Genomic DNA, 46,992 nt, shown 5'->3' on the forward strand with positions numbered 1-46,992 from the left:
GTGGTTTCGGTAGCGGCTGCTGCCGAAACCACGCACGGGTCTTAACGGGCGGGGACGAAGACCCGGCCGCCGCCGAACCTTCGATGAAGCAGTCGCCTATATGTCATCCTCGATTGAAAGTCAATGGTTGACGGATCGGGAGTGTGCCAGGTTACATCTTAGCGGTAAGTCTTTAAGGACTTAAGTATCTGGCTTCCGAGACCGAGGACCCCGATGACACCGGTATCGACACACATGTCCAGTACCACCGAGACGATCAGTGCCAGGCTCGAACGGCTCCCGATGAGCCGCTGGCACATCAAAGCGCGCGTCATCGTCGGCGCCGTCACCTTCTTCGACGGCTTCGACCAGCTGATGATCGCGTACTCCCTTCCCGTGCTGATTCCCAAGTGGAATCTCACCCCGGCATCCGTCGCCTGGGTCATCGCGATCGGGGGTATCGGCATGCTCGTCGGTGCGCTCGGCGGCGGCTGGCTCGCCGACCGCGTCGGCCGGCTGAACGTGATCATCGGATCACTCGCGCTGTACGCGGTGATGAGCCTCGGTATGGCCTTCACCGACTCCCTGATGCTGTTCCTGATGTTCCGATTCGTGCAGGGCATCGGCCTCGGTGCCGAGGTACCCGTCGCGGCCACCTACATCGGCGAGATCACCAAGGCCCACAACCGCGGACGATTCGTCCTGCTGTACGAGGTGATCTTCCCGATCGGCCTGGTCGCCTCGGCGATCGTCTCCGCCTGGGTGGTCCCGCGATTCGGCTACGAGATCCTGTTCGCGCTCGGCGCCGTCCCGATCCTGCTGCTCCCCGCGCTGTTCAAGCTGCCCGAATCCCCGCGGTGGCTCGCCTCCCGCGGCATGCACGACGAGGCCGAGGCCGCAATGCGCCGGATCGAAACCGAGATCACCGATCGATACGGAAAGACGCTGCCCGAGCCCGAACCCGTCGCCCCGATCGTCGCCGACACCACCCGCGGTCGCTTCCGTGAGGCGTTCCAGGGCATCTACCTGCGTCGCACGCTCATGCTCGCCGCCATCTGGGGCTGCGCCTACTTCGTCAACTACGGCATCGCATCCTGGCTGCCCACCCTCTACAGCACCGTCTTCGACGTCGGCGTCGACACCGCGCTGCACTACAGCATCTTCACGACCGTCGCCGGCCTCATCGGCTGCCTGATCGTCGCGTTCCTCATCGACAATCTCGGCCGCCGCATCTGCATCACCGCGTCGATGGTGCTGTGCGCCGCCCTGCTGTTCCTGCTCGCCGCGACCGGCACCGGATCGGCGATGTCGGTCCTGCTGTGGTCCGCCGGTGCGGCCCTGTTCGTCTTCGCCGTCAACATGGCCCTGTACGTCTACACGGCCGAGCTGTACCCCACCCGGATGCGCGCCATCGGCTGCGCGATCGGCGGAGCTGCCGGCCGGCTCGGCATCATCGTCGGACCACTGGTCGTCGGCGGCATCATGGGCGCCGGCGGAACCCTCGCGCTCGTGTTCGGAACCTTCGGCGCCGTCGCACTCGTCGGTGCGGTCGTCGTCGGCCTGTTCGCGGTCGAGACCCGCGAGAAGACCCTCGAGGAGATCTCCCAGTGACCACCACCGCAGACCTTCGTCCCGCCACGGCTGCCCACCCCACGACCCTCGACTTCGTTCCCGTCCCCGACGAGATCGCGGTCGGCGGCACCTGGCGCCGCGCCACCGGACCGGCCTTCTCCGTCGTCGATCCCGCCGACGGCCGGGTCCTCCAAGTCGTGCACCAGGCCACCGCCGCCGACGTCGACGACGCCGTCGCCGCGGGCCGGGCAGCCGCCGCCGACCCGGCGTGGCGCGCGCTGCTGCCCCACGAGCGGGCGCGGCACCTGCACCGCATCGCCGACGGGATCGAACGGCACAGCGCGCGGCTCGCGCTGCTGCAGAGCTACAACACCGGCAAGGCGCTCGCCGAGACGACGGCGCTGGTCGCCAGCGCGGCCGGGACCTTCCGCTACTTCGCCGCGGTGCTCGAAACCACCGACGACGACCTGACCGCCCCGCGCGGCAACTATCTGTCGATGAGCGTGCACGAGCCGATCGGCGTGATCGGGGCGATCGCCCCGTGGAACTCGCCGATCGCGAGCGACGCCCAGAAGATCGCCCCGGCCCTCGCGGCGGGCAACGCGATCGTCCTGAAACCGGCGGAGTGGACCCCGCTCGTTTCGCTCGCACTCGCGCGCATCGTCCACGACGCCGGACTGCCACCCGGGTTGCTGTCGGTCCTGCCCGGCAAGGGCTCGATCGTCGGCGACGCGATCGTCCGGCACCCGCAGGTCGGCAAGGTCACGTTCACCGGCGGCACCCGCACCGGACGCGCCCTCGCCCACGCGGCCGCGGAGAAGCTGATGCCGGTGTCGCTGGAACTGGGCGGGAAGTCACCGACGATCGTGCTCGACGACGCCGACATCGACGCGGCCGTCGCGGGCGTGATGTACGGGATCTTCTCGTCGTCCGGACAGAGCTGCATCGCGGGCTCACGATTGTTCGTCGACCGCACGCTCTACGACCGATTCCTCGGCGAACTCGTCCGGCGCACCCGCGCGCTGCGGGTCGGGAACGGCCGGGATCCGCGCACCCAGGTCGGTCCGCTCGTGCACCCCTCGCACCGGGACTCGGTGGCCGCCTACGTCGACCTGGCCCGGGGGGAGGGTGGCCGGATCCTGTGCGGCGGCCGTATTCCCGACGACCCGGAACTCGCGGGCGGCGCCTACTACCTGCCGACCGTCGTGGACGGGCTGACCAACGACGCCCGGGTGTGCCGGGAGGAGATCTTCGGGCCGGTCCTGGTGGCGTTGCCGTTCGACGGGGAAGAAGACCTGCTCGCGCAGGCCAACGACTCGGTGTTCGGACTGGCCGCCGGCATCTGGACCCGTGACTACCGCCGGGCCTGGCGACTGGCGCGCCGTCTCGAGGCGGGCACGGTGTGGATCAACACCTATAAGCGATTCAGCATCTCGACGCCCTTCGGTGGCGTCAAGGAGAGCGGGCTCGGGGTCGAGAAGGGTCGCGCCGGTATCGCGGCGTATTCGAGGCAGAAGAGCGTGTATCTCGGTCTCGACGACGCCCCCGACCCCTGGGCGGACTGACCGCCTCGTCCGGTTCCCCGGTCCCGGAAAACATTTCGGCCGGGGGACCTGTACAAGCAAATATCTTAGCGCTAAGATAAATGACATTCGCCACTGGAAGGCAATTCTCATGAACCAACCCATCGCCCGGCTGCGCCGCCTGCGCTCGGTGGAGCTGCGCACCCACGCCGCCGCCGAATCCGCCGAGTTCTACTCCGAGGTCTGGGGACTGCGCGTCGTCGAACAGGGCACCACCGGCGCGTGGCTGCGCGGCACCGGCGAGCAGCACCACGTCCTGCAGCTCACGCAGGCGGAACGAAACGGCTTGGGCCGCATCAGTTTCGCTGTCGCGACCCCCGCCGAGGTGGACGAGGCTGCCCGGCGGGTCGAAGCCCGCGGCATCCCCGTCGTGCACGGGCCGGGACCGATCGACGACGCCGGCGGCGGATACGGACTGCGGATCGTCGACCCGGAAGGCCGGGTCCTCGAACTTGTCGCCGACACCCTCGCCGTTCCCGCGCTCGTCCGCGACGACGCGGTGCCGGTCGGGGTCACGCACGTCGTGCTCAACACCGTCGACATCGACGCATCCGTGCAGTTCTACTGCGACGTACTCGGCATGCGCGTCTCCGACTGGTCCGAACACCAGATGGCGTTCCTGCGGTGCAACTCCGACCATCACAGCATCGCGTTCAACCAGGCCGAATGGGCGTCGGTCAACCACGTCGCCTACGAGATGCCGACGGTCGACCACTTCATGCGCGGCATCGGACGGCTGCGCCACCACGGACAGTTGCCGCTGTGGGGTCCCGGCAAGCACGGCCCCGGCGACAACACCTTCTCCTACTTCGCCGACCCCGCGGGCCTGGTGTGCGAATACACCTCCGGCATCGCACAGGTCGACGAGGACCGCTGGCTGTGCCGCGTGTGGCGCCGCGTCCCCGAGTTGTCCGACCTGTGGGGCACCGCCGGCCCGCCGTCGCGGCAGGTCCGCGAGCACATGGCGGGCATCCCGGACCCCGGCGCCTTCGCGCGCCTCGACCGGATGCAGGCATCATGATTCACGTCGTCGAACGCGGTACCGGCCCGGCCGTGCTGATGCTGCACGGAATCGGCGGCAGCGCAGACAGTTTCGCCCCGCAGCTCACCGGACTCGCCGAATCGCTCCGCATGATCGCGTGGGACGCCCCCGGCTACGCGCGCAGCGACGACCCGGTGCGGCCGCTCGACCTCGACGACTACGCGGACGCCGCGGCGGACATCGTCCGGGACCGGTGCGGCGACGCGGGCGCACACATCCTCGGAATGTCCTGGGGCGGTGTACTCGCCACCCGGCTGGCGCTGCGGCACCCCGAGCTCGTGCGCAGCCTGATCCTCGGCGCGTCGTCGGTCGGATCCGGCGCCGACCCCGACAGCGCCGAGAACATGCGGGCGCGGGCCGCGGATCTCGACCGCAGCGGACCGGCCGACTTCGCGCGCCGTCGCGCCCCGCGGCTGCTGTCGGCGGACGCACCCCGGCACCTCGTCGACCGCGCGACGGCGATCATGGCCGAATCGGTGCGGCTGCCCGGCTACGGTCACGCCGCCGAAACGATGGCCGCGACCGACCACACCGGCGACCTCGAGAAGATCGACGTTCCGACGCTCGTGCTGTGCGGGGACGCCGACACCGTCACCGGCATCTCGGCGAGCCAGGTTCTCGCCGGCGGCATCCCGGGTGCGGTGTTCGTCACCGTCCGCGGGGCGGGACATCTCGCCAACCAGGAACGCCCGGAGGCGTTCGACGCCTGGATCGAATCGTTCGTGCGAATCACCGAACGCCTGAGCAACCACTCGACCCACTGACGACGACTCACCGAAGAAACGGAGAACCACCATGACACTCGACTACGCGACCGCGGACCTGAAGGAATTCACCGACTCGCTCATCCTGACCCGCGGCACCCGCCACGAGGACTGGGACACCCTCGGATTCCAGACCAAAGCCGGAGATCAGTTCCGGCGCGCCCAGATCCGCTACGTCGGCTCCGGCGCCACCGGCAACCACGAGAACGACACCCGCACCATCGGCTCCCGCGGCTTCACGTTCTCGAACATGCTGCTGCCGCCCGGCGCCGAGGGGCCCGAGCACACCCACCACGACGCCGAGGAGGCCTTCTTCGTCCTCGAAGGCGAGGTCGAGGTGGGCATCCACCGCGACGGCGTCGTCGAGAAGCGGACCCTCGGCTACCGCGACATGATCGTCGTGCCGGCCGGCGTGCCGCGCAGCCTGAAGAACACCGGCACCACCGATGCGCTGTTCTGCGTGATCATCGGCACGCAGAAGCCGCAGGTTCCCACCTACCCCGAGACCTCCGCGGTCTTCGGCGTCTCCCGGGACTGACCCGTGGGTGCCCTCGACGACCGCACCGTCGTCGTCACCGGAGCCGGGCGCGGCCTGGGCCTGGCGATCGCCCGCCGTCTCGGCGCCGACGGCGCGGCGCTGTGGATCGCCGACATCGCGGCCGACCGCGGCACGGACGCCGCCGCGAAACTGCGCTCCGACGGCATCGCGGCACAGTTCGTCCCCGTGGACCTCGCCGACGCCGACTCGGTCGACGAGATGGCCGCCCGGGTCACCGCACACGGCCCGCTGTACGGCCTGGTCAACAACGCCGCGCTCGCCGACGGGGTCGGCGGCAAGGCCGTGCACGAACTGCCGATCGACGAGTGGGACCGCGTCCTGAACGTCAACCTGCGCGGCACGTTCCTCGTCTGCCGGGCCCTCGTGCCCTCGATCATCGAGGGCGGCGGTGGCCGCGTGGTCACCATCGGATCCGACGCGGCGCACTACGGTTCCCCGAGGCTCACGCACTACATCGCGTCCAAGGGCGGCGTGTCCGCGCTGACCCGCACGATGGCCCGCGATCTCGGACCGTACGCGATCACCGTCAACACCGTCTCGCCCGGACTGACGGAAAGTGAATCGGCACAACATGTTCCGCAGCACCGGCACGACTTGTACCGGCTCAACCGGGCCCTGACGCGGCCGCAGCAACCCGCGGATCTGGTCGGAGCCGTCGCCTTCCTGATGGGCGACGAGGCGTCGTACATCACCGGGCAGGAACTCGTCGTCGACGGCGGATTCGTCCTGCACTAGCACCTGAGAGGACCGGGTCGTGGACCTGCTTCTGAACAATCGCACCTATCTCGTGACCGGAGGCAGCTCCGGCGTCGGCCTCGCCACCGTGCGGATGCTGCTCGGCGAGGGCGCGAACATCGTGACCTGCGCCCGCGACGTGGACCGCCTGAACGCGGCACTCGACGGCCTCGCCGGCCGCGAACGCATCCTCACCGCGGCGTGCGACGTCCGCGACCGGGACGCGGTCGCCGACCTGGTGGCCCGCGCCCAGGACACCTTCGGCGGCCTCGACGGCCTGGTCAACAACGCGGGCAACTCGCGGATGAAACCGCGCGCCGAGACCACCCTCGACGACTGGCGCGACGAGTTCGACCTCAAGTTCTCGAGCGTGCTCAACACCGTCGACGCCGCGCTGCCGCTGCTGCGCAAGTCGCCGGCACCGTCGATCGTCAACATCTCGGCGGTCCTCGCCCGCCAGCCCGAGACCCGGCTGGTCACCACGAGCGCGGCCCGCGCGGGACTGCTCAACCTGAGCAAGTCCCTGTCGCTGGAACTGGCTCCGGAGGCGATCCGCGTCAACTCGGTCGCTCTCGGTCTCGTCGACACCGGGCAGTGGCGGCGCCGCTACGAAACCTCCGGATACACCGGAAGTTTCGCCGAGTGGGAAGCCGAGATCGCCGCAGACCGCGGGATCGGCCTCGGCCGCTTCGGCAACGCCGACGAGGTCGCCTACCTCGTCGTCACCCTGCTCTCACCCCGCTCGTCGTACGTGACGGGCACGAGCATCGACGTGTGCGGCGGAGTCGCGCGCTATGTCTGAAAGGAAACCCATGGCCAGCGAATCGCGAGCCGGCGGCAACGGCGGGGACCTGCTGGTGCAGGTGCTGCGCGACGCCGGAGTCGACACCGTCTTCGGCATCGTCAGCGTCCACAACCAGCCCCTCGTCGAGGCGGTGAGCAGGCAACTGCGCTTCGTACCGGTGCGGCACGAGGCGACCGCCGTCAACGCCGCCGACGGATACGCCCGCGCCACCGGCGGACTCGGCTGCGCCCTGACCAGTACCGGAACCGGTGCCGGCAACGCGGCGGGCTCGCTGATCGAATCGCTCGCCTCCGGCACCTCGGTCCTGCACATCACCGGGCAGGTCGAATCCCGCTACCTCGGGTCGGGCCGCGGATTCATCCACGAGACCAAGGACCAGCTCGGGATGCTCACCGCGGTCTCGGCCTACGCCGAGACCATCCGCGACGCGGACAGCGCCGCGAAGGTGCTGCGCGAGGCGGTCGCCCACGCGCTCGCCACGCCCGGCGGTCCCGCCAGCGTCGAGTGGCCCATCGACCTGCAGTACGCGCAGTGCCCGGTGACCGCGGAGGTGCCGCAGGCCGAACCGGCGGCCGCCGCGCCGACCGGTCTCGACGAGGCGCTGCGGGCCATGGAACAGGCACGGCGCCCGGTGATCTGGGCGGGCGGCGGAGCGGCGCGAGCAGGGGACGCGCTGACCGCCCTCGTCGAACGGTGGGGTGTTCCGCTGCTGACCAGCAACTCCGGCCGCGGTGCGGTGCCCGAGGATCACCCTCTGTGCATCGGCAACTACGCGACGTCGCCGCTCGGGCGGGCGCTGCTCGCCGACGCCGACCTCGTGTTGTCCCTGGGCACGCACTTCCGGTCGAACGAAACCGGTGACTACTCGATTCCCATGCCCGCGAGTCATATTCAGGTGGACCTCGACCCGGCCGCGCCGGGCCGCGTCTTCCCGGCGGATCTGCCCGTGGTGGGAGAGATCGGTGCGTTCCTCGCTGCCGCGGGGCGCCTCGACGGACTCGGCGATGCGGTCGAGGAGCACTGGACGACGCGGGCCCGCGAGACCCGCGACCGGGTGCGCGCGACGCAGCGCGCCGGGCTGGGTGACCATGCGGTGCTGTGCGACGCCGTGCGCGCGGCATTGCCTCGCGATGCCGTCGTGGCGCGCGATGTGACGATCGCGTCGAGTTCGTGGGGCAATCGCCTGCTGCCGATGTACGACCCGCGCGCCAACGTCTTCCCACGGGGCGGTGGCATCGGGCAGGGCCTCGGTATGGCGATCGGCGCCGCACTGGCGGACGAGACCCGCCCGACGCTCGCGCTCGTCGGCGACGGGGGACTGGCCGTGCACTTGGGGGAGATCCTCACCCTGGCGCAGGAGAAGCCGTGGCTGGTGCTGCTCGTGTGCAACGACGGCGGCTACGGGGTGCTGCGCAACATGCAGATCGGGGCCGGTGAGCGACCGTACGCGGTCGATCTGGCAACCCCGGATTTCGCGCTGCTCGCTCGAGCCGTGGGGGTCGAGTACCGGTGCATCGCCGCTGCCGGGGAGGCCCACGACGTTCTCGCCGACGCGGTGTCGCGGCAGGCGCCCGTGCTCGTGGAGGTCGATCTCGCGGCCTACGGGCCGATGCCGACGCCCTTCACGCCGCCGGTCACCGTACCGGTCGGCTAGCACCCGGAAAAACTTCCCGGCGACTGTGGCGCGGATAACATCTTAGCGCTAAACTAATAAGCGCTGAACTGATCTCCCCGGAGGAAAACATGACTGCAGACACCGTCGACCTGATGGTCCGTCAGATGCGGATCGAGTCCACCGGCGTCGTCTCCCTGCGGCTGGAACATCCCGACGGTGCCGCGGTCGAGCGCTGGACACCCGGAGCGCACCTCGACCTTCATCTCGGCGGTGGCCACGTCCGCCAGTACTCGCTGTGCGGCGACCCCGACGACAAGACGGGCTACCGCGTCGCGGTCCTGCTCGAGAAGTCCGGGCGCGGGGGATCGCGCCGCGTCCACGAGACCCTGCGCCCCGGCGACACCGTCGCGGTGAGCCTGCCGCGCAACAACTTCGAGCTCCTGCCGTCCCCGCGCTACCTGTTCGTCGCCGGCGGGATCGGCATCACCCCGATCCTGGCGATGATCACCGAGGCGGAACGCGCCGGCGCCGAGTGGGAACTGCACTACGGTGGCCGCGACCGCTCCACCATGGCGTTCCTCGACGAACTCGCCGGCTACGGAGACCGTGTGCGCGTCGTCGCGGAGGACCGCGACGGAATGCTGGATCTGGCTGCGCTGCTGGAGAATCCGCGACCGGATACCCTCGTGTACACGTGCGGTCCGGAAGGGCTGCTGGCCGCCGTCGAGTCGTACGCGCCGGCCTGGCCGGACGGTGCGATCCGTCTCGAACGGTTCAAGGCCCCCGAACGCGCCGCCGCCGCTGGTGAGGACGCCTCCTTCCGGGTGGTGTGCGAGAGCTCCGGCGTGTCCGCGACCGTGGCCCCGGACCGGTCGATCCTCGAAACTCTCGAGGACGCCGGTGTCGACGTGCCCAACTCGTGCCGCGAAGGCATCTGCGGCTCGTGTGAGACCCGGGTGCTGTGCGGCACCCCCGACCACCGCGACTCCCTGCTCAGCGCCGCCGAACAGGAATCCGGCGCCACCATCATGTTGTGTGTCTCCCGCGCCCGCTCCGACGAGCTGGTGCTGGACCTGTAGAAAGGATCCAGGATGGATCGCTACCTGAAGATTCATCAGGCCCGCACGGCCGACCCCACCCCCTACGAAGTCAAGCTCGCCAAGGCGATCGAAGCGGTCTTCGGATCGGGCGTCCACCACCTCGAGGGACTAGTCAAGGGGCTCAACGACTCCGGCATCCACGGACCCGACGGGGCCGAGTGGACCCCCGAGTCGTTCACCGCCGAGATGCACCGGATCGGAGCCTGACCATGGTGAATCGACTGCGCCGCACCCCGAAGACCGCCGACGAGATCTTCGCGACCGGCATGCGCGACCAGTGGCACGCGGTGTGCCCGTCGGACTTCGTCGAACGCGGTGGCATCCGCAAGCTGCGCCGCCTCGGCGAGGACTGGGTGCTCTACCGCGGATCCGACGGCACCGTGCGCATGCTCGAGGACCGCTGCCCACACCGCGGTGCCCCACTCTCGCAGGGCGTGCACCTGGGCGATCGCCTCGCGTGCCGCTACCACGGCGTCGAGGTCGACGGTACCGGCACCGTCGCGAAGGTCCCCGGCATGCCCGGCTGCAACCTCGAAGGCAAGAAGCTCGTCTCGTCGCTGCCCGTCCGCGAGGTCGGCGGGGCGATCCTCGCCTGGTTCGGCACCGATCCCGACGCCGAACCGGGTCCGCTCGAACTTCCGGATCCGCTTGTGGACGAGGATGTTTCGGCATTCCTGTGCTACGCGGAGTGGGAGGCGCCGTGGCGCTTCGCGCTCGAGAACCTGCTCGATCCCATGCACGGCGCGTTCCTGCACCACGAATCACACTCGATGTTCGGGGGTGAAACCTCGGCCCGCTTCCGGATCCGGGAGACCGACCGCGGCTTCTTCTTCGAGAAGACCGACCAGCGCGGCGTGAACTTCGACTGGGTCGAGTACTGCCGCACCGGTGCCGACTGGGTCGACCTCGAGATCCCGTACCCGCCGACCGCGGGTCCCGGCGGACCGTTCGGCATCGTCGGCATGGGCACCCCGATCGACGCCGACACCACCGCGGTCTTCTTCTGGCGCTATCGCCGGGTCCAGGGCTGGGAACGCGACGTGTGGCGCTTCCTGTACCGCACCGTGCTCGAGGAACGGCACTGGGAGGTACTCGAGCAAGATCGGGTCATGCTCGAGGGGATGGCTCCCGACGCCGACGCGGCCGAGAACCTCTACCAGCACGACCTCGGTGTCATGCGGTTGCGCCGGCTGTACCGGGCGCGCGCGGAGGAGCTGGCCGCAGCCGCGGCCGAATCCTGATCCGGAGGACGGCACGCCCGAGGGTGGCGGATTCTTCACCCCCGGGTGGCTGTCCGGGATCTCGGGTTCGCTCGACACTTGATCGGGTCAGGGCCGCTCCGTCGCGGTGGCGGCATTACGGATTCGACGTGTGGAGCATGGCCTATGCCATTCATCGAGTTGCAGGACGGCCGCTGGGTGCGCAAGACGGAGGTCGGCCTCCGTCAACTGGCACCGGAGGGCGCGGGTTCGTTGCCGAATCTGCTTCTGCGGCAGTTCAAGACGACGACCCGGTTCCAAGTGCTGGACACGTTCCGCTACACCCCGGCCGTGGACGAGGACGATTGGCAGGATGCCCCGGCCGTCGAGAACGGCGAACAGTTCGAGGTGCGCGCGCAGTCGACGTCGGATCTGGCATCGATCCCACCGTGCATGTGGGGACTCATCGCGAGCTACGGCGGCCACACCATGCCCGCCCTGCTGCACGACACCCAGTGTGCTGCAGCGAGGGACGTGGGCAAGGCGGACCCCATGCGCGCCCGGGCCATGAGACGACGAGCCGATGCGCGGTTCCGCAGCACTCTCCGCCACGAGTCGGACGCGGGCGTCGTCACGCAGTGGATCATGTGGGCGACGGTTCGGGTGTTCGCGTCCCCGCCGTATGCGCTGCTCGTCCTGCTGTTCGCGCTGGTGTTGTGGGGGCGTGTCGCGACGGCCGCCGTCCCGGCGCTCCCGGGTGCCGGTGTCGCCTCGGCGGCGTTTTTTCCTTGTCTCGCAGCGGTTTTCGTCGGAGCCGGCCTCGTCAGTCGCGAGGCGGCGCCGCCCGGTACACCGGGGAAGAGATATCGCGAGGCCGTGCGGGAGAATCTGACGGCGGCGATGATCGTGACTCTGATCCTGCCCACCATTCTTCCCATGCTGCTGTCGACGCTGCTGACGCGAATCCTGCTGATGCTCGCCGATGTCATCGGATTCGTTGTCGACGCGATCTGTGCGACGCTCGGCCGCCCGCCGGTGTCCGGTGGGCCCGAGTATCCGGTCATCGAGTCGCCGGCGCGAGCCGAATGAGAAACCGACGAGCGCGCCCGCACCTTCTCCGGTGCGGGCGCGTTCTGTTGTGCCCCAGGTGTTTTCCGTCTCGCTGTGGGGCGGCCGTCATTCCCCGTCGTGCCGGATGATGGAGTGCTCGAGTTTGCGGAGGAGTCCGGCGAGAGCGGCCTGGTCGGCGGCGGACAGACCCGCGAGCATGCGCGCCTCGTTCTCGAAGTGGGCGACGGCGATCTCGTCGATCAGCTTCTTGCCCTCGTCGGTGAGCTGCGCGTGCACGATCCGGCGATCCTCCTCGTCGCGCTCGCGCCGGACGAGACCGGCCTGGACGAGGCGATCGATGCGGAGGGTGATGCCGCCGGTGGTCACCAGCGAACTCTCGGCGAGCTGACCCGACGTCATCCGGTACGGTTCGCCTGCGCGGCGCAGGGCGGCGAGCACGTCGAACGAGGCCATGTTGATGCCGAACTCGTCGAAGACGCGTCCGATGGCGCTCTGGTACCGCAGATACGTGCGGTGCAGGCGCCCGAGCACCTCGAGGGGTGTCACGTCGAGGTCGGGCCACTGGCGAGCCCACTGACTCACGATGTCGTCGACGGCATCGTGTTCCGGAACGGTGTCGCGCCCCACGTGGCCTCCTCGTGTTCGCCGTCGTCACGCTCGGTTGTTGAGCGCAAAGGCAATGATCACGATACGGCCTGCGTGGGGCGCGCGGGGAATGCAGGATCAGGCGCGGTGGGTGGCGACCGCGTCGATCTCGACGGTGGCACCGTAGGGGAGTGCGCTGACCTCGACGAAGGTGCGTGCCGGCCGGGGCTCGGGGAACAGGCGCTCGAACTGCCGGTTCGCTTCCTCCCGCAGCGAGAGGTCGGTGACGAAGTAGGTGAGCTTGACGACGTCGGAGAGCGTGCCGCCGACGACGGCGAGCCGGTCGGTCATCCGGTCGATGGCGGCGTCGAGCGCCTCGGTGCGGCCTCCGACGGCGGCACCCTCCGGGTCCACGGACAGGGCGCCCGAGACGAAGACGAGGCCGGCGGCGACATACGCGGGGCTGTAGGGGTGCTGGGCGCTGACAGCGGTGAGGGACATGGAATCTCCAGGGTCGGAAGACGGGATCGGATTTATCTTAGCGCTCAACTAATTGAATAGGAAGGGGTCGTCGCTCGTCGACGGTGCGCCGGACGGCGCCTCGCTCACACCGGCTTACGACTGCAGAAGATCGCAGTACCCGGGAAGATCTCCCCGCGCAGCGGGCTCCACTGGCCCCACTCGCGATCCAGATGCTCGGGCCACTCCGGTTCGACGATGTCGTACACCTCGAAACCCGCCGCCACGAGCTCCCGGAGCCGATCCCCGACGGTCCGGTGATGTTCGACGTAGGTTGGCACCCCGTCGTCGTCGACCTCCACGTACGGCGTGCGGTCGAAGTACGGGAACATCGCCACCAGTCCGCGCTCGCCCGGATCGTCCGGGAAGATCCACCGCATCGGATGATTCACCGCGAACACCCACCGTCCGCCGGGCCGCAGCACCCGCGCGACCTCGCGCATCACCCGCGCCGAATCCGCCACGAACGGCACCGCGCCGAACGCCGAGCACACGACGTCGAAACTCCCGTCCGCGAAGGGCAGCTCCTCGGCGCCGGCCTGCACGAGCGGCACCCGCGGCCCGCCGCGTTCCATCGCCGTCACGCCACGCGCCAGCATCCCGATCGAGATGTCCAGGCCGACCGCCCGGGCGCCCTGCCCGGCCAGCCACCGCGCACACGGCGCCGAACCGCATCCGACCTCGAGGACGTCCTTGCCGGCGACCTCCCCGAGCAGGTGCACATCACCCTCGTGCAGCCCCTCCGGGCACCACACGAACTCGCCCTCGCTGGAGTCCACGCCGAGGAACTCGCCGTGGGTGCGGTGATAGTCCTCGGCGTCGGCGTCCCACCACATCCGGCTCGCGCGTTCGCTGTCGCGCGATCCCACCCGCGCGCGGCCCGCCTTCGACGTGCCGAGGAGGGCATTCGCGGTCGCGTGGCGGTCGTCGGACGGGGAAACAGCGTCGGGCATGACCACAAGGGTAGGGGTGCGGGGATGCGCGCCCGACTCCAGCGCCGCGCCGACCGCGATGCCGGTGTGACGGGAGGGACGATTGACACCTCAATGTGACAGAGAGCACACTCGTGTCTCGATCCGGTACCCGATCCCGGATGGGGGGATTCGATCGTGGCTCGAGGAAGTACCGTCCGTCGCCGTCTGTTCTGCGCGCTGGTGCTGGCATTCGCACTGCCGGCCGGAGTCGCCGCCGCCGGCCCGCCCGCGCCGGACACCTCCGGAATCGTCCAGCAGGTCGGCGCGGTGGGGGCGACCGCGGCCACCCGCGCCGACTGCGGTCCGGACTCCCGGCCGGAAACCGGCCTCCAAGGCGACGTGCCCGCCGCCGACCGCGACAACGGACGCAGCACGCAGGGCTATACCTGCAACATCACCCGGATCGGCGCCTTCCCCGGCGCGGGCGCCGGCATCGTGTCCGCGAGCTATGACCACTGCGCCTACCTGGGCAGCATCTTTCCCACCAGCCTCGCCGGTCCGGCGACCGGTGTGCAGGTTCTCGACGTGTCGGACCCGGCGAACCCGGTGCCCACCACCACCCTCACCGAACCGGCGATGCTCGCCGGAACCTGGGAGAGCCTCAAAGTCCATCCCGGCCGGAAGCTGCTGGTGGGCACCGGTGTTCCGCTGAACTTCGGGGGCGGGCTGATGTCGGTGTACGACATCTCCGACTGCGCGCATCCACGTTTGCTCAATCCGGGACCGGGCACCGACCTGCAGATGCCGCTGCCGATCACCGCGCACGAGGGCGGCTTCTCACCGGACGGACGGACCTACTGGTCCTCCGGCACCGAGGGGGTGCTCAGCGCCGTGAATCTGACCGACCCGACGACCCCGCGGGTGATCTGGCAGGGCTGGATCGGGCTGTCCGGCCACGGATTCGGCATCAGCCCCGACGGCAACCGCCTGTACCTGTCGAACAACTTCGGTGGCCTCACCGTCCTCGACACCGCCGCCGTGCAGCGCCGGGACCCGAATCCGCAGGTGGTTCAGCTGGCCAAGATGGCGTGGACGGACGGCTGGGCCACCCAGCACAGCATCCCGGTCACCTACGACGGCCACCCCTACCTGTTCACCGTCGACGAGGCCGGATCCGGCGGGGTCAAGCTCATCGACGTCGCCGACGACGCGAACCCGCGGATCGTGCACTCGATCAAGCTCGAGATCAACCTGCCGGAGCACATCGACAGCCAGGTCGCCTCCGGGATGGGCGGCTCGGCGTTCGCGTACGAATCGCACTACTGCGCGGCCGACCGTCCCGCGAACCCGACCGCGCTGGCGTGCGGCTGGATCTCGTCGGGCATCCGCGTGTTCGACGTCCGCGACCCGTTCGACGTGCACGAGATCGCGTACTACAACCCGCCGGCGATGACCGGCCGCAACCTCGACCGCCCGAACTCGTCGCACGCGTGGGCGTCGCTGATCGGAGTCCCGGTGCTCAGCGCCCCCGCGGTGCTGCAGGCCGTGATCGGCGGGCAGTTCGACCTTTCCCAGGCGCAGTCGAGCCGCAGCGGCATGGTCGTCGGCGGCGACCTGTCCGCCGACTGGTGCCTGTCGCCACCGGAATGGCGCGGCAACGACCTGTGGGTCGGCTGCTCGGACAACGGGTTCCTGACACTGCGTCTGAGCGAGGACGTCTACACCCCGCCCGCGAACCAGCAGTCCACGATCGGGTCGTGAACGCAGCAACCGCGCTGCGCGGACTCGCGGCGGTGTCGATGGCGGTGTTCCTGCTGGTGATCGGGGCGGCGCTGCGGCCGCTGGTGATCCCCGAAGCGCCCGCGCCGGCGGCCCCGGTGCTCGGACCCGTCGAGATCGGCTTCGTCCAGGACATGGCCGCCCACCACCAGCAGGGGCTGCAGATGACCGCGCGGCTGTCCCCGGACGTCGACCCGGCGGTGGCGACGCTGGCACGCAGGATCGAGCTGACCCAGCGCTACGAGCTCGGCATGCTGCTCGGCTGGCTGGAACTCGCCCAGGCCCCGCCCACCAACCCGCATCCGATGCAGTGGCACGACGGCGACCACGCCCACGCAACCGCGGCCGGGCCGGCCGAGAGACCGATGCCGGGGATGGCGACGCTCGACGAACTCGACGCCCTGTCCGCGGCGCGCGGCCGGGACGCCGAGGTGCTGTTCCTGCAGTTGATGCAGCGTCACCACGCCGGGGCCGTGGCCATGGCCCGGGCCGCCGACGGCCGGCTCACCGGCGGCGCGGTCGCGCTGTTCGCGCGCGGCGCGATGCAGGAACAGAGCAAGGAGGCGGGGTTGATGACGCTCATGCTCGAGCAGCGGGCGGCCGCCCCACTGGGCTGACCGCAGCTGGAAAGCGACTCCCGGCGCGGCGGCACGCGGTGCCGCGGCCCGATCCTGACCACGTTACCGGCGGCCGGGTTTGCCGGTGTAGCGCCCGTGCGCGTAGCCTTGACCACGCGAGTGTCCGCTGTTCGATCTTCACGGCTCGATCGGCGGGTATTCGTGGCGGAATCTCGTGTCGTTCACCACGGTGTGCGATCCGTCTGTCCGACCGAACATTGACCAACCGACTATCAACCCGTCCGGAGCAACTCAACACATGGCCTCCACCACCGTCACCTCGCCGCAGGTAGCCGTCAACGACATCGGCTCTGCCGAGGATTTCCTCGCCGCCATCGACGCCACGATCAAGTACTTCAACGATGGCGACATCGTCGAAGGCACCATCGTCAAGGTCGACCGCGACGAGGTGCTGCTCGACATCGGCTACAAGACCGAAGGCGTTATCCCGTCCCGCGAGCTCTCCATCAAGCACGATGTCGACCCCAACGAGGTCGTTTCGGTGGGCGATGAGGTCGAGGCCCTGGTCCTCACCAAGGAGGACAAGGAAGGCCGCCTGATCCTGTCCAAGAAGCGTGCGCAGTACGAGCGCGCCTGGGGCACGATCGAGGAGCTCAAGGAGAAGGACGAGGCCGTCAAGGGCACCGTCATCGAGGTCGTCAAGGGCGGCCTGATCCTCGACATCGGCCTGCGCGGCTTCCTGCCCGCCTCGCTCGTCGAGATGCGTCGCGTCCGCGACCTCCAGCCGTACGTCGGCAAGGAGATCGAGGCCAAGATCATCGAGCTCGACAAGAACCGCAACAACGTCGTTCTGTCGCGCCGCGCATGGCTCGAGCAGACCCAGTCCGAGGTCCGCAGCGAGTTCCTGCACCAGCTCCAGAAGGGCCAGGTCCGCAAGGGCTTCGTGTCCTCCATCGTCAACTTCGGCGCGTTCGTCGATCTCGGCGGTGTCGACGGCCTCGTGCACGTCTCCGAGCTGTCCTGGAAGCACATCGACCACCCGTCCGAGGTCGTCGAGGTCGGCAACGAGGTCACCGTCGAGGTTCTCGACGTCGACCTGGACCGCGAGCGCGTCTCCCTGTCGCTCAAGGCCACCCAGGAAGACCCGTGGCGTCAGTTCGCCCGCACCCACGCGATCGGCCAGATCGTTCCGGGCAAGGTCACCAAGCTCGTTCCGTTCGGCGCGTTCGTCCGCGTCGAGGAGGGCATCGAGGGTCTGGTCCACATCTCCGAGCTGGCCGAGCGCCACGTGGAGGTCCCGGACCAGGTCGTGTCCGTCGGCGACGACGCGATGGTCAAGGTCATCGACATCGACCTGGAGCGTCGCCGCATCTCGCTGTCGCTGAAGCAGGCCAACGAGGACTACACCGCCGAGTTCGATCCGTCGAAGTACGGCATGGCCGACAGCTACGACGAGCAGGGCAACTACATCTTCCCCGAGGGCTTCGATCCCGAGACCAACGAATGGCTCGAGGGCTTCGAGAAGCAGCGTGAGGAGTGGGAGTCCCGCTACGCGGAGGCCGAGCGTCGTCACAAGATGCACACCGCGCAGATCGAGAAGATGGCTGCCGACGAGGCCGCCGAGGCCGAGGCCGGCGTCTCCGGCACCAACTACTCGTCCGAGTCCGGCGCCGAGAGCGCGTCGGAGCCGGCCGGTGGTTCGCTGGCGAGCGACGCGCAGCTCGCTGCGCTTCGCGAGAAGCTGTCGGGCAACGCCTGACATCCGGTTCGTCGAACGGCCCCGCACCGATTTCGGTGCGGGGCCGTCCGCGTTCCCGGGGTGTGTGTTCCGGCGATTGCCCGGGCGCAGCCGGAAAACGCCGCGGCCCGCAGCTTCTCGTACGAGGGCTGCGGGCCGCGGCGTCGTGTGTGCGGAGGCCGACTTCAGTTGACGGCGGGGGTGGCCCACTGGGTGGGCAGCGCCGCGGCGCGTTTGCGCATCGCGGCCTGACTGTGCCGGGCGTTCGTCAGCAGCATGGTGAACCAGTTGCGACGGTGCGCGGCGAGAGCAGCGGCCACCTCGGGGATGAGGATGCAGTGCACGCCGTTCTCCATGCCGAGGCGATGCCGACCGGGCAGCGGTTGAGACGATTGCATAGCCTGCCTTCTCGGGGGTCGGGGATCCGTGGTCGGACGGTTCGCAACGACGATAACCGACGCATCGACCGGAGCCCGGCATTCCGCCGCAGGTCGGAGGGCGTGTTTCGCTCAGGCACCGAGTTGCGACCTCGCTGTGATCGCGTTGTGATCGCAGTGTGATTCGCCGGTAGGGCGACCCGGGGACGGCGTGCTCGGCCGCGCCGGGGAATACCTGCGAGGCGCCACCCCGTTCAAGTAGTTGACTGTTCAAATACATGACGGAGGTACGGCAGTGCAGTTCGGCATCTTCACCATCGGCGACGTGACCCGCGATCCCATCACGGGCCGCACGCCGACCGCACACGAACGCATCACCGCGATGACGAAGATCGCCCTCGCTGCCGAGGAGGTCGGACTCGACGTCTTCGCGACCGGCGAGCACCACAACCCGCCGTTCGTGCCGTCCTCACCGACCACGATGCTCGGCTGGATCGCCGCGAACACCACGAGGCTGAAACTGTCCACCGCGACGACCCTCATCACCACGAACGACCCGGTCAAGATCGCCGAGGACTTCGCGATGCTGCAGCACCTGGCCGACGGCCGCGTCGACCTGATGCTGGGCCGCGGCAACACCGGCCCGGTCTATCCCTGGTTCGGCAAGGACATCCGGCAGGGCATTCCGCTCGCGATCGAGAACTACCATCTGCTGCGCCGGCTCTGGCGCGAACGCATCGTCGACTGGGAAGGACAGTTCCGCACCCCGCTGCGCGGGTACACCTCCACCCCGGCCCCGCTCGACGACACCCCGCCGTTCGTGTGGCACGGCTCGATCCGCTCCCCGGAAATCGCCGAGCAGGCCGCGTTCTACGGCGACGGCTTCTTCCACAACAACATCTTCTGGAACCGGGAACACATCCAGCAGATGATCACCCTGTACCGCACCCGATTCGAGCAGTACGGCCACGGCGCGTCCGATCAGGCCATCGTCGGCCTCGGCGGCCAGGTGTTCATGGACACCACCGAGAAGGAGGCCGTCCGCCGATTCCGGCCGTACTTCGACAACGCGCCCGTCTACGGGCACGGACCGTCGCTCGAGGACTTCTCCGCGACGACCCCGCTGACCGTCGGCACCCCGGAACAGGTCATCGAACGCACCCTCGGTTTCGCCGACTACGCGGGCGACTACCAGCGCCAGTTGTTCCTGATGGACCACGCGGGCCTGCCGCTCGACGTCGTCCTCGAACAGATCGAGATCCTCGGCCGGGAGGTCGTGCCGGTGCTACGCACCGAATTCGAGCGCCGACGGCCCGCGCACGTGCCCTCCGATCCGCCCACGCACCGCTCGCTGGTGGCGCAGGGCCCGGACTCGCCGCATCGCAGCGTGGCCCCGGCCCGGCTCGACCCGACGGTCTCCGGCGAGGCGGGTGGCCGATGAACCGGGACCCAGCGTCTCGGCGGTGACGCCGTAACTTTCGCCCGGTCGAATTTCCGGGACCACCACGATGATGCGAGACTGTCGGCGTGCTGAGATTGGGCTTGACCGGTGGAATCGGTGCCGGCAAATCGACCGTGTCGAAGGAACTCGTCGCGCTGGGGGCGGTGCTCGTCGACGCCGACGCCATCGCCCGGGAGATCGTCGCACCCGGAACCGACGGGCTCGCCGAACTCGTCGACGCCTTCGGTGACGACATCCTCCTGCCCGACGGATCGCTCGACCGTCCGGCCCTGGCGGCCAAGGCCTTCGCCAGCGACGAGGCGCGCGCGGTCCTCAACGCCATCACCCACCCGCGGGTGGGGCAGCGCACCGCCGAACTCGTCGCCGCGGCTCCCGCGGACGGAATTGTGGTGCAAGACATTCCGCTTCTGGTCGAGGGCGACATGGCGGCGATGTTCAACCTCGTCGTCATCGTGCACACCGACGAGGACGAGCGGATCCGCCGGCTCGTCGAGCTGCGCGGCATGCCGGAGGCGGACGCCCGGGCCCGCATCGCGGCGCAGGCCAGTGACGACGAGCGCCGTGCCGTTGCGGACGTGTGGCTCGACAACAACGGCGACCCGGCCACGCTGATCAAGGCCGTCCGGGCGCTGTGGACCGAACGGCTGGTCCCGTTCGAGCGGAATCTGCGCACCCGCACCCCGGTGCGGGTCGGCCCGGAGCTGACCGCGTCCCGCGAGGACTGGCCGCAGCAGGCCCAGCGCCTGATCGCGCGGTTGGCCCTCGTCGCCTCGGGTGCCGCCGTACGCATCGACCACATCGGTTCGACCGCGGTCCCCGGCCTCGACGCGGTCGACGTGCTCGACCTGCAGATCACCGTGCCCGATCTCGCCGCCGCGGACCGCCTGGCCGAACCGCTCGCCGCGGCCGGGTTCCCGCGCATCGCCCAGGTCGAACAGGAAGACCCGAAGCCGGCCTACGGTGCCGGCGGCGAGACCGATCCTGGGGTGTGGGCGATGCGCCTGCACGGCGGCGCCGACCCCGGCCGGCCCGTGCACGTCCACGTGCGGGTCGACGGGTGGCCCGGCCAGCAGTTCGCGCTGCTCCTGCGGGACTGGCTGCGCGCCGATCCGGAGGTCGCCGCCGAGTATGCGGACGTCAAGCGTGCCGCCGCGCAGGCCGCTGCCGGGCAGTCCGATCCGGTCGCGGCGGAAGCGGCGTACGACGAGGCGAAGGCACCCTGGTTCGATCGCGCCTACCACCGGGCGTGGGAGTGGGCCGAGGCCACCGGCTGGACCGCGTAGGACCCGGGGCGGCAGTCGGGGTCACCGCCAGGTGAGCGGCATCCCGCGCGAGGCGAGCCAGGCGTCGAGGTCGTAGCCGTGCGCGGCGATGCCGTCCACCGCGGCGAGCGCGATGTGCACGGCGCGCTCGGCGTCCTCGGGCTCGAGCAGGCCCGCCGCGACCCCGGCGAACAACTCGTCGACGTCCTCGACGGTGGTGCCCCGGCCCGTCCGCACCACCAGGTCCAGATAGTGATCGCGGGAATGCCACACCGATCCCTCGGCCCAGAAATCGCCCACGTCGATGTACCGGTCCTGGTCGCGTTCGGACCCGGGGCGGAAGTGGAAGATCGACACGCGCAGCCCCGGCTCGGGCAGCAGCCACGATTCGAGATAGCCGAACTCCGGATGATCCGCCGGCCGTGCCATGTACAGGCCCCACGGTTCGACCCGATACTCGTCGACCGGACGCACGAAACCCTTCGGGTCGGTGTTGGTGCGGGCGTCGACATCGAACGTCTCGGTCTTCACGTGGTGCAGCTTCGCGGCGGACATGGGGAGAACGCTACCGCCCGTGCTCCGGATGTCCGGGTATCGAAACCCGACGGTGTCGGTGGCACCGCCTACCCTGGTCTGCATGGCGTTCGCAAGTGAGCATCCGGTCGTCGCGCACTCCGAGTTCCGGCCCGTCGGCGAGATCGAACGGACCGCGGCCCGGTTCGAGGTGGTCAGCGACCACCAGCCGGCAGGCGACCAGCCGGCCGCCATCGACGAACTCGAGCGGCGGCTGAAGGCGGGGGAGAAGGACGTGGTCCTGCTCGGCGCCACCGGCACCGGCAAGTCGGCGACCACCGCGTGGCTGATCGAACGGGTCCAGCGGCCCACCCTGGTGATGGCGCCGAACAAGACCCTCGCCGCGCAGCTCGCCAACGAACTGCGGGAAATGTTGCCGCACAACGCCGTCGAGTACTTCGTGTCGTACTACGACTACTACCAGCCCGAGGCGTACATCGCGCAGACCGACACCTACATCGAGAAGGACTCGTCGATCAACGACGACGTGGAACGACTGCGGCACTCCGCGACCTCGGCGCTGCTGTCCCGCCGGGACGTCGTGGTGGTCGCGTCGGTGTCCTGCATCTACGGCCTCGGTACCCCGCAGTCCTATCTGGACCGCTCGATCCAGCTCGAGGTCGGGGTCGAGGTGCCGCGCGACGCGCTCCTGCGACTGCTCGTCGACGTGCAGTACGACCGCAACGACCTCGCCTTCACCCGCGGCTCGTTCCGGGTCAAGGGCGACACCGTCGACATCATCCCCGCCTACGAGGAACTCGCCGTGCGCATCGAGTTCTTCGGCGACGAGATCGACGCGCTCTACTACCTGCACCCGCTCACCGGGGACGTCATCCGCAAGGTCGACTCCCTGCGGATCTTCCCGGCCACCCACTACGTGGCCGGTCCCGAACGGATGGAACGCGCGGTCCGCGACATCGAAGCCGAACTCGAGGGGCGCCTCGCCGATCTCGAGAACCGCGGCAAACTGCTCGAGGCGCAGCGGCTGCGGATGCGCACCCAGTACGACATCGAGATGATCCGGCAGGTCGGCTTCTGCTCGGGCATCGAGAACTACTCGCGGCACATCGACGGCCGCGCCGCCGGTTCCGCGCCCGCGACCCTCCTCGACTACTTCCCCGAGGACTTCCTGCTCGTCATCGACGAATCGCACGTCACCGTGCCGCAGATCGGGGCGATGTACGAGGGCGACATGTCGCGCAAACGCAACCTCGTCGAATTCGGGTTCCGGTTGCCGTCCGCCGTCGACAACCGGCCCCTGACCTGGGAAGAGTTCACCCAGCGCGTCGGCCAGACCGTCTATCTGTCCGCGACCCCGGGACCCTACGAGCTGGGGCAGGCCGGCGGCGAGTTCGTCGAGCAGGTCATCCGGCCCACGGGTCTGGTCGACCCGAAGGTGGTCGTCAAACCGACCAAGGGGCAGATCGACGACCTGGTCCACGAGATCCGGGAACGCGCCGACCGCGACGAACGTGTCCTCGTCACCACGCTGACGAAGAAGATGGCCGAGGACCTCACCGACTACCTGCTCGAGCTCGGCATCCGGGTCCGGTACCTGCACTCGGACATCGACACCCTGCGCCGCGTCGAACTGCTGCGCCAGCTGCGCCTCGGCGAGTACGACGTGCTCATCGGCATCAACCTGCTGCGCGAGGGTCTCGACCTGCCCGAGGTGTCGCTGGTGGCGATCCTCGACGCCGACAAGGAAGGCTTCCTGCGCAGCACCACCAGCCTCATTCAGACGATCGGCCGTGCCGCCCGCAACGTCTCCGGCGAGGTTCACATGTACGCCGACAAGGTCACCGATTCGATGGCGCGGGCCATCGAGGAGACCGAACGGCGCCGCGAGAAGCAGATCGCCTACAACGCCGAACACGGCATCGATCCGCAGCCGCTGCGCAAGAAGATCGCCGACATCCTCGACCAGGTGTACGAGGAGGCCGACGACTCCGTCGAGGTCGCGGGATCCGGACGCAACGCCTCCCGGGGCCGGCGCGCCCAGGGCGAAGCCGGCCGCGCGGTCAGTTCCGGCGTGTACGAGGGCGAGAATGTGAAGGCCATGCCGCGCGCCGAACTCGCGGACCTGGTGCAGCAGCTCACCGACCAGATGATGCAGGCCGCCCGCGACCTGCAGTTCGAACTCGCCGCCCGGCTGCGCGACGAGATCGCGGATCTGAAGAAGGAACTCCGCGGGATGGACGCGGCCGGGCTCCAGTAGCGTTACCGCTCATGGATTCCCACGCCGCCGGCCGCGCCGCCCGCTCCCTCGAACTGCTGCACTCGTTCGTCTACTTCGCACCCGAGGTCGACGAGGCGCTCGGCGCCGTCGGACTCGCGTCCGGACGCGTCCGCTACTTCGCGTCCCGGTCCGCGGCGCTCGGCGCGGTCGGCGCCGGGGTCGTCACCGCCGTCTTCTACAACTTCAGTCCCCGGCTGGTGGCGTCCGTGATCCCGGCGGCCTGGCAGGACGCCGCCCCTCGGGACGTCGCGGCCGCCCGGGTCGCCGGTGTCGATGCCGCGCTGCGCCGACTGCTCGGCGCCGACGTGATCGCGTCGGCGGAGATGGCGGAGGCCGCGGAACTCGCCGCAACCGCGGCCCGGGCGATCCCCGGACCGGACGGTCGGCCGCTGTACGCCGCGCACGCGGACCTGCCGTGGCCCGACGCCCCGCACCTGGTGCTGTGGCACGCCCTCACCCTGCTGCGCGAGTACCGCGGCGACGGCCACGTGGCGGCCCTGCAGACCGCGGGGCTCAACGGCCTCGAGGCGCTGATCACCCACACCGCCAGCGGGATCGGGTTCAGTGAGGAGTACGCGCGTCGCCGCCGCGGCTGGACCGAGGACGAATGGGCGGGTACCGCATCCGAACTGCGCGCACGGGGACTTCTCGACCGGCGCGGTGAGCTGACCGGGGACGGCTTCGAGGTTCGCGAGCTCGTCGAAGACCTGACCGACGACCTCGCGGCGGCACCGTGGGCGGCGCTCGGCGAATCGGATGTCGAGCGGCTCCTCGACCTGGCGCTGCCGTGGCGCGACACGATCACCGACTCGGGGCTCTTCCCCGCCACGCTGTTCGGTCCACGTTACGGTGACGCGCGGTAACATCAACCGCTGTGAGTGGTTCCCGGCGCAGACCGCGGCAGGTGTGGCATCTGCCCCAAACACACCATCCGTACCGATCGGCCGGTTACTGTCGACGCAGTCGGGGGACTCTTATCAAGATCACCTCGACCGGAACCGATTACCCGTATCGATGGAGGATTGAATGAGCGCCTACCGGACCATTGTCGTCGGAACCGACGGATCCGAGTCGTCGTACCGGGCCGTGGAGAAGGCAGCCGCTCTCGCCGGGGACTCCGAAGCCCGCCTCGTCATCGCGTGCGCCTACTACCCGGCCGATCCCAAGGACACCGCCCACGCCGCCGACGTGCTCGGCGCCGACGCGTACCAGGTCACCGGATCCGCGCCGAGCAACGAGATCCTGCGCACCGCACGCGAGAAGGCCATCGTCGCCGGCGCCAAGAACGTCGTCGAACGCGCCGTCGTGGGAGCGCCCGTCGAGTCGCTGCTCGCCCTCGTCGAGGAACTCGAAGCCGACCTGATCGTCATCGGCAACCGCGGCCTGAACACCATCACCGGCCGTCTCCTCGGCTCGGTTCCCTCGGATGTCGCCCGCAAGTCGACTTCCGACGTCCTGATCGTCCACACCGTCCGCTGACCTGCGCTCCCGCCCGCTCCGGATCGTCCGGGGCGGGCGGTGGCACGCGTGCGGGTGGTCAGCAGTAGCTACCCACCGTGGTCTCCACGAACCGCCGTGCCGCGTCGTCGCCGGACAACGCCGTTCCGGACACCGAAGCCGCATACGTCGCGATCGGCCGGACCGTGTCGAGGATCCGCTCCTCGGGGAGACCCGCCGCCACCTGATCGCACAACCCCCGCGCGACCGCCAGCACCGTCCCGTCCGTGAGCCCGGACGCCAGACCCGCCTCGCCCAGCGCCTCCTTCAGGCGCTCACCCCGCTCGTCGAGCAACGGCGGTGCGGCCGTGACCGACACGGACGACGAGGCTGCCACCGGTATCGACGATTCCGCGGCGCTGTCCGACGCGGTCGCCGACGAACACGCCACCGCACTCGCGGAGGCGGCGGCCATCAGCAGCGTCGGGGTCAGCAGCAGCACCCGGACACGGCGGGACGCGCCGCGCCGCGGCCCGTACCACCTCGCGTTGCCAACCACCGCGCCTCCTTACGCATCCCCCGCCGGTCCGCTCGCAACCTACCGTGCCGGGGTCGCGAAATGATCTCGAAACCTCGGCGGCGGATCCTGCGCGGGCGCGGCTATCAGCATTCGGCAGGTTCGTGCAGTCCGTCCAGCACCTCCGGCAGCGCCGACGTGTGCAGCACGCCCAATCGCTGCGTCGCACGGGTCAGCGCGACGTAGAGGTCGTTGAGGCCGCGCGGCGACTCGTCGAGGATGTCGCCGGGTTCGACGAGTAGCACCTCGTCGAACTCGAGGCCCTTGACGTCCCGGACCGTCGCCACCCGGACCGACGGCCCCTCGAGATGCGCCCACTCGGTCGCCAGCCGATGCGGCACGATCACCGCGGTCAGGCCCGGGCCGTCCTGCGCGGCGAGCGTCTGCTGTACCGCCTCCGCGAGATCGTCGGCGTCGACGTGCCGTGCCCACGGCGCGAAACCCGACTCGCGCACCGACCGCGGGGGCACCTGCTCGGGGTCGATTGCAGCGAGAACCGAGTGCGCCACCTGCATGATCTCCGCCGGGGTGCGGTAGTTGACGGTCAGCTCCGCCTTCCGCCACCGGTTCGCCACATACGGTTCGAGGATCCGCTGCCACGACGAACTGCCCGCCGGATCGCCGGTCTGCGCGGTGTCGCCGACCACGGTCATCCACCGATTCGGGATGCGCCGCATCAACATTCGCCACGCCATCGCCGACAGTTCCTGCGCCTCGTCGACGATCACGTGACCGTAGGTCCAGGTGCGGTCCCCGGCGGCGCGCTCGGCGGTGGTCTCGTGCCGGCGCAGATCCTGCCGCTCGGCGAGCTGGGTGGCGTCGATCAGGTCGTAGGCCATCAGCAGCTCGGGGTCGAGGTCGTCCTCGAGATCCTGCGGTGCCGATCCGGTGAGAATGTCCAGCGCACCCTGGGCGTCGGCGATCTGCCGCCGCCACCGCCGCGCGGCCCGTTCCCGGTCCGCGGCATCGTCGACCCCTAGCAACTCGGCCAGTTCGTCGAGCAGGGGCGCGTCGGCGGCGCTGAACCGGCCACCCGACCGCGGCCGGTGCAGCAGCTCGATCTGCTCCTCGGTCAACGCCGGCGCCGCCGACGCGAGCCGCTCCCGGGACGCGAGCAGATCCGTGAGGACCTGCTGCGGGGTGAGCTGCGGCCACAGCGCGTCGATCGCCGCGAGGATGTCCGGATCGGCGCGCATCTCCGAGCGGATGTCGGCGATGTCGTCGCGGCTGAGCAGATTCCCACCGTCGACCAGATTCGTGCCGATCAGCTCCGCGAGCTGGTCGGCGAGCGCCTCGATCACCGCCGAGACGAAGATCGGACGGGCGAGGTTGTGCGGTCGCCGCGACGATCGGGCCCGGCCCCGCGCGCGGGTGACGGTCTTGCGGTCGAGCATGATGCGGTACGAGTCGAACATCAGCGGCACCGGTTTCGTCGGTACCTCCTGTCGGTCCCGCACCGCCTTCTTGAGCACGTCGACCATGTCGAGCGAACCCTTGATCTGCCCGGTGGCCAGGTCGTCCTCGAGCTCGGCACGAACACCCGGGTACAGGTCGCCGATCGTGGACAGCAGCACGCCGGTTTCGCCGAGCGACGGCAGCACCTGGCCGATGTAGTCGAGGAACGTCGAGTTCGGGCCGATGATGAGCACGCCCGCCTTCGCGAGCTGCTTGCGGTACGTGTACAGCAGGTAGGCCGCACGGTGCAGGGCGACCGCGGTCTTGCCGGTCCCGGGGCCGCCCTGCACGACGAGGACGCTCTTGTGTTCGGACCGGATGATGGCGTCCTGCTCGGACTGGATCGTGGCGACGATGTCGTGCATCTGACCGGTACGGGCCGCGTTCAACGCCGCGAGGAGCGCCGATTCGCCCGCGACACCGCCCGCCGGAGTCGTCGTGCCGTGCGCTTGCGCGACCTCGAGATCGAGGTACTCGTCGTTCAGCGCCGTCACGGAGCGCCCGCGGCTGCGGATGTGACGGCGGCGGATCACACCTTCCGGTGCCGCCGGGGTCGCGAGATAGAACGGCCGCGCCAGCGGTGCCCGCCAGTCCAGCAGCAGCGGCTCGAAGTCGTTGGCCTCGTCGAGGATTCCGAGACGGCCGATGTACCGGACCTCGGTGTGGTCGAGCCCGTCGGAGTTGCCCCCGTCGACGTCACCCGGATGGGACCCGTCGGTGCCGTTGCGCACGTCGATGCGGCCGAAGCACAACCCGTGCTCGGCGGCGTCGTACTTGGCGAGGTCCTCGGTGTACATCTGCGTGAACGACTCGCGCTCGCTGCGCGCCTGCGGCGTGCCGCCGGTCTCGAGCAGCACCCGACCGAGCCGGGTCTGTGCGTATTCGCGCAGCGAATCGAGATGCCCGTACAGCATCGACAGGTATGCCTGCTCACGCTCGTGATCAGGGTGCGACAGGCCGTCGGACGGCAAAGGTTCTCCTCGGGTCGTGATGCGTCGGCGCGTCGTGCGGGCGTCGACAGAATTGCCCGAGAAGTCTAGTGCCGTCCGCGGCGCTGTGCAGAATCAGCCGGGATCAGCCGGCCAGGTGGTGCCGTCGTTCGCGCGCCTCCTCGGCCAGCGCACGGGCTTCCCGGGCCCGGAGGAGCGCCTGCTCCTCGGCGATGTGCGCCCATTCCGTTCCGTGTTCGCGCGCCGTCTCCCACCACCGGAGGCCGCGGCCGCGCGCCGTCTCCGCAAGTTCGGGCCCGCGCTCGCGGGCGAGTTCGGCGAGTTCGGCGCTGCGCTCGCGGGCGAGTTCGGCGAGTTCGGCGCTGCGCTCGCGGGCGAGTTCGGCGAGTTCGGTGCCGCGTTCCCGGGCGACCTCGGCGAGTTCGGGCCCACGCTCGCGGGCGACCTCGAGCAGTTCCGCGCCGCGCTCCCGGGCGACCTCCGCGAGACCGGAACCGCGTTCCCGCGCGGATTCCGCGATGACGGGGGCGCGGTCCTTCGCGACTTCGAGGAGATGACTTCCCTGGTCACGGGCGGTTTCCGCGAGCTCGGCGGCATCGCCCGTCAACGCACGGACACGTTCGCCGACCGCGTGCAGACCGTCCCCGAGCGCGTCCTTGTTCTCGGCGTGGTGGCTCGGCAACACCGCGACGACCTTCTCTTGCGCGTGCCGGGCGGCTCGCCGGCCCCGCCATCCCAGCGACGGCTTGCCCTCGGTGTCGGCGGCGGCGATGAGCAGGCCACCGAGCAGGCTGACGTTCTTGATGAACTGCGTGCGTTGCATCGCTCGCTTGGCCGGATCCTCGACGTTCCAGAAGTCGTGTCCCGCGACCGTGGTGGGTACCAGCGTGCCGGCCAGAACCAGCGACGCGATCCGGGGCGCCTTACCGACGGCGAGCAGCGCGCCGGCCCCGACCTGCACGGCACCGTTGACTCGCACGAGCACTTCCGGATTGTCGGGAATGCGCTCGGTGACCGAGTTCGGCAGCATCGCCAGGGCCTGTTCGAGGCCGGGTTGTGCCGCGTCGGCCTTCCCCGACGGACTGCGGAGGGCGTCGACACCCCCGGCGATGAAGATCGATGCGAGCATCGGTCGGGCGATTCGGCGAAGGATCATGCTTCCTCCCGTGGTGGGTTGCCTTTCAATCCTGACGTGTACCCCGGGATCGTGGGGCGTATCCCTGGCTATTCGGTACCGATCCGTATGCAGGAAGGGGGTCGTAGGGGCATCGTTGGACTCATGAACATCGACGACGCACGCGACGACGTGTACGGCGGTGAGTACAGCGTCGACGAGGACAATCAGCTTCAACCCGCGGACACGCTCGACGACCGCGGTGTCGCCGACATGCTCGACGAGGGCTATTCACCGCCCGAGCGACCGCTGGCGATGAACGCGACGGGAACGACCGGTGACGAGGTGCGCTACGGCGGCAGCCTCGCGCACCGGATCTCGGCCGAAGAACCGGACCCCGCGTTCGACACCTCCGAACCGGACGTCGACGCGGTGATACCGGGGCAGCGCTACATGGGTGAGGTCGGTGACCGACGCGCCGGCCGACTGGTCGCCCACGACGACGGACTCGGCGGCGACGAAGAATCCGAGCTGTGGGCCGGGGACGCCGGAATCGACGGGGGAGCGGCGTCGGCCGAGGAAGCCGCGGTTCACGTCATCGAAGAAGAGGAGTGATTTCGTACCAACCGGACTCCCACCGGTGGGTTGCGGGACCCTGCACGCGGAAGTCGTTCCGAAACGGTCGGTAAGACGTCACCATCAAGCACGAGGTGTTCAGCTTCCGCCCGTCGTGGACGACGGACATCAGCGTCGAGTACCAGGGTGGACGGGGCCAATTGAATACGATCTCGGCTACTGACCTCGCGCAGACTCGAAAGTCCTTGTCGGCCAGTGTGAGAGCCGGGATATGCCCGCGGCCGGGTAGCGGTGGTGCGACTGAGGAAAGACGATCTGCCACTCGGTCCTGTATTCGTCGACCAGGCGCTGCGCACTCTCATGGACAAGCTGATGCGTCGCGCAGTATCGGGTGGTGCGGCTTCGGTCGAGACGAATCGCGAGGTCCTGGGTGACGAGGTCCTGGTGATCTCGTCGACCTCGTCGGCGCGCACATCCACCTCTCGAGCTTCTCGAGGATTGAAGCCGACCGCGCCGGGCTATTCCTCCCCGCGGGGCCGACCACTTCGTGTCCCGTACGGAAGGAGATCAGCGTGGCCGAAGACAGCGCATCCGACAAGGCACGCCTCGGGTTGAAGCAGACCGTGGTCGGCAAGGCGAAGGAGGTCGCCGGAGCTCTGACCGGCAACGATTCCCTCACCACCGAAGGCCGCCTCGACCAGGAACAGGCCCGGCAGGCCAGGAAGGCCGACACCCTTTCCCACATGGCAGAGGCCGAGAGCGAGGAGGCGGTCGAACAACTCGACGCCGTGCGCGAAGCCGGACGGCAGGAACGTGAGGCCGTGCAGCACCGGACCGAGGCCGCGGAGTCGCAGGCCGAGCGAGAGGCACGGGTCCGCAAGCAGGCCGCCGAACTCGAATACCAGGAGAACGTGGTCCGGGCACAGTCCGACGCAGCCCGCCAGGCCACGGCTGCCGAGCAGCAGGCACGCCGCGAGGAGAACGCCCAGATCACGGATGCCGCTGCGGAGGTCGCAGCTGCCGACGAGAACCACCGTCGAGCCTCCCACGACGCCGAACGCGCACGTCTAGAGGCCGAAGAGGAACGCCGCAAGGCCGAAGCCCTCGATCGGTCGCTGACCGACGGGCCGGATCGCTGACGAACACCACCGACATTCCCTACCGGAGCTGTACCCCCATCGAAGTTGGAGATGTGCCGATGAACCTCACCACCGTGCCCAAGAGCGTCCTGCGACTGCAGTACATGATCGCCCGGTTCCCCCTCGGGTTGATCGAACAGCAGTTGCGGTTCTTCCTGCCCACCGACGCCCCGCCGCGCCTGATGTACGAGCGGGGGCTGGGCATGCTGGACGGCATCGTCGGCAGCGTGCTCGACGACCAGGAGATCGCCATGCGCGGGGCGCGCGCCACCGAACACGCCGACGCTGTGAAGCGCGCGGAGAAACTCGATGCCCAGGCCGAGGCCGAGAAGCGGGCCGCGGACGCCGAACTCCGTCGGATGCGTGAGCGGGCCGCCGCCGAGCAGGAAGCCGCACGGCGCGATCGTGAGGAGGAAGTCCAGCAGGCGCGAGAGCGTGCGCAGGAACGCGCGAAGCAGGCCGAGAAGGAAGCCGAGCAGAGGAAGGCCGCCGAGATCGCGAAGGCCGATCAGGAGGCCGCCGCGAAGCGTCGGGCCGCCGAGACGGCCAAGAAGAAGGAAGAAGAGCGCATCCGCAAGGCCGAGGAGGAGGCCGTCGAGCCCGTCAAGGTCTCCCTCAAGGATGCGGTCGCCAAGCAGCTCGAGGCGAAGGAGGCGGAGGAGCGCGCACACGATGCGGGCGAGGTTGCCGAGTACGAGAAGATCGAGCACAAGAATCCCTGAGTGCTTCGGCAGAGCCCTGAGTGCTAAGCGCCTCGGTAGACCCAGCGCACAGCCGACGAGACCCCGGTGCATCCTGTGCACCGGGGTCTCGTCCGTCGGAAGTAGCCGCGGATCAACAGCTTCCGCAGGCGACGCTCGAGCCCCGGGCCGCAGCCGCGCAAGTACCGGCCCGCGTTGTACCGGCAGGACCGCGTGAACAAGCTCGGCGCGCAGAGGGAGACGCCGGCGGAGCCGATCATCACCGACCGCGCCCCCGAAACCGCCACCCCAGCGAACGACCTCGACTGTGGTTCCGCCATACCGGCCGGCGGCGCGCGGTGACGGCAGGCCACCCGCGCCGCGTCGAGACCTCAGAGGAACGGGTTGCCCGACAGGTCCAGGACGAGTTTGCCGCGCGAGTGCTTGGCGTCAAGCAGGCGGTGCGCCGCCACGATGTCGGTGAACGGGACGGTCCGCACGGGCAAACGCAACGCGCCGTCGACGACGGCATGCACCAGTCGGTCGAGTCTCTCGGGTGACCGCTGCACCCGCACCAGGGGCACCCCGTGCGAGGTCGCGGTTTCCGGGACCAGGGTCACGGCCCGACCGCCGGACCGCCGCACGGCGGTGGCCACGTCCCCGGCCTCTCCGGTTCCTGCGAGGTCGATCGACACGGTGACCATTCCCGGTACGGCCTCTCGGATCCGGTCCGCGAGGCCGTCGCCGTAGACGACGGGCGTCGCGCCGAGGTCCCGCAGGTGGTCCTGGTTCGATTCGCCGGCGGTGCCCACCACCGTCACGCCGTCGGCGACCAGCAGCTGGGTCAGGACCGTCCCCACGCCACCAGCAGCGCCGTGCACCACCACGACGTCACCGGCTCGCGCATCGGTCGCCTCGATCGCCGTGACCGCGCTCTGACCGACGCCCGACAGTCCGCCTGCGACGGCCCAGTCCAGTGCGGCGGGCTTGTGCACGAGCCGGCCGGGTCGGTGTCGACGAGTTCGGCGTCGGCTCCGGGCGTGCCGAAGCCGATCACGTCGTCGCCGACCGTGTAGTCGCCGACGCCGGCACCGACGGCGACCACGGTGCCGGCGAACTCCGTGCCCGGCACGTGCGGGACCGCGCCACCGAACGCGCCGGAGCGGATGCGGGCGTCGACCGGGTTGAGCCCGCCGATTCGCACCGCCACCCGCACGACGCCGGGGGCGGGGGGCTCACCGACCGGCAGGTTCTCGATCCGGATGACGTCCGGCGGTCCGAATTTGCGCACCACGGCGGCGCGGTAGGTGGTCTGCGATGTGGTCATGGTCGACGTCCTCTCGGTCGGTGGCCGGTGGTCAGAGCGCGAAGACCGGTTCGTCACCGGCCAGGGCCCGGAACTCGTCGGCGTCGAGCCGGGACCGCCCGTACCTGCCGTGAACGTCGTTGAACCGTCCGCCGATCTCGAGGTCACGGGATCGGGAGATGTCACCGACCAGCCACGGCAGCCATCCCGTCTGCGCCAGCAACGGCCGGACGACCTCCGCGGTGGTCTCGGAATCCGCCAGGAAAGGCAGCACCGCGGGCGGGTCCTGGTCGGCGCCCTCGTTGACGAAAGCGGTCGCAAGATTCGAAAACGCCTTGGCATGGCCCGTTCCGGAAGGCAGCAGCGTGGCGACGAACTGACCGGCCGAACCCTCGCTCGGACGGCGCGGGACGATGCCGTGGGGTGTGACGTCGAGCGGGTTGGAAACGTCGAGCAGGACCTTTCCCTGCAGCGCCGCACCGAGGTTCCCGATGACCTCCCGCTGGGGCCGATCCCACAGCGTGGTCAGTGCCACCACCTGGCTGTGCGCAACCGAGGACACGAGGTCCGGCTCGACGGTGACGGTGGTTCCGGCGGCGGCAACCGCGCGGACGATCTCCGCCGCAGCGCGAGCCTTGGCCGGATTGTGGTGGTGGAGAGTGACATCCACGCCGTGGGACGCGAACAGTGCTGCAATGGCGGTGCCGTGACGACCGGGACCGATGACGACGATGGAGGGCATGAGGTGGCTCCTTGTTGTGCGCGGTTGTGCGCGTGGAGGGGGTGAGGTGTGCGGGGCCGGCGGTCAGCTGGGGTCCGTGCCGGACTGCTCGGCATCGTGACGCTCTCGGGCCTGGGCGACCCGCGGCGCAAGCTTCATCACCACGTAGACGAATTCACTTATCGCGGAACATATTTCGAAACCGATATCGGTCAGCGCGTATTCCTCGCGGCTGGCCGACCCGGGGACGGGGCGACGTTCGACGAGTCCGTCGCGCACGAACCGCTGCAGCGTCTGCGCGAGCATCCGGTCGTTGACACCGGCGACGCACCGTTTGATCTCGCTGTAGCGCATCGAACCCGAGCGCAGGGCGGTCAGGATCGACATCGCCCACACCCCGCCGACGGTCTCGAGTGCAGCGCGGATGCTCCCGGCGCCGTCGTGCAGGTCCTCGATCGCAACCAGTCGATCGTCACGTGCCTCGATACGTTCGACGACCTCGGCTGCACGGGCGGCCAGTTCGCCGTCCGTCGCCGATTGCGCCGACTCGTCGGCCGCTTCCCGTTCCGTCATGCTTCCTGTCTATCACTCTTGTTTCAAGAGCAATAGCGATTCACTCTTGAAATGAGAGTGATGTTCCTCTCACGGCGCTCTCCCATTTCGGCACGATTGCACCGGGGTCTCCTTCGTCGGAAATAGTCGCGGATCAGAGCGCGGATCGAAGTTGGGCACGACCGTCTTCGCCCACCGTTACAAACCGCCGAGTCCTTCGCGATCACCGCAGCGCCCATGATCACCAGCACGAGCGCCATTACCTGGTGATTGTTCACGCGGAGCCACTGCGAAAGGCGTCGAGCGGTTCGCGCAAGCGCTGCGCCGCGAGCGCGTACCCGAGGACGGGGATGAGCACGCTCGACGCCATCACCGTGAAGATCACCAGCGCCACCACGGCTTCGCCAGGGCCGAGCCCGCCGGTGCCGATCACCAGCCCGGCGGAGACGCGCGGCAGCAGGTTCTTCGGATTGACCGCCGAGAGTGCGACGCCGAGACCGGTGGCCTTCGGGAAGTTCAGCCGGTCGAGGGCCTGCATCCATTTCGGGACCGATGCGTCGCCGCGGGCGCGCCATTGCCTGCCCGCCAACACGATCAGCGGTACGCCGATGGCGACCTTGATCCTCGACACGGATCCGCTCGACCCGCCCGAATCCGAGGTGTCGAGGGTCCCGGACAGCAGCGCAACGATTCCCGTGGCCGCGAAGATTCCCACGACCCATCCCAGCCCGAATCCGGTGCCGGTGCTGCCGACGTTCTTCGACGGCAGCATCAAGATGGCGGCGACGATAGGGATCGGTGAGATCGCGACCCCGACCGCCAAGGGGAGAAACTCACCGATGACCGCCCCCATGGGCGGAGGCGATTGCACGGGTGCTTCAACCGCGAGATGCTGTATCTGCCCGGGTTCTAACGCTGAGAATCATGGTAGGCGGCAGCAAGTTTGGCTTCTGCGACTCGCAGGAGCGGACCGAGTGCCTCAGGCTCGATACCGAGGCACTGCGCGATCAGTGCATCGGCGACCTTTGCGTACCGGAGTCGCAGGGCCAGGGCATACGCGGCCGGGAGCTGCCGCAGCGCCTCTTCCCGCCGGTCACGCTCGGTGGTCATGCTCTCGAGCATCCGTCGGCTGCGACTGTTGGGAATAGGTAGTCGGCTACCCCTCTGTGCTCGCAGCGACGTGCTCGCAGCGACGGAAGCTCCCGAACGCACATAGCGGCTGCGTACTGCGGCACCCACCGATCGGTAGGTGGCATTGATGCCGCCGGACGCTGCTCGGTGAATCGACCGGCGGGTGGGACGCTCCGATTCTAGGATTCGTTCATGGGCGGGGTCTGGCCGCTGACCGGCCGAGCCGAGGAATTGCGGTTCGTCGAAGGTGCTCTGCGCCGGAAGAACGGGCCGCAGGGGGTGGTGCTCGCCGGCGCGGCGGGGGTCGGCAAGACCCGGCTGGCGCGGGAGGCGCTGGCGGTGGCGTCTCGACGCGGCGCGAAGGTCCGGTGGGTGCCGGCGACCGCGTCGGCGCGTGCGTTGCCGCTGGGCGCCTTCGCCGGGGTGCTGAACGTGACCGGGCCTGATTCCGGACTTCTGGTGCAGCGGGCCACCACGGCATTGCTCGACGGGGCAGGGCCAGGTGGGGTGGTGGTCGCTGTCGACGATGCGCACCTGCTCGATGACTTGTCCGCGCTGGTGGTGCAGCATCTGGCGGTGCAGAGAGCCGCGGCAGTGGTGGTGACGCTCCGCAGCGATGAGCCGACGCCGGATGCGGTGACCGCGTTGTGGAAGGACCGATACCTCGATCGGCTGGAGGTGCAGCCGCTGTCGGAGACGGAGACGGCGGTGCTGCTCGAGGCAGTGCTCGGCGGGCAGGTGGACACTGCCACCGCGGGACGACTGTTCGACCTGGCACGCGGCAGCGCGCTGTATCTGCGGCAGTTGGTCGACGGTGGTCTGCGGTCCGGTCGGCTGCGCCGGGTCGGTGGGGTGTGGCGGTGGGAAGGGCCCTCGGTGGTTTCGCAGTCGCTGGCCGAGCTGATCGAGACCCGGATGGGCTCGTTGCCGGAGCCGGTGCGGGAGGTCGTGGATCTGCTCGTGTTCGGGGAGCCGCTCCCTGTCTCCGTTCTCGGACGGCTGACCGACCCGGCTGTGGTCGAACAGGCGGAAATGTATGGCGTGGTGAGTGTGTCCGGTGAGGACGGATGTTTGCAGGCCCGTCTCGCGCATCCGCTGTACGGGGAAGTACGCAGGCGCCGCACCGGCCGGCTGCGCGCAGGGCACCTGTGCCGGCGTCTGGCTTCCGCCCTGGGAGCTGTCGACGAGTGCAGTACCGATGTGCTGCGTCGGGCGGTGCTGATGCTGGACGCGGTCACCGCGACCGAGGCCGAGGACGATGTGGATCCTGTGGTGTTCACTGCGGCCGCACAGCGATCACTGGAGTTGTGCGATCCGGAGTTGGCCGCGCGGCTGGCCGCCGTTGCGGTGCACGCCGGTGGCGGATTCGAGCCGCACTTCCTCCTCGTCTATGCCTTGTGTCTGGCCCGTCGAGGCGACGTAGCCGAAAGCGAGGCAGCGGAGCTGGCAGCACGTGCATCCAGTGATCCTCAGCGGGTCCAGGCAGCAATGGTGCGGGCGGCGAACCTGTTTTGGACGCTCGGCAGACCAGTCCAAGCGGCGGCCACGCTGGACGCGGTCGAGTCGACAGCGGCCGTGCTCGGTGTGGGTCCGGACCTGAAGGCTTTGCGCTCGGCGATCTACACCGAGCTGGGGCGACCTGCGTATGCGATCGAGGCGGCGACCGATGCCCTCCGCTCGGCCTCGATGTCAGACCCTTCGCGCATGATGGCCATCTGGGGTCTTGTCTTGGGACTCGCGATGGTCGGCCGTGTCGACGAGATCGAACCGCTGATGGAAAGTGCCGAGGATGCAGCGACCCGGACCGGTATCGGTCGCATCCTGATGCTCAATTTCTGGAACTTTCACCTCATCGCTCTCCGCCTGGGGGGATACCAGCACAAGGCTGAAGTTTTCGCGCAGGAACGGCGCGACCATCAGAGTCAGATGCAGGGCCACGGCCCCCTCGTGGCGGTGCTCCTACAGGGCCGCGCGGCGTTAGGACGCGGGAAGCTACGCCTCGCTCAGCAGCGGCTGCGGGAGGCATCGGCCGGTTTCGTGGCCAGCCGCCAGCTCGAGTGGGAATTCCTCTGCCGGCTGGATCTGACCCAGGCGCTGGCGATGTCCGGCGACGGGGCTGCCGTCGAACAGGAGTTGTCAGCATGCGAGGCGGCCATCCGCGACCAGTCAGTTTTCAGGACGATCCCGTGGATCCAGCCGGAAACCATCTTGACTCGGGCCTGGGTGGCGGCCGCCCAAGGCACGCTCAGCCGGGCCATCGTGCTGGCGCACGAAGCGGCCGATTTCACCCGGTCGTCGGGACAGTATGGGTATGAGGTTTATGCACTGCATACCGCGGTGTGTTTCGGTGACCGCACCGTTGCCGAACGGCTCGCCGAATTGGCCGAGGTTGTGGACGGGCCACGTGCTCCTGCCGCCGCTGCGCAGGCAGCTGCACTTGCCGCCGATGATGGTCACGCTCTCCTGGCTGCATCGGAGGAACTCGAGCGGATGGGTGATCTCCGTGCTGCTGCCGACGCTGCTGCCCAGGCCGCTGTCGCGCATACCAAACACGGTCTGCGCGGATCGGCGAACGTCGCCCTCGCCCGTGCGCATCGGTTGGCCGAGGAATGTGAGGGCGCCCGCACCCCCGCACTGTCAGAGGCAGACCGGCCGCTGCCGATCAGCGCGCGGCAGCGTGAGATTGCTGTTCTTGTGGCGCAGGGATTGTCCAACCAGCAGATCGCGGACCGTCTGACGATGTCGGTGCGGACCGTCGAAGGGCATATCTACCGTGCCGCCATCAAACTCGGTGTCACGACCCGAACCGAGCTTGCTGCCCTCGTTCAGGAGGAGCGGTCCCGCGGATGACAGGGGTCGGCAGTTCGAGCCCGTCACAGGGGATTCCACGTCGGGTAGGTGCTCGGCGGTCATATCGCCGGCAACGGCCGGCATGCCTTCGGTGGCTTGGGGATTCGGCTACCCCTCACTGCTGCGGCCCTCTGGGTTCTTGGTGCAACCCGGGGTGAGCCGACCGGTGGATCCGGCGCACAACACCGTCGGGTGCCCAGTTACCATGCGAGAAGGTGACTTTCGGAAGGAATCCGTTCCCGAAGTGTCGCGCAGCAAACTGGTGGTCTGCGGCGCAAGATGCGATCGCTGTTCCGTGGCGACCGAAGGGCCGGTCATCGCGCACCGTCGGGCGCGATGACCGGCGTCTTCGCCCGTGTCGCTGAAGCGATCGCGGACACGCCTGTGCGGGGTCGGTCGGTTCCGAGCATCAGCCATAGAACTAGCCGGTGCTGGATCGGATCTCGTCAGCTCAGCATGAAGAGTCCGTCCACGGTGCACTGTGTCAGGTCAGCTCGATGGTACGTCCCGCTGAGGGTGCCGATTCCGATTCCGTGGGTGGGTACCAAGATTCCACCGCCTGTGAGTTTTCCGGGCATGGCGCCGTCGAGACTTCCGGTGCCGATGGAGCTGACTTGTACGCTTGACAGAACGGCAAGCGGATCGGCGATCCAGATGCCGTCGGGTCGGGGCTCGGGGTGCTGGGCCCCTCCGGGGGCTCCCACGCACGAATTACGGGGCGTGCCAATGGGTGTGGTCGCGCTCGCGGGTCCCGCGGCAATCAGGCCGACCGCTGCGATGGCTGCGGTGGTCGAGGCTACGGTGGCGAAGATTTTCTTTCTCATGGTGATTCTCCGTGTCGGCCGAGGTTCGATCGAACCCCGGATGGGTCGTTGGGTACACGAAGAACGATGCGCGTCCACGCGGGGGTGGTTGTGAGTAGTGGACTACCTCATTTTACCGGGGCGCGGTCGGTGAGTACTTCACCTCGATGAAGTCTCGTGCGCCGAAAGGCTTTGCCGCCACGCGAGTGGCCTGCCTGTGTTCAGCCCGCGGATTGGTCACCCCATGTCGAGTCGACGACCGATGGGTAGTCCGTCATTTTCGTGATCGTCGACCTCGACGACGGGGCCGGAGAAGTACCCGCTCACCCTGCTTATCGCCGACCTAGTCTCCGATAAGCAGGGTGAGTAGCTGGTGCGGAGGGTCGAGAAGCAATTCCCAACATCCGAGGGACTCTTCTTAGTGCGCTCAGTGATTAGCTTGACTAGCTCGATCACGTCCAATGGAAGCAGATTGGGCCGACTATCGGATTCCCTTGCCAGTTCGGGGTTGGAGAAGGCAGTCTGCTCCAAAGTTGAGTAGATCGACCCCGGAGAGACTCATCATCGAGGGCCGACGTGTAGACGCCGATTGTCTTCAATTGGACGGCTGCAGTTCGGGTCGAAGACTTCGCTTTTCGATGTCGGGCAGCAATACCTGCAACGTAGGTGGCGGCGGCGATCTAGGGCAGTGGAGTAACCGACCGAAGGGCAGGACGTAACACGTTCGTGAAACTCGCGTCGAAACGGTGTTACAGCAGCGCCCTACGGTGATCCGGAAGTCGACGTGAGGAGCAGTGCGAGTGAAGGCCATCATCATCGGCGCCGGGATGGGCGGACTCAGTGCGGGAATCGCGTTGCGGCGCATCGGCTGGGATGTCGAGGTGTACGAGCAGGTGGTCGAGAACAAGCCGGTGGGCGCGGCGATCTCGTTGTGGTCCAACGGCGTCAAGTGCCTGAACTATCTGGGTCTCGAGAAGCAGATCGCCGCTCTCGGCGGGCAGATGGACACCATGGCCTACCGGGACGGGTTCACGGGCGAGACGATGACCGAGTTCAGTCTCCGGCCGGTCGTCGAGCAGACGGGTCAGCGGCCGTATCCGGTGTCGCGCGCCGAACTCCAGTCGATGCTCATGCACGAACTCGGCCTCGAACACATCCGGCTCGGGAAGCGCATGGTGGACATCGCCGACGACGGTGACTCCGTGACCGCGACCTTCGCGGACGGCAGCACCGCCACCGGCGACATCCTCATCGGCGCGGACGGCGCGAAGTCCCGCACCCGCGACTACGTGCTCGACGAACCCGTGGAGCGGCGCTACGCGGGATACGTCAACTTCAACGGCCTCGTCGACATCGACGAAACGATCGCCCCGGCCACCCAGTGGACGACCTACGTCGGCGACGGCAAGCGCGTGTCCCTGATGCCGATCGCCGGCGGGCGCTTCTACTTCTTCTTCGACGTCCCGCTGGCCGCCGGACTCGCCTACGACCGGTCGCAGGCGAAAGAGGTTCTCTCCGAGTGCTTCTCCGGATGGTCGCCGCAGGTGCACAAGCTCATCGGCATGCTCGATCCGCTCGCGGTCAACCGCGTCGAGATCTTCGACATCGACCCGTTCGACACGTGGGTGAGGGGCCGCGTCGCCCTGCTCGGCGACGCCGGGCACAACACCACACCCGACATCGGCCAGGGCGGCTGCTCGGCGATGGAGGACGCCGTCGTGCTGGCCATCGCGCTGCAGACCAACACGCTCGGCGTCGAGGACGCTTTGATCCGGTACCAGAACCGCAGAACCGCCCGCGCGGGTGATCTGGTGCTGCGCGCCCGCAAGCGCTGCGACGTCACCCACGCGAAGGATCCCGAGGTCACCCAGGCCTGGTACGACGAACTGCGCACCGAGGACGGCACCGGCATCATCCGCGGGATCGTGTCGAACATCGTCGGCAACCCGCTCGGCTGACGGGGGACCGGCCCCGGCCAGGTGCGCTACCTGGGATCGGCGCCCACCGTCAGCGGCAGCGAAGCGTCGGCGGTCCACGCGGTCAGCGATCCGTCGTACACGGCGACGTCGTCGCGCCCGGCCAGCGCGAGCGCATGCGCGACACCGGTCGCGGCGATGCCACCACCGCAGTACGTCACCGGGGTGATCCCCGGATCGAGCAGGCCGGCCTCCTCGAACAGCGCCCGCAACTCGGCGACCGGCCGCAGAATGCCCGTCTCCGGGTCCCGGATCCGCGCGACCGGCAGGTTGATGCTGCCGGGAATGTGGCCGGGGCGGGAGTAGGTGCTGGTGTCGCCGCGGTAGGTGGCGGGATCGAGGACGTTCACAAGGACCGTGTTGTCGTCGTCGATCGCGTCCCGCACCTGCTGCGTGGACCGGATCAGGTCGTCGCGGCGCCGGGCGGTGAAGGTCGCGGGGGTCGGCGAGACAGGAGTGTCGGTGACCGGCGCGCCGGCGGCCTTCCAGGCGGGCAGGCCGCCGTCGAGTACCGCGACGTCGTCGAATCCCTCGAGGCGGAGGTGCCACCAGAAGCGGGTCGCCCAGTAACCGTCGTGCTGGTCGTACACGACGACCCGAACGCCGTCGCCGATGCCGAGCGCGCCGGCGGCCGCCGCGAACCGCTCCGACGCGGGCGCCGTCCACGCCTCGGCGGAATCGGGATCGGCGAAGTCGGTGAGCAGATCCGCGAACACGGCACCGGGAATGTGCGCGGCATCGTAGGTGGCACGACCCGGTTCGACCGAGTACGGCCCGTCCTTCGGCAGGGTCAGATGGGTGCTCGAGTCGACGACGACGAGCGTGGGGTCGTCGAGGTGGTCGCGAAGCCACTCGACCGAGACGATGTCCGGGAACTGCTGACCCATTGATGACCTCCGGGGATGCGGGAACGGGTGGCGGCGAGCCTATCGGCCTGCCGCCAGCCGCGACGAGGGTAACGCTCACGGTGAGCGAATCGTCGTCGGTCAACTCCACAGTGTTCAGGTGACGGCAGCACTCGAATCCGTGGCCGGCCGTATGTTCTGGTTGATGTGGAACACGTTGTCCGGGTCGTAGCGGCCCTTGACGGCGGCGAGTCGGTCGTAGTTGCCGCGATACGACGCCCGCACCCGGTCCTGGCCTTCCTCCATCAGGAAGTTGACGTAGGCGCCGCCCGCCGACGTCGGGTGCAGGGCGTCCCAGTAGTCGCGGGCCCACTGCGAGATGAGTTCCGCATTGGCCGGGTCGGGATCCACACCCACGATGACTCCCGCCCACCCGCCGTCCCGGTAGGAGAACGGGGTGGCGTTCTCGGGCACGCGCGCGGCGGCGCCGTCGATCGGATACAGGTGCATGGTGGAATGTCCCGTGGGCGGTGACGCACCGAATCGGCAGTGGACGTCGATCGCGGCGTCGGAGATCTCGTTGAAGAAATCGGCCCGCCAATACCATTGCAGCCCAGAGGGATACAGACCGTCGAATGCGCTCTGCAGTACGGTGAACGGCATGTCGTGCAGGCCGATCAGCATCGGCGATCCGAACGCCTTGATCGGTTCGAGCACCTCGTCGGCGCGGTCGTGCGGGCCCGTGTAGCACCAGACGATCGCGCAGGCCCCGCGTCCCCACAGTTCCTCGGGGAACGGCGCTGCGGGCGGCACCGTGATCAGGCCGATCCAGCCGCTCAACTCCTCCGGCAACGACGGCAGCAGTTCGCGGTACCAGCGCATCACGTCGGCGGTGTCGGCGACGTCGTAGAGCACCGGCCCGCCGATGATCGTGCCGTGCTCGCCGATGTCGTGGCAGCGGAACGTGAACGAGGTGACGATCCCGAAGTTCCCGCCCCCGCCGCGCAGGGCCCAGAACAGGTCGCTGTGCGAATTCTCGCTTGCCTTCACGAAGGATCCGTCGGCGAGCACGACATCGGCTTCGAGCAGGTTGTCCACCGTGAGGCCGAACCGGCGGGTCAGGTAGCCGATGCCGCCGCCGAGCGTCAGACCGGCCACCCCGGTGGATGCGAGGAACCCGGACGGCGTGGCCATCCCGAACCCGACCGTCGCATGGTCGACGTCGCCCCACACGCATCCCGCGTCCGTCCGGACGGTGTGCTGTTCCGGATCGACGGTGGTGCTGCGCAACGCCGACAGGTCCACGACCAGCGCGCCGTCCCACACGCCGAGCCCGGCCGCGTTGTGCCCACCGCCGCGGACCGCGAGCTCGAGGCCCCGTTCCCGGGCGAACCGGACGCAGGCGATGACGTCGACGGTGTCGCGGCACCGTGCGATCGCAGCGGGCCGTTTGTCGATCATCGCGTTGTAGACGGCACGGGCCTGGTCGTAGCCCGGGTCCGTCGGGGTGATCAGTTCCCCGCGCAGCCCCGCGGCCAGGTCGTCGAACGAGGTGCCGGTGGGGGTGGCTGTCGTGGTCATCGCGAACTCCTCTCGCGTGTTTCTCATGCTGCTTCCGACGGTAGGAAGGCGGCGTTCGCGCAGCGTTCGCCCGGCACGCGCCGGTCAGTGCGAGGGCGGAACGCCGAGGCCGACGAGGTCGCGGTCGCAGCGACGCACCAGGGCGACGCTGCCGTGCTCGCCCGCCAACCTCGCCGCAGCACGCAGTCGCGCCACGGCGTCCGGGGGAGCGTCGTATGCGGCGCGCATCCGCATCACCTCCGGCAGCCACCACCGGTCGTCGCGTGCCCGGGCGGCGACCGTCGCCGCGTCGAGGGTCGCGCGCGCGTCGCCGGGCCTCTCGCGGTACAGGTCCGCCAGCAGCGTCAGCCAGTACGGCATCCGGGCGAAGGAACCTGCCGCCCGCAGGTTGGCGATCCCGCGCCGGACCGTGCCGATGCCGTCACCGCCGGTCCGGGACCAGCCGTCGAGGATCAGTCCCCATTCCCGGTAGTACGCGAAGTCGTACCGGTCGCACAGTTCCCGCAGTTCGGTGACCGTCTCGCGCAACTCGGGCCGGTCCCCGCACAACTGCCGGGTGACCGCGCCGTACGCGAGCGCGATGGTCAGGACGAATGGGTCCTCGCTGCGGCGGGCCAGCGTGATCGCCTCCCGGCAGCGCGTGCGCGCGGCGTCGTCGTCGCCGAGCAGCCAGTGCGCATGTGCCGCCCACGCGCAGCCGTGCACGTCCGGGCGGGTGCCGACGGTCCACGAATGCGCGCCTGCGGTGAGTTCGGCGGCCAGCGCGAAATGCCCCAGCGCCTCGGCCGGCCGGCCGAGACTCACCGCGGAGCCCGCGTACGCGAAGTGCGCCGACCCGCACAGTTCGGTTCCGGGTTCCACCAGTGTCAATGCGCGCGTGACCGCCCGATGCGCTCCGGCGGTGTCGCCCTGGACGAACCGCGACGACCAGAGCCCGACGAGACCGACGATCGTCGACTCCGTGCGGCCCAGCGTGTCGGCGAGCTCGATCGAACGTTCGAGGGTGTGCTGCAGTTCGGGGGACGAATAGCCGTAGCGGGCGTTGAGCGGTGCCGCCAGTGCCTCGAGGATTGTGAGTTCCTGTGCGGCGGCACCGCTTCCCGGATGCTCGCGCACCAGGGTGAGAGCGTGCCGATGCAGCCGGACCGCGTCGGCATATGCGAACCTGCGGGTCGCGATCTCGGCCGCCCGCCGGTAGTACGGCACCGCCCGATCCGGGCGCCCACCGCGGGCGTACTGCTCGGCGAGTTGAGCCGACACCGGATCGGTGTCGTCGCGGTGCAGCAATTCGAGTGCCTGGGCGAGCCGCCGGTGCAGCAGCCAGCGTTGCGGCGGCCCGACCGTCGCGTACGCGGCCTCGCGCAGCAGGTCGTGGGCGAAGTCGTAACCGTCGCGGAACTCGGTGACGATGCGCCGGCGCCACAGTTCGTCGACGGCCTGTACCACCGCGACCGCCCCGAGATCGCTTGCCGTGGTGAGCAAGTCGAGCGTGAAATCGCGTCCGACCGCGGCGGCCAGGCCCGCCACCTCCCGCGCAGCCGGACTCGACTGCTCCACGCGGTGGTGCAGCACCGACGACAGACCGTCCACCGTGAGCGCGTCGTCCCCGTCGGTCGCGGACCGCATCGCTTCGACGATGTACAACGGGAAGCCCCCGGTCGCCGTGTGGAGTAGCCGCCGCTCCTCGATGGTGCGCGATCGTCCACCGATCGCTTCGGCCAGGCGGGTGCTGTCCGCTTCGTCCAGGGGGCTCAGCCGCAGTTCCGTCACCGTGCCCGACGAGGCCAGTCCGGTCGCCCATTCGGTGACGGCGGCCGCGCTCTCCGAGCTGTCGTCCCGCGCGGCCGCCGCGACCAGCAGGGGAGCGTCGGGCGTCAAGCCCAGGCAGAACGCGAGAAACAGCAGTGTCTCCCGGTCGCACCACTGCATGTTGTCCAGGGTCAGCAGAATCGGGCGACCGTCGCCGACGAGGCCGCGGGCGAGTCCCTCGAAGAAACGATGCCGCTGCCAGGCGTCGGCCGATGCCCCGACCCCGCGTTCGGGGCGAGTCTCGCGCACACGATCCGTGTCGGCCTCGGGGGACGGCACGAGCCGTTCGACCTCGGCCCGCCATACCCGGGCGAGTCCCGATCGGCCCGCCGCGACCGCGGGGTCGCGCAACCAGTCGGCCACGGGTGCCAGCGCCAGCCCGGCGGAGGTTGCGAAGCAGCGGCTGTGTGCCACCGTCGCGCCACCGGCCTGCGCGATGTGCGCGATCTCGGTGAGCAGCCGGGTCTTTCCGACGCCCGCCCCGCCGCGGATGAGGATCGCGCCCGGTCGACCGGACGCCGCGCGCTGCCAGGCGGTGGCGAGACGGTCGATCTCGCGGGACCGCCCGACCAGTTCGACGGTCGTGGACCCGGTGCGGACCGGGAGCCTCCGGCCGGGTGCGGTACCGAGAACCTGTTCGACGAGGGCGCGCGTCTGCGGATCGGGGAGGACACCGAGTTCACGTTCGAGCAGCGGCGCGCAGCGGTGATAGGTACCGGCGGCGCCGGCCCGATCCCCGGTCTCGGCCTGCAGACGCATCAGGTTGCGATAGCCGACCTCCTCGAGCGGAGCGAGCCGGACGCGACGACGCGCGACCTCGATCGCCCCGGCGGGATCGCCCGTGCGGGTGAGGGCGCCGGACAGCAGATCGCACAGCTCCACGCATCGTCGTTCGCGATCGGATCGGATCTCGAGTGCCCAGTCGTCGAACACGCCGGGCAGGAACTCGCCGCCGTATGCGTCCAGCGCCTGCCACGCGTGGGTGACGAGAGCACGGTCGTCACCGGACCGCGCCGCCCGCAGCGCCGCCGCGCGTTCGGTGTCGAAGACACGCAGGTCGGCGCTGCTCGACGGGGTGTCGGTCCAGCACAGATCCTTCGCCGTCACCGTGAGTGACGGCTCGTCGCCCAGCGCCTGCCGCAGATGGTGGAGTTCGCGTCGCAGGTTGGTCAGGGATTGCCCGTCGGTGGAATCCGGCCAGAACAGGGTCGCGAGCCGCTGCCGGGGCTGCGGCGTACGGGCGTGGGCGACCAGGAACGCGACGAGCGCGAGCGCGCGCGGCGACCGGGTCACCACGGCCCCGGTCGCATCGTCGGTGATCGCCTGTTCGCCCAGGACGGAGACGCGCAGCATGCCTTGTTGCTCCCGAGATCAGGTTAGTCCCCGTTCCCGGTCCGGTCGTCGCGCCGACGCCGTGTGGCCTCGGGGTGAATCCCCGAC

General features: G+C 69.2%; 44 protein-coding genes. 27 read left to right on the top strand and 17 right to left on the bottom strand.

The window, feature by feature from the left end; genetic code table 11:
• Window positions 1-213: 213 nt before the first annotated feature.
• The 12 genes from ACWDTS_RS25240 (at window position 214) to ACWDTS_RS25295 (ending at window position 12,042) form a co-directional block, all read left to right on the top strand.
• On the top strand, window positions 214-1,590 hold the full coding sequence (locus ACWDTS_RS25240; protein WP_450119241.1) for an MFS transporter: 1,377 nt from the start codon (window positions 214-216) through the stop codon (window positions 1,588-1,590).
• Window positions 1,587-3,116, top strand: a complete 1,530-nt coding sequence (locus tag ACWDTS_RS25245) for an aldehyde dehydrogenase family protein (protein ID WP_450119242.1) — start codon at window positions 1,587-1,589, stop codon at window positions 3,114-3,116. Before ACWDTS_RS25240 ends, ACWDTS_RS25245 begins: the two co-directional genes overlap by 4 nt.
• A gap of 109 nt (window positions 3,117-3,225) precedes the next feature.
• A complete protein-coding gene (locus ACWDTS_RS25250; protein WP_450111139.1) occupies window positions 3,226-4,155 on the top strand; it encodes a VOC family protein in 930 nt (309 codons plus the stop codon).
• Window positions 4,152-4,940, top strand: a complete 789-nt coding sequence (locus ACWDTS_RS25255) for an alpha/beta fold hydrolase (protein WP_450111138.1) — start codon at window positions 4,152-4,154, stop codon at window positions 4,938-4,940. Before ACWDTS_RS25250 ends, ACWDTS_RS25255 begins: the two co-directional genes overlap by 4 nt.
• Window positions 4,941-4,971: 31 nt before the next feature.
• Window positions 4,972-5,478, top strand: coding sequence for a cupin domain-containing protein (locus ACWDTS_RS25260; protein WP_197254263.1), 507 nt, complete (start codon window positions 4,972-4,974; stop codon window positions 5,476-5,478).
• A 3-nt stretch (window positions 5,479-5,481) separates the two neighbouring features.
• A complete protein-coding gene (locus tag ACWDTS_RS25265; protein WP_450119243.1) occupies window positions 5,482-6,234 on the top strand; it encodes a 3-oxoacyl-ACP reductase family protein in 753 nt (250 codons plus the stop codon).
• 19 nt (window positions 6,235-6,253) lie between these two features.
• Entirely contained in the window at window positions 6,254-7,036 is a 783-nt protein-coding gene (locus tag ACWDTS_RS25270; RefSeq protein ID WP_450111136.1) for an SDR family oxidoreductase, read from the top strand.
• On the top strand, window positions 7,029-8,693 hold the full coding sequence (locus ACWDTS_RS25275) for a thiamine pyrophosphate-binding protein (protein WP_197254258.1): 1,665 nt from the start codon (window positions 7,029-7,031) through the stop codon (window positions 8,691-8,693). Before ACWDTS_RS25270 ends, ACWDTS_RS25275 begins: the two co-directional genes overlap by 8 nt.
• 89 nt (window positions 8,694-8,782) lie before the next feature.
• Window positions 8,783-9,733, top strand: coding sequence for a PDR/VanB family oxidoreductase (locus tag ACWDTS_RS25280; RefSeq protein ID WP_450111134.1), 951 nt, complete (start codon window positions 8,783-8,785; stop codon window positions 9,731-9,733).
• Window positions 9,734-9,745: 12 nt separating this feature from the next.
• Entirely contained in the window at window positions 9,746-9,961 is a 216-nt protein-coding gene (locus ACWDTS_RS25285) for a recombinase-like helix-turn-helix domain-containing protein (protein ID WP_450111133.1), read from the top strand.
• Between the two features lie 2 nt (window positions 9,962-9,963).
• Window positions 9,964-10,995: a Rieske 2Fe-2S domain-containing protein gene (locus ACWDTS_RS25290; protein ID WP_450111132.1), complete on the top strand. Its 1,032-nt coding sequence runs from the start codon at window positions 9,964-9,966 to the stop codon at window positions 10,993-10,995.
• A 144-nt stretch (window positions 10,996-11,139) separates the two neighbouring features.
• Window positions 11,140-12,042, top strand: a complete 903-nt coding sequence (locus ACWDTS_RS25295; RefSeq protein WP_450111131.1) for a DUF1353 domain-containing protein — start codon at window positions 11,140-11,142, stop codon at window positions 12,040-12,042.
• An 87-nt stretch (window positions 12,043-12,129) separates the two neighbouring features.
• Here ACWDTS_RS25295 and ACWDTS_RS25300 read toward each other — a convergent pair whose 3' ends face one another.
• The 3 genes from ACWDTS_RS25300 to ACWDTS_RS25310 all read right to left on the bottom strand — a co-directional run bounded on the left by ACWDTS_RS25300 (window position 12,130) and on the right by ACWDTS_RS25310 (window position 14,081).
• The gene (locus ACWDTS_RS25300; protein ID WP_450111130.1) at window positions 12,130-12,651 is read right to left on the bottom strand and encodes a MarR family winged helix-turn-helix transcriptional regulator; all 522 of its coding nucleotides are present in this window, start codon (window positions 12,649-12,651) and stop codon (window positions 12,130-12,132) included.
• A 96-nt stretch (window positions 12,652-12,747) separates the two neighbouring features.
• Entirely contained in the window at window positions 12,748-13,110 is a 363-nt protein-coding gene (locus tag ACWDTS_RS25305; RefSeq protein ID WP_197254246.1) for a RidA family protein, read from the bottom strand.
• A 104-nt stretch (window positions 13,111-13,214) separates the two neighbouring features.
• Entirely contained in the window at window positions 13,215-14,081 is an 867-nt protein-coding gene (locus tag ACWDTS_RS25310) for a class I SAM-dependent methyltransferase (protein ID WP_450111129.1), read from the bottom strand.
• 156 nt (window positions 14,082-14,237) lie between these two features.
• Here ACWDTS_RS25310 and ACWDTS_RS25315 point away from each other — a divergent pair, with 156 nt between their 5' ends.
• The 3 genes from ACWDTS_RS25315 (at window position 14,238) to rpsA (ending at window position 18,158) form a co-directional block, all read left to right on the top strand.
• Complete coding sequence (locus tag ACWDTS_RS25315; protein WP_450111128.1) at window positions 14,238-15,803, top strand: LVIVD repeat-containing protein; 1,566 nt, start codon at window positions 14,238-14,240, stop codon at window positions 15,801-15,803.
• Window positions 15,800-16,438: a DUF305 domain-containing protein gene (locus ACWDTS_RS25320; protein WP_248676008.1), complete on the top strand. Its 639-nt coding sequence runs from the start codon at window positions 15,800-15,802 to the stop codon at window positions 16,436-16,438. The genes ACWDTS_RS25315 and ACWDTS_RS25320 overlap by 4 nt, the downstream gene beginning before the upstream one ends.
• A gap of 259 nt (window positions 16,439-16,697) precedes the next feature.
• Complete coding sequence (rpsA, locus tag ACWDTS_RS25325) at window positions 16,698-18,158, top strand: 30S ribosomal protein S1 (protein WP_197253334.1); 1,461 nt, start codon at window positions 16,698-16,700, stop codon at window positions 18,156-18,158.
• A 164-nt stretch (window positions 18,159-18,322) separates the two neighbouring features.
• On the opposite strand, the gene ACWDTS_RS25330 is transcribed toward rpsA, so the two are convergent.
• A complete protein-coding gene (locus tag ACWDTS_RS25330) occupies window positions 18,323-18,535 on the bottom strand; it encodes a hypothetical protein (RefSeq protein WP_197253336.1) in 213 nt (70 codons plus the stop codon).
• A 274-nt stretch (window positions 18,536-18,809) separates the two neighbouring features.
• Here ACWDTS_RS25330 and ACWDTS_RS25335 point away from each other — a divergent pair, with 274 nt between their 5' ends.
• Both ACWDTS_RS25335 and coaE read left to right on the top strand, forming a co-directional pair.
• Window positions 18,810-19,955 (top strand): LLM class flavin-dependent oxidoreductase, encoded by a 1,146-nt coding sequence (locus ACWDTS_RS25335; protein WP_450119244.1) that lies wholly within the window; start codon window positions 18,810-18,812, stop codon window positions 19,953-19,955.
• An 86-nt stretch (window positions 19,956-20,041) separates the two neighbouring features.
• On the top strand, window positions 20,042-21,259 hold the full coding sequence (coaE, locus tag ACWDTS_RS25340; RefSeq protein ID WP_450119245.1) for a dephospho-CoA kinase: 1,218 nt from the start codon (window positions 20,042-20,044) through the stop codon (window positions 21,257-21,259).
• Window positions 21,260-21,280: 21 nt separating this feature from the next.
• On the opposite strand, the gene ACWDTS_RS25345 is transcribed toward coaE, so the two are convergent.
• Window positions 21,281-21,793, bottom strand: coding sequence for a DUF402 domain-containing protein (locus ACWDTS_RS25345; protein ID WP_197255594.1), 513 nt, complete (start codon window positions 21,791-21,793; stop codon window positions 21,281-21,283).
• Window positions 21,794-21,875: 82 nt separating this feature from the next.
• Here ACWDTS_RS25345 and uvrB point away from each other — a divergent pair, with 82 nt between their 5' ends.
• The 3 genes from uvrB (at window position 21,876) to ACWDTS_RS25360 (ending at window position 25,529) form a co-directional block, all read left to right on the top strand.
• A complete protein-coding gene (uvrB, locus tag ACWDTS_RS25350) occupies window positions 21,876-24,029 on the top strand; it encodes an excinuclease ABC subunit UvrB (RefSeq protein WP_450119246.1) in 2,154 nt (717 codons plus the stop codon).
• A gap of 11 nt (window positions 24,030-24,040) precedes the next feature.
• Window positions 24,041-24,913 (top strand): SCO6745 family protein, encoded by an 873-nt coding sequence (locus ACWDTS_RS25355; protein ID WP_248676012.1) that lies wholly within the window; start codon window positions 24,041-24,043, stop codon window positions 24,911-24,913.
• A 163-nt stretch (window positions 24,914-25,076) separates the two neighbouring features.
• Complete coding sequence (locus tag ACWDTS_RS25360; RefSeq protein WP_197255598.1) at window positions 25,077-25,529, top strand: universal stress protein; 453 nt, start codon at window positions 25,077-25,079, stop codon at window positions 25,527-25,529.
• 58 nt (window positions 25,530-25,587) lie between these two features.
• On the opposite strand, the gene ACWDTS_RS25365 is transcribed toward ACWDTS_RS25360, so the two are convergent.
• A complete protein-coding gene (locus ACWDTS_RS25365) occupies window positions 25,588-25,866 on the bottom strand; it encodes a DUF732 domain-containing protein (RefSeq protein ID WP_450119247.1) in 279 nt (92 codons plus the stop codon).
• Between ACWDTS_RS25365 and ACWDTS_RS25370 the strand changes: the two genes are divergently transcribed.
• On the top strand, window positions 25,856-26,110 hold the full coding sequence (locus ACWDTS_RS25370) for a hypothetical protein (RefSeq protein WP_450119248.1): 255 nt from the start codon (window positions 25,856-25,858) through the stop codon (window positions 26,108-26,110). The genes ACWDTS_RS25365 and ACWDTS_RS25370 overlap by 11 nt on opposite strands.
• Window positions 26,111-26,150: 40 nt before the next feature.
• Here ACWDTS_RS25370 and ACWDTS_RS25375 read toward each other — a convergent pair whose 3' ends face one another.
• Both ACWDTS_RS25375 and ACWDTS_RS25380 read right to left on the bottom strand, forming a co-directional pair.
• Window positions 26,151-28,490 (bottom strand): HelD family protein, encoded by a 2,340-nt coding sequence (locus ACWDTS_RS25375; RefSeq protein ID WP_450119249.1) that lies wholly within the window; start codon window positions 28,488-28,490, stop codon window positions 26,151-26,153.
• Window positions 28,491-28,593: 103 nt separating this feature from the next.
• Window positions 28,594-29,625, bottom strand: a complete 1,032-nt coding sequence (locus ACWDTS_RS25380) for a DoxX family membrane protein (protein WP_450119250.1) — start codon at window positions 29,623-29,625, stop codon at window positions 28,594-28,596.
• A gap of 123 nt (window positions 29,626-29,748) precedes the next feature.
• Here ACWDTS_RS25380 and ACWDTS_RS25385 point away from each other — a divergent pair, with 123 nt between their 5' ends.
• From ACWDTS_RS25385 to ACWDTS_RS25400, 4 genes are all read left to right on the top strand, one after another.
• Complete coding sequence (locus ACWDTS_RS25385; protein WP_450119251.1) at window positions 29,749-30,198, top strand: DUF5709 domain-containing protein; 450 nt, start codon at window positions 29,749-29,751, stop codon at window positions 30,196-30,198.
• A 533-nt stretch (window positions 30,199-30,731) separates the two neighbouring features.
• Window positions 30,732-31,298 (top strand): CsbD family protein, encoded by a 567-nt coding sequence (locus tag ACWDTS_RS25390; protein WP_450119252.1) that lies wholly within the window; start codon window positions 30,732-30,734, stop codon window positions 31,296-31,298.
• A 59-nt stretch (window positions 31,299-31,357) separates the two neighbouring features.
• Window positions 31,358-32,020, top strand: coding sequence for an IF2 family translation initiation factor (locus tag ACWDTS_RS25395; protein WP_450119253.1), 663 nt, complete (start codon window positions 31,358-31,360; stop codon window positions 32,018-32,020).
• Between the two features lie 192 nt (window positions 32,021-32,212).
• Window positions 32,213-32,341 (top strand): hypothetical protein, encoded by a 129-nt coding sequence (locus ACWDTS_RS25400; RefSeq protein WP_450119254.1) that lies wholly within the window; start codon window positions 32,213-32,215, stop codon window positions 32,339-32,341.
• A 29-nt stretch (window positions 32,342-32,370) separates the two neighbouring features.
• On the opposite strand, the gene ACWDTS_RS25405 is transcribed toward ACWDTS_RS25400, so the two are convergent.
• From ACWDTS_RS25405 to ACWDTS_RS25430, 6 genes are all read right to left on the bottom strand, one after another.
• Entirely contained in the window at window positions 32,371-32,838 is a 468-nt protein-coding gene (locus tag ACWDTS_RS25405) for a zinc-binding dehydrogenase (protein ID WP_450119255.1), read from the bottom strand.
• Window positions 32,823-33,305, bottom strand: coding sequence for an alcohol dehydrogenase catalytic domain-containing protein (locus ACWDTS_RS25410; protein ID WP_450119256.1), 483 nt, complete (start codon window positions 33,303-33,305; stop codon window positions 32,823-32,825). Before ACWDTS_RS25410 ends, ACWDTS_RS25405 begins: the two co-directional genes overlap by 16 nt.
• Before the next feature lie 31 nt (window positions 33,306-33,336).
• Complete coding sequence (locus tag ACWDTS_RS25415) at window positions 33,337-34,026, bottom strand: NADPH-dependent F420 reductase (protein WP_197255608.1); 690 nt, start codon at window positions 34,024-34,026, stop codon at window positions 33,337-33,339.
• 63 nt (window positions 34,027-34,089) lie between these two features.
• Window positions 34,090-34,578 (bottom strand): winged helix-turn-helix transcriptional regulator, encoded by a 489-nt coding sequence (locus ACWDTS_RS25420; protein WP_450119257.1) that lies wholly within the window; start codon window positions 34,576-34,578, stop codon window positions 34,090-34,092.
• 253 nt (window positions 34,579-34,831) lie between these two features.
• Window positions 34,832-35,410 (bottom strand): GAP family protein, encoded by a 579-nt coding sequence (locus ACWDTS_RS25425; RefSeq protein WP_450111120.1) that lies wholly within the window; start codon window positions 35,408-35,410, stop codon window positions 34,832-34,834.
• Window positions 35,411-35,466: 56 nt separating this feature from the next.
• Window positions 35,467-35,667 (bottom strand): hypothetical protein, encoded by a 201-nt coding sequence (locus tag ACWDTS_RS25430; RefSeq protein WP_450111119.1) that lies wholly within the window; start codon window positions 35,665-35,667, stop codon window positions 35,467-35,469.
• A 213-nt stretch (window positions 35,668-35,880) separates the two neighbouring features.
• Between ACWDTS_RS25430 and ACWDTS_RS25435 the strand changes: the two genes are divergently transcribed.
• Together ACWDTS_RS25435 and hpxO are read left to right on the top strand one after the other, a co-directional pair.
• Window positions 35,881-38,538, top strand: coding sequence for a LuxR C-terminal-related transcriptional regulator (locus ACWDTS_RS25435; protein WP_450111118.1), 2,658 nt, complete (start codon window positions 35,881-35,883; stop codon window positions 38,536-38,538).
• Window positions 38,539-40,141: 1,603 nt separating this feature from the next.
• Window positions 40,142-41,299: an FAD-dependent urate hydroxylase HpxO gene (hpxO, locus tag ACWDTS_RS25440; RefSeq protein ID WP_450119258.1), complete on the top strand. Its 1,158-nt coding sequence runs from the start codon at window positions 40,142-40,144 to the stop codon at window positions 41,297-41,299.
• A gap of 26 nt (window positions 41,300-41,325) precedes the next feature.
• Here the strand turns inward: hpxO and ACWDTS_RS25445 are convergent, their stop codons facing one another.
• The 3 genes from ACWDTS_RS25445 to ACWDTS_RS25455 all read right to left on the bottom strand — a co-directional run bounded on the left by ACWDTS_RS25445 (window position 41,326) and on the right by ACWDTS_RS25455 (window position 46,905).
• Entirely contained in the window at window positions 41,326-42,204 is an 879-nt protein-coding gene (locus tag ACWDTS_RS25445) for a sulfurtransferase (protein ID WP_450111116.1), read from the bottom strand.
• 114 nt (window positions 42,205-42,318) lie between these two features.
• The gene (locus tag ACWDTS_RS25450) at window positions 42,319-43,743 is read right to left on the bottom strand and encodes an FAD-binding oxidoreductase (protein WP_450111115.1); all 1,425 of its coding nucleotides are present in this window, start codon (window positions 43,741-43,743) and stop codon (window positions 42,319-42,321) included.
• Between the two features lie 84 nt (window positions 43,744-43,827).
• Window positions 43,828-46,905, bottom strand: coding sequence for an AAA family ATPase (locus tag ACWDTS_RS25455; protein WP_450119259.1), 3,078 nt, complete (start codon window positions 46,903-46,905; stop codon window positions 43,828-43,830).
• Window positions 46,906-46,992 lie beyond the last annotated feature (87 nt).

The organism is Rhodococcus sp. NPDC003383, assembly GCF_053589115.1.

Excerpts from the sequence above, each read along its gene's own strand:
- ACWDTS_RS25380 (WP_450119250.1), bottom strand. The coding sequence starts at position 29,625 with ATGATCCTTCGCCGAATCGCCCGACCGATGCTCGCATCGATCTTCATC.
- ACWDTS_RS25330 (WP_197253336.1), bottom strand. The coding sequence starts at position 18,535 with ATGCAATCGTCTCAACCGCTGCCCGGTCGGCATCGCCTCGGCATGGAG.
- ACWDTS_RS25275 (WP_197254258.1), top strand. The coding sequence starts at position 7,029 with ATGTCTGAAAGGAAACCCATGGCCAGCGAATCGCGAGCCGGCGGCAAC.
- ACWDTS_RS25345 (WP_197255594.1), bottom strand. The coding sequence starts at position 21,793 with ATGTCCGCCGCGAAGCTGCACCACGTGAAGACCGAGACGTTCGATGTC.
- ACWDTS_RS25260 (WP_197254263.1), top strand. The coding sequence starts at position 4,972 with ATGACACTCGACTACGCGACCGCGGACCTGAAGGAATTCACCGACTCG.
- ACWDTS_RS25295 (WP_450111131.1), top strand. The coding sequence starts at position 11,140 with ATGCCATTCATCGAGTTGCAGGACGGCCGCTGGGTGCGCAAGACGGAG.
- ACWDTS_RS25410 (WP_450119256.1), bottom strand. The coding sequence starts at position 33,305 with ATGACCACATCGCAGACCACCTACCGCGCCGCCGTGGTGCGCAAATTC.
- ACWDTS_RS25445 (WP_450111116.1), bottom strand. The coding sequence starts at position 42,204 with ATGGGTCAGCAGTTCCCGGACATCGTCTCGGTCGAGTGGCTTCGCGAC.
- ACWDTS_RS25255 (WP_450111138.1), top strand. The coding sequence starts at position 4,152 with ATGATTCACGTCGTCGAACGCGGTACCGGCCCGGCCGTGCTGATGCTG.
- ACWDTS_RS25355 (WP_248676012.1), top strand. The coding sequence starts at position 24,041 with ATGGATTCCCACGCCGCCGGCCGCGCCGCCCGCTCCCTCGAACTGCTG.
- uvrB (WP_450119246.1), top strand. The coding sequence starts at position 21,876 with ATGGCGTTCGCAAGTGAGCATCCGGTCGTCGCGCACTCCGAGTTCCGG.
- ACWDTS_RS25420 (WP_450119257.1), bottom strand. The coding sequence starts at position 34,578 with ATGACGGAACGGGAAGCGGCCGACGAGTCGGCGCAATCGGCGACGGAC.
- ACWDTS_RS25240 (WP_450119241.1), top strand. The coding sequence starts at position 214 with ATGACACCGGTATCGACACACATGTCCAGTACCACCGAGACGATCAGT.
- ACWDTS_RS25310 (WP_450111129.1), bottom strand. The coding sequence starts at position 14,081 with ATGCCCGACGCTGTTTCCCCGTCCGACGACCGCCACGCGACCGCGAAT.
- ACWDTS_RS25280 (WP_450111134.1), top strand. The coding sequence starts at position 8,783 with ATGACTGCAGACACCGTCGACCTGATGGTCCGTCAGATGCGGATCGAG.
- ACWDTS_RS25395 (WP_450119253.1), top strand. The coding sequence starts at position 31,358 with ATGAACCTCACCACCGTGCCCAAGAGCGTCCTGCGACTGCAGTACATG.
- ACWDTS_RS25290 (WP_450111132.1), top strand. The coding sequence starts at position 9,964 with ATGGTGAATCGACTGCGCCGCACCCCGAAGACCGCCGACGAGATCTTC.
- ACWDTS_RS25430 (WP_450111119.1), bottom strand. The coding sequence starts at position 35,667 with ATGACCACCGAGCGTGACCGGCGGGAAGAGGCGCTGCGGCAGCTCCCG.
- rpsA (WP_197253334.1), top strand. The coding sequence starts at position 16,698 with ATGGCCTCCACCACCGTCACCTCGCCGCAGGTAGCCGTCAACGACATC.
- ACWDTS_RS25435 (WP_450111118.1), top strand. The coding sequence starts at position 35,881 with ATGGGCGGGGTCTGGCCGCTGACCGGCCGAGCCGAGGAATTGCGGTTC.
- ACWDTS_RS25305 (WP_197254246.1), bottom strand. The coding sequence starts at position 13,110 with ATGTCCCTCACCGCTGTCAGCGCCCAGCACCCCTACAGCCCCGCGTAT.
- ACWDTS_RS25385 (WP_450119251.1), top strand. The coding sequence starts at position 29,749 with ATGAACATCGACGACGCACGCGACGACGTGTACGGCGGTGAGTACAGC.
- ACWDTS_RS25360 (WP_197255598.1), top strand. The coding sequence starts at position 25,077 with ATGAGCGCCTACCGGACCATTGTCGTCGGAACCGACGGATCCGAGTCG.
- ACWDTS_RS25455 (WP_450119259.1), bottom strand. The coding sequence starts at position 46,905 with ATGCTGCGCGTCTCCGTCCTGGGCGAACAGGCGATCACCGACGATGCG.
- ACWDTS_RS25285 (WP_450111133.1), top strand. The coding sequence starts at position 9,746 with ATGGATCGCTACCTGAAGATTCATCAGGCCCGCACGGCCGACCCCACC.
- ACWDTS_RS25250 (WP_450111139.1), top strand. The coding sequence starts at position 3,226 with ATGAACCAACCCATCGCCCGGCTGCGCCGCCTGCGCTCGGTGGAGCTG.
- ACWDTS_RS25425 (WP_450111120.1), bottom strand. The coding sequence starts at position 35,410 with ATGGGGGCGGTCATCGGTGAGTTTCTCCCCTTGGCGGTCGGGGTCGCG.
- ACWDTS_RS25450 (WP_450111115.1), bottom strand. The coding sequence starts at position 43,743 with ATGACCACGACAGCCACCCCCACCGGCACCTCGTTCGACGACCTGGCC.
- ACWDTS_RS25415 (WP_197255608.1), bottom strand. The coding sequence starts at position 34,026 with ATGCCCTCCATCGTCGTCATCGGTCCCGGTCGTCACGGCACCGCCATT.